The sequence below is a fragment of the Comamonas sp. 4034 genome, from assembly GCF_050434545.1.
Taxonomy (GTDB): Bacteria; Pseudomonadota; Gammaproteobacteria; order Burkholderiales; family Burkholderiaceae_C; genus Comamonas; species Comamonas odontotermitis.
The window spans coordinates 56,192-113,069 of record NZ_JBNDIT010000017.1; the positions used below are offsets into that span (position 1 = coordinate 56,192).

At 62.2% G+C, this 56,878-nt stretch carries 50 protein-coding genes and 1 tRNA gene (2 of these 51 cut by a window edge); 27 read left to right on the forward strand and 24 right to left on the reverse strand.

The window, feature by feature from the left end:
* Positions 1-2,022, reverse strand: partial view of an FAD-dependent 5-carboxymethylaminomethyl-2-thiouridine(34) oxidoreductase MnmC gene (gene mnmC / locus ABIE32_RS17040; protein WP_429017872.1) — the 5' portion only. It extends 63 nt beyond the left edge of the window; 2,022 of the gene's 2,085 nt are visible here — the first part of the coding sequence; the start codon lies at positions 2,020-2,022; its stop codon lies off the left edge, out of view.
* 116 nt (positions 2,023-2,138) lie between these two features.
* Between mnmC and ABIE32_RS17045 the strand changes: the two genes are divergently transcribed.
* Positions 2,139-3,497 carry a glutamate carboxypeptidase gene (locus ABIE32_RS17045; protein WP_429017874.1) on the forward strand — a complete coding sequence of 453 codons (1,359 nt, stop codon included), beginning with the start codon at positions 2,139-2,141 and terminating at the stop codon, positions 3,495-3,497.
* Between the two features lie 34 nt (positions 3,498-3,531).
* Here ABIE32_RS17045 and ABIE32_RS17050 read toward each other — a convergent pair whose 3' ends face one another.
* Together ABIE32_RS17050 and ABIE32_RS17055 are read right to left on the reverse strand one after the other, a co-directional pair.
* A complete protein-coding gene (locus tag ABIE32_RS17050; RefSeq protein ID WP_429017876.1) occupies positions 3,532-4,356 on the reverse strand; it encodes an aminoglycoside phosphotransferase family protein in 825 nt (274 codons plus the stop codon).
* Between the two features lie 310 nt (positions 4,357-4,666).
* Positions 4,667-4,939 (reverse strand): oxidative damage protection protein, encoded by a 273-nt coding sequence (locus ABIE32_RS17055; protein WP_224149012.1) that lies wholly within the window; start codon positions 4,937-4,939, stop codon positions 4,667-4,669.
* A gap of 259 nt (positions 4,940-5,198) precedes the next feature.
* Here ABIE32_RS17055 and ABIE32_RS17060 point away from each other — a divergent pair, with 259 nt between their 5' ends.
* The 5 genes from ABIE32_RS17060 to pepE all read left to right on the forward strand — a co-directional run bounded on the left by ABIE32_RS17060 (position 5,199) and on the right by pepE (position 9,518).
* Complete coding sequence (locus tag ABIE32_RS17060; RefSeq protein ID WP_429017878.1) at positions 5,199-6,245, forward strand: sulfate ABC transporter substrate-binding protein; 1,047 nt, start codon at positions 5,199-5,201, stop codon at positions 6,243-6,245.
* 33 nt (positions 6,246-6,278) lie between these two features.
* The gene (locus tag ABIE32_RS17065; RefSeq protein ID WP_429017880.1) at positions 6,279-7,259 is read left to right on the forward strand and encodes a CysB family HTH-type transcriptional regulator; all 981 of its coding nucleotides are present in this window, start codon (positions 6,279-6,281) and stop codon (positions 7,257-7,259) included.
* A 93-nt stretch (positions 7,260-7,352) separates the two neighbouring features.
* Entirely contained in the window at positions 7,353-8,117 is a 765-nt protein-coding gene (locus ABIE32_RS17070) for a M48 family metallopeptidase (protein ID WP_429017882.1), read from the forward strand.
* A 183-nt stretch (positions 8,118-8,300) separates the two neighbouring features.
* Positions 8,301-8,708: a hypothetical protein gene (locus ABIE32_RS17075; protein ID WP_429017884.1), complete on the forward strand. Its 408-nt coding sequence runs from the start codon at positions 8,301-8,303 to the stop codon at positions 8,706-8,708.
* Positions 8,709-8,822: 114 nt separating this feature from the next.
* Entirely contained in the window at positions 8,823-9,518 is a 696-nt protein-coding gene (pepE, locus tag ABIE32_RS17080) for a dipeptidase PepE (RefSeq protein WP_429017885.1), read from the forward strand.
* A gap of 30 nt (positions 9,519-9,548) precedes the next feature.
* Here pepE and ABIE32_RS17085 read toward each other — a convergent pair whose 3' ends face one another.
* From ABIE32_RS17085 to ABIE32_RS17100, 4 genes are all read right to left on the reverse strand, one after another.
* Complete coding sequence (locus ABIE32_RS17085; RefSeq protein ID WP_224149004.1) at positions 9,549-9,758, reverse strand: DUF7661 family protein; 210 nt, start codon at positions 9,756-9,758, stop codon at positions 9,549-9,551.
* 137 nt (positions 9,759-9,895) lie between these two features.
* A complete protein-coding gene (bktB, locus tag ABIE32_RS17090) occupies positions 9,896-11,080 on the reverse strand; it encodes a beta-ketothiolase BktB (RefSeq protein ID WP_429017887.1) in 1,185 nt (394 codons plus the stop codon).
* A gap of 272 nt (positions 11,081-11,352) precedes the next feature.
* Entirely contained in the window at positions 11,353-11,739 is a 387-nt protein-coding gene (locus ABIE32_RS17095; protein WP_224149002.1) for a VOC family protein, read from the reverse strand.
* 23 nt (positions 11,740-11,762) lie between these two features.
* Positions 11,763-12,518, reverse strand: coding sequence for an SDR family NAD(P)-dependent oxidoreductase (locus tag ABIE32_RS17100; RefSeq protein WP_429017889.1), 756 nt, complete (start codon positions 12,516-12,518; stop codon positions 11,763-11,765).
* Positions 12,519-12,651: 133 nt separating this feature from the next.
* Here ABIE32_RS17100 and ABIE32_RS17105 point away from each other — a divergent pair, with 133 nt between their 5' ends.
* Positions 12,652-13,356, forward strand: a complete 705-nt coding sequence (locus ABIE32_RS17105; protein ID WP_224149000.1) for an SDR family oxidoreductase — start codon at positions 12,652-12,654, stop codon at positions 13,354-13,356.
* Between the two features lie 117 nt (positions 13,357-13,473).
* Here ABIE32_RS17105 and ABIE32_RS17110 read toward each other — a convergent pair whose 3' ends face one another.
* Positions 13,474-14,442 (reverse strand): DMT family transporter, encoded by a 969-nt coding sequence (locus tag ABIE32_RS17110; protein ID WP_429017890.1) that lies wholly within the window; start codon positions 14,440-14,442, stop codon positions 13,474-13,476.
* Between the two features lie 120 nt (positions 14,443-14,562).
* On the opposite strand from ABIE32_RS17110, the gene ABIE32_RS17115 reads away from it, so the two are divergent.
* On the forward strand, positions 14,563-15,468 hold the full coding sequence (locus ABIE32_RS17115) for a LysR substrate-binding domain-containing protein (RefSeq protein ID WP_224148998.1): 906 nt from the start codon (positions 14,563-14,565) through the stop codon (positions 15,466-15,468).
* Positions 15,469-15,484: 16 nt separating this feature from the next.
* Here ABIE32_RS17115 and ABIE32_RS17120 read toward each other — a convergent pair whose 3' ends face one another.
* Complete coding sequence (locus ABIE32_RS17120) at positions 15,485-16,186, reverse strand: pseudouridine synthase (RefSeq protein WP_429017892.1); 702 nt, start codon at positions 16,184-16,186, stop codon at positions 15,485-15,487.
* Between the two features lie 259 nt (positions 16,187-16,445).
* On the opposite strand from ABIE32_RS17120, the gene ABIE32_RS17125 reads away from it, so the two are divergent.
* Together ABIE32_RS17125 and ABIE32_RS17130 are read left to right on the forward strand one after the other, a co-directional pair.
* Positions 16,446-18,092, forward strand: a complete 1,647-nt coding sequence (locus tag ABIE32_RS17125; protein ID WP_224148997.1) for a 3-(methylthio)propionyl-CoA ligase — start codon at positions 16,446-16,448, stop codon at positions 18,090-18,092.
* Positions 18,093-18,188: 96 nt separating this feature from the next.
* Entirely contained in the window at positions 18,189-18,980 is a 792-nt protein-coding gene (locus ABIE32_RS17130; RefSeq protein ID WP_429017893.1) for an SDR family oxidoreductase, read from the forward strand.
* 66 nt (positions 18,981-19,046) lie between these two features.
* On the opposite strand, the gene ABIE32_RS17135 is transcribed toward ABIE32_RS17130, so the two are convergent.
* The gene (locus ABIE32_RS17135; RefSeq protein WP_429017895.1) at positions 19,047-19,502 is read right to left on the reverse strand and encodes an N-acetyltransferase family protein; all 456 of its coding nucleotides are present in this window, start codon (positions 19,500-19,502) and stop codon (positions 19,047-19,049) included.
* Positions 19,503-19,713: 211 nt separating this feature from the next.
* Between ABIE32_RS17135 and ABIE32_RS17140 the strand changes: the two genes are divergently transcribed.
* The 3 genes from ABIE32_RS17140 to ABIE32_RS17150 all read left to right on the forward strand — a co-directional run bounded on the left by ABIE32_RS17140 (position 19,714) and on the right by ABIE32_RS17150 (position 22,269).
* Positions 19,714-20,142, forward strand: coding sequence for a PaaI family thioesterase (locus ABIE32_RS17140; protein WP_184711051.1), 429 nt, complete (start codon positions 19,714-19,716; stop codon positions 20,140-20,142).
* 63 nt (positions 20,143-20,205) lie between these two features.
* Positions 20,206-20,688 carry a GNAT family N-acetyltransferase gene (locus tag ABIE32_RS17145; protein ID WP_224148994.1) on the forward strand — a complete coding sequence of 161 codons (483 nt, stop codon included), beginning with the start codon at positions 20,206-20,208 and terminating at the stop codon, positions 20,686-20,688.
* A 129-nt stretch (positions 20,689-20,817) separates the two neighbouring features.
* A complete protein-coding gene (locus ABIE32_RS17150; protein WP_429017897.1) occupies positions 20,818-22,269 on the forward strand; it encodes an MFS transporter in 1,452 nt (483 codons plus the stop codon).
* Between the two features lie 8 nt (positions 22,270-22,277).
* On the opposite strand, the gene ABIE32_RS17155 is transcribed toward ABIE32_RS17150, so the two are convergent.
* The gene (locus ABIE32_RS17155) at positions 22,278-22,541 is read right to left on the reverse strand and encodes a hypothetical protein (RefSeq protein WP_224148992.1); all 264 of its coding nucleotides are present in this window, start codon (positions 22,539-22,541) and stop codon (positions 22,278-22,280) included.
* A 111-nt stretch (positions 22,542-22,652) separates the two neighbouring features.
* On the opposite strand from ABIE32_RS17155, the gene ABIE32_RS17160 reads away from it, so the two are divergent.
* The 3 genes from ABIE32_RS17160 to phbB all read left to right on the forward strand — a co-directional run bounded on the left by ABIE32_RS17160 (position 22,653) and on the right by phbB (position 26,836).
* Positions 22,653-24,422: a PHA/PHB synthase family protein gene (locus ABIE32_RS17160; protein ID WP_429017899.1), complete on the forward strand. Its 1,770-nt coding sequence runs from the start codon at positions 22,653-22,655 to the stop codon at positions 24,420-24,422.
* Positions 24,423-24,637: 215 nt separating this feature from the next.
* The gene (locus tag ABIE32_RS17165; protein WP_429017901.1) at positions 24,638-25,819 is read left to right on the forward strand and encodes an acetyl-CoA C-acetyltransferase; all 1,182 of its coding nucleotides are present in this window, start codon (positions 24,638-24,640) and stop codon (positions 25,817-25,819) included.
* Positions 25,820-26,098: 279 nt separating this feature from the next.
* Positions 26,099-26,836 (forward strand): acetoacetyl-CoA reductase, encoded by a 738-nt coding sequence (phbB, locus tag ABIE32_RS17170; RefSeq protein WP_224148990.1) that lies wholly within the window; start codon positions 26,099-26,101, stop codon positions 26,834-26,836.
* A 56-nt stretch (positions 26,837-26,892) separates the two neighbouring features.
* Here phbB and ABIE32_RS17175 read toward each other — a convergent pair.
* A tRNA-Gly gene (locus ABIE32_RS17175) sits at positions 26,893-26,966 on the reverse strand.
* A gap of 102 nt (positions 26,967-27,068) precedes the next feature.
* On the opposite strand from ABIE32_RS17175, the gene ABIE32_RS17180 reads away from it, so the two are divergent.
* Positions 27,069-27,524: a hypothetical protein gene (locus ABIE32_RS17180; RefSeq protein ID WP_429017904.1), complete on the forward strand. Its 456-nt coding sequence runs from the start codon at positions 27,069-27,071 to the stop codon at positions 27,522-27,524.
* A 100-nt stretch (positions 27,525-27,624) separates the two neighbouring features.
* Here ABIE32_RS17180 and ABIE32_RS17185 read toward each other — a convergent pair whose 3' ends face one another.
* From ABIE32_RS17185 to ABIE32_RS17200, 4 genes are all read right to left on the reverse strand, one after another.
* On the reverse strand, positions 27,625-28,002 hold the full coding sequence (locus tag ABIE32_RS17185) for a c-type cytochrome (RefSeq protein WP_395024695.1): 378 nt from the start codon (positions 28,000-28,002) through the stop codon (positions 27,625-27,627).
* A gap of 219 nt (positions 28,003-28,221) precedes the next feature.
* Complete coding sequence (locus ABIE32_RS17190) at positions 28,222-29,418, reverse strand: serine hydrolase domain-containing protein (RefSeq protein WP_429017933.1); 1,197 nt, start codon at positions 29,416-29,418, stop codon at positions 28,222-28,224.
* A gap of 424 nt (positions 29,419-29,842) precedes the next feature.
* Positions 29,843-30,454: a GAF domain-containing protein gene (locus tag ABIE32_RS17195; RefSeq protein WP_429017906.1), complete on the reverse strand. Its 612-nt coding sequence runs from the start codon at positions 30,452-30,454 to the stop codon at positions 29,843-29,845.
* A gap of 158 nt (positions 30,455-30,612) precedes the next feature.
* Positions 30,613-31,212: an IMPACT family protein gene (locus ABIE32_RS17200; protein ID WP_377780331.1), complete on the reverse strand. Its 600-nt coding sequence runs from the start codon at positions 31,210-31,212 to the stop codon at positions 30,613-30,615.
* Positions 31,213-31,430: 218 nt separating this feature from the next.
* On the opposite strand from ABIE32_RS17200, the gene ABIE32_RS17205 reads away from it, so the two are divergent.
* Both ABIE32_RS17205 and ABIE32_RS17210 read left to right on the forward strand, forming a co-directional pair.
* Positions 31,431-31,613 carry a hypothetical protein gene (locus ABIE32_RS17205; protein ID WP_395024698.1) on the forward strand — a complete coding sequence of 61 codons (183 nt, stop codon included), beginning with the start codon at positions 31,431-31,433 and terminating at the stop codon, positions 31,611-31,613.
* 325 nt (positions 31,614-31,938) lie between these two features.
* Positions 31,939-34,425, forward strand: coding sequence for a YgiQ family radical SAM protein (locus ABIE32_RS17210; RefSeq protein WP_429017908.1), 2,487 nt, complete (start codon positions 31,939-31,941; stop codon positions 34,423-34,425).
* Positions 34,426-34,510: 85 nt separating this feature from the next.
* On the opposite strand, the gene ABIE32_RS17215 is transcribed toward ABIE32_RS17210, so the two are convergent.
* Positions 34,511-37,096, reverse strand: a complete 2,586-nt coding sequence (locus tag ABIE32_RS17215) for an EAL domain-containing protein (RefSeq protein ID WP_429017909.1) — start codon at positions 37,094-37,096, stop codon at positions 34,511-34,513.
* Between the two features lie 399 nt (positions 37,097-37,495).
* On the opposite strand from ABIE32_RS17215, the gene ABIE32_RS17220 reads away from it, so the two are divergent.
* The 3 genes from ABIE32_RS17220 (at position 37,496) to bioB (ending at position 40,031) form a co-directional block, all read left to right on the forward strand.
* Positions 37,496-37,963, forward strand: coding sequence for a VOC family protein (locus ABIE32_RS17220; protein WP_429017911.1), 468 nt, complete (start codon positions 37,496-37,498; stop codon positions 37,961-37,963).
* 87 nt (positions 37,964-38,050) lie between these two features.
* Positions 38,051-38,455, forward strand: a complete 405-nt coding sequence (locus tag ABIE32_RS17225) for a glyoxalase superfamily protein (protein WP_429017912.1) — start codon at positions 38,051-38,053, stop codon at positions 38,453-38,455.
* 535 nt (positions 38,456-38,990) lie between these two features.
* A complete protein-coding gene (gene bioB, locus ABIE32_RS17230; RefSeq protein WP_429017914.1) occupies positions 38,991-40,031 on the forward strand; it encodes a biotin synthase BioB in 1,041 nt (346 codons plus the stop codon).
* A gap of 70 nt (positions 40,032-40,101) precedes the next feature.
* On the opposite strand, the gene ABIE32_RS17235 is transcribed toward bioB, so the two are convergent.
* Entirely contained in the window at positions 40,102-40,722 is a 621-nt protein-coding gene (locus tag ABIE32_RS17235; protein ID WP_429017916.1) for an FMN-binding negative transcriptional regulator, read from the reverse strand.
* A 104-nt stretch (positions 40,723-40,826) separates the two neighbouring features.
* Here ABIE32_RS17235 and ABIE32_RS17240 point away from each other — a divergent pair, with 104 nt between their 5' ends.
* A complete protein-coding gene (locus ABIE32_RS17240) occupies positions 40,827-42,311 on the forward strand; it encodes a PLP-dependent aminotransferase family protein (protein ID WP_429017917.1) in 1,485 nt (494 codons plus the stop codon).
* Positions 42,312-42,486: 175 nt separating this feature from the next.
* On the opposite strand, the gene ABIE32_RS17245 is transcribed toward ABIE32_RS17240, so the two are convergent.
* Entirely contained in the window at positions 42,487-43,542 is a 1,056-nt protein-coding gene (locus ABIE32_RS17245) for a quinone-dependent dihydroorotate dehydrogenase (RefSeq protein WP_429017919.1), read from the reverse strand.
* Positions 43,543-43,596: 54 nt separating this feature from the next.
* Between ABIE32_RS17245 and rpiA the strand changes: the two genes are divergently transcribed.
* Positions 43,597-44,271 carry a ribose-5-phosphate isomerase RpiA gene (gene rpiA / locus ABIE32_RS17250; protein ID WP_429017921.1) on the forward strand — a complete coding sequence of 225 codons (675 nt, stop codon included), beginning with the start codon at positions 43,597-43,599 and terminating at the stop codon, positions 44,269-44,271.
* A gap of 82 nt (positions 44,272-44,353) precedes the next feature.
* Here the strand turns inward: rpiA and ABIE32_RS17255 are convergent, their stop codons facing one another.
* The 5 genes from ABIE32_RS17255 to ABIE32_RS17275 form a co-directional block, all read right to left on the reverse strand.
* The gene (locus tag ABIE32_RS17255; RefSeq protein WP_429017923.1) at positions 44,354-45,022 is read right to left on the reverse strand and encodes a DUF4124 domain-containing protein; all 669 of its coding nucleotides are present in this window, start codon (positions 45,020-45,022) and stop codon (positions 44,354-44,356) included.
* Between the two features lie 197 nt (positions 45,023-45,219).
* A complete protein-coding gene (locus tag ABIE32_RS17260; RefSeq protein WP_429017924.1) occupies positions 45,220-47,280 on the reverse strand; it encodes a M3 family metallopeptidase in 2,061 nt (686 codons plus the stop codon).
* Between the two features lie 202 nt (positions 47,281-47,482).
* A complete protein-coding gene (folD, locus tag ABIE32_RS17265) occupies positions 47,483-48,331 on the reverse strand; it encodes a bifunctional methylenetetrahydrofolate dehydrogenase/methenyltetrahydrofolate cyclohydrolase FolD (RefSeq protein ID WP_224152536.1) in 849 nt (282 codons plus the stop codon).
* Positions 48,332-48,439: 108 nt separating this feature from the next.
* Positions 48,440-49,072: a response regulator transcription factor gene (locus ABIE32_RS17270; RefSeq protein ID WP_184709621.1), complete on the reverse strand. Its 633-nt coding sequence runs from the start codon at positions 49,070-49,072 to the stop codon at positions 48,440-48,442.
* A gap of 15 nt (positions 49,073-49,087) precedes the next feature.
* A complete protein-coding gene (locus tag ABIE32_RS17275) occupies positions 49,088-51,628 on the reverse strand; it encodes a PAS domain S-box protein (RefSeq protein ID WP_429017927.1) in 2,541 nt (846 codons plus the stop codon).
* Positions 51,629-51,836: 208 nt separating this feature from the next.
* On the opposite strand from ABIE32_RS17275, the gene aceE reads away from it, so the two are divergent.
* The 3 genes in view from aceE to lpdA are tightly spaced (at most 20 nt apart) and all read left to right on the forward strand, a layout consistent with a single transcriptional unit that may run on beyond the window.
* A complete protein-coding gene (aceE, locus tag ABIE32_RS17280; RefSeq protein ID WP_224152534.1) occupies positions 51,837-54,542 on the forward strand; it encodes a pyruvate dehydrogenase (acetyl-transferring), homodimeric type in 2,706 nt (901 codons plus the stop codon).
* Between the two features lie 20 nt (positions 54,543-54,562).
* Complete coding sequence (gene aceF, locus ABIE32_RS17285; RefSeq protein WP_429017929.1) at positions 54,563-56,227, forward strand: dihydrolipoyllysine-residue acetyltransferase; 1,665 nt, start codon at positions 54,563-54,565, stop codon at positions 56,225-56,227.
* 15 nt (positions 56,228-56,242) lie between these two features.
* Positions 56,243-56,878 carry the beginning of a dihydrolipoyl dehydrogenase gene (gene lpdA / locus ABIE32_RS17290; RefSeq protein WP_429017930.1) on the forward strand. The gene runs 1,221 nt beyond the window's last position, so 636 of the gene's 1,857 nt are visible here — the first part of the coding sequence; the start codon lies at positions 56,243-56,245; its stop codon lies beyond the right edge, outside the window.

Consider the following 56,878-nt stretch of genomic DNA (forward strand, 5'->3'; position numbering starts at 1 on the left):
CAGGTTGTTGGCGACCGGCAGGGGCTCGTCGTGCAGGCGGGCGGCCAGCAACTCGGCGCACAGCAGCGACCAACTGAGGCCGCGCGAGCCCATGGCGGTGCAGACCCAGGGCGGCATGCGGCCATTGAGGGAGTCGTTTGAATCGCTGGCGTCACCGTCTACAGGCCTGGGGCCGACGACGGGCAGCCGATCTACCGAGGCGCAGCGCACCTGGGCCCAGGTGCGGGCAGTAGCAAAAGAGGCGGTGTAGACCTGGCTGGCCGCGGGCAGCAGGGTCTGCAATTTGGCCCAGTTGTCGCCATGCGCGCGGGCGGCATCGGCAGGGGATGGTGGCAGTTCTGTCACATCGCGCTCAAAACTCGATCCCATGACCCATGCGGGCTCTGCAGCGCCAGCGGCCCCGGCTGGCGCTTTGAAGAAGGGCACCCAACTGCCGTGGCCGTTGACCGGGTGATGCCGGGCAGGCTCCTCGCCATTGCCGTAGGTGGCCCAACTGACCTGGCCGCGAATGGATTGCAGCGGCAATGGCTGGGGCGCGCTTGCTTCGGGCATGGCGGCCAATACCGCATTGGAATGCGGCCCCGCACAGACGACCACCAGGTGCGCGCGGGCCAGCTCTGCGCCTGCCGCGTCTCGCACCGACCAGGTCGCCGCATCCGATGAAGCCTTGATCTGCGCCACCTGCGCCCGTCCCACAAAGCGGATGCCCGGCGCCTGCAGCAATGCCTGCACCAGGGCTGCCGGGCGCAGCCAGCCTGCATGCGTGTGCCAGAGCGCCGCGTCGTCAGCGGGCAAACCTTGTGCGGCCAGCACGTCTGCGCTGGCATGGGTGCTCCAGGCCGCTGCGGCCTGCGCCAGGGCAGGGTCTGTGCTCCAGGCTGCCGGGCGCTCGTGGGCGCCGGTTCGGCGGCTGGCAGCGTGGTCCGGCGCGATTTCGGCATGCGCGGCGGTCTCGTCGCGCGGGGTGGCCAGATGGCGGCGCTCCAGCACCCCGGTCGGGGCCCAGTCTTCACCTGCTTGCAGCAACTCGCGCGCCCATTGCCAGGTGGTGCGCACGCCTGCGCGGGTGATGCGTGAGAGCACGCTGTCGTCGCTGCTGGTGTGCGGCGCAAAAATGCCGGCGGGCAGGGCGGAGGCGCCTGCGGCGGGGTGGGGGGCGGCATCCAGCACCGTTACCTGCCAGCCGCGCAGGGCCAGTTGGTGCGCGCAGGCAGCGCCAGCGATTCCTGCGCCAATCACGACGGCGGTGGGCAGGAGCGGTGCTGCCAGATCTGTTGCTTTGACAGCGTGCGTCCCCAATGCCCACAGCGGCGCCTTGCGCGGCTCCCATGCGGGGTCGAACGTGGCGTGGAGGTTGTCGCGCTTGGGCGGAACACCGGGTACCTTGTTGACCTGAAACCCGCACTGCGCCAGATCCTTGCGCACCTGGGCGGCAATCGTCCAGGTGGCAAGGCGGGTGCCGCGCCGTGCGCAGCGGGCCACGGCCTTGAGGGTGTGGAGGCTCCACATCTGCGGGTTGCGCGCAGGGCTGAAGCCGTCAAGGTAGATGCTGTCGACCACCATGTCCTGCTGGCGCAGCATGGCCTGGGTATCGCCCACCAGCAGGGTCAGCAGCACGCGGCCGCCGTCAAAGCGCAGGCGGTGCACGCCGGGCAGCAGGCCCCACCACTGCGCGGCAAGCTCCCGTGCCATGGCCTGCAGATGCGGAAACTGCTCGGCATGGCGCAGCAGGTCGTCGGCACTCACGGGGAAGGCCTCGGTCGATACGAAATGCAGCAACTGGCTGCGTGCAGCGTCACCCCGCCAGGCATGCCAGGTGGCGAGAAAATTCAGGCCAAAGCCGAAACCGGTTTCCAGAATACGCCACTGCGGCTGGCCCGCCCAGGCAGCGGGCAACCCCACGCCAGCGAGAAAGACCTGTTCGGCCTGCTGCACCGCATGCGCGGCTTCGCTGCGGTAGCGGTCGCCAAAGCGCGGGCTGTAGGGCGTGCCGTCTTCCATCCATTGCACGATCTCGCTCATGGCTTGCTCGGATTCCTTGTCAAAAACATGAGCATTGTAGGCAGTTGGGGTATACGCCATGTTCACATTTCATTGGCATGACAGAAAGACCCAAGTGTGCAGACTATCATGGCCCCATGTGTTCCCGCCGCTCTGTGATCCGAACGCTGGCCCATCCTGTGGTGTGCGCTGGCGCCTTGCTTTTTGCCACCGTGGCCAGCGGCGAGGCCGCGATACCCGTTGGTGCCGAGCCCTCCGTCTACAGCGCAGCGCAGGCCGAGCGGCAGCCGCTGCTCGATACGTTGCAGACGCTGGTGAGCATCGAATCGGGCAGCAAGGATTTTGCCGGCGTCAGCTATATCGCCCAGGTGGCGGCCGACAAGCTCAAGGCCCTGGGGGGCGAGGTGCGAATCATCCGCAGCACCGATCCCGAACGCCTGCAGGACACGCCCGAGCAACCCGGCCCCGCCGTGCAGGCGGTGTTCAAAGGCTCGGGGCATTCCAAGATCATGCTGATCGCCCACATGGACACGGTCTACCACCAGGGCGATCTGGCGCAGCAACCCTTTCGGATCGATGGCGAGCGTGCCTATGGTCTGGGCATTGAAGACGAAAAGCAGGGCGTGGCGCTGGTGTTGCACAGCATGGCCCTGCTGCAGAAGATCGGTTACGACCAGTTTGGCCAGATCACCGTGCTGTTCAACAGCGATGAGGAAATCAGCTCGCCCGGATCGCGCAAGCTGATCACCGCGCTCGCCAGAGACCAGGACGCGGTCTTCTCGTTTGAAAGCGGCGGGCAGGACGGCACGCTGCACCTGGCCACCAGCGGCATTGGCGCGCTGTTTCTGTCGGTGGAGGGCAAGGCATCGCATGCCGGCGCGCGGCCCGAATACGGCGTGAATGCGCTCTACGAGCTGTCGCACCAGTTGCTGCAGATGCGCAACCTCTCGCAGCCCGAGCGCGGCCTCAAGCTCAACTGGACGCTGTCGCAGGCGGGCAGCAACCGCAACGTGATACCCGCCCATGCCGAGGCACAGGCCGACGCGCGCGCCTTGCGCGTGCAGGATTTTGATGCGCTGCAAAGCGCCGTGCAGGAGCGCATTCGCAACAAGCTTTTCGACGGCAGCCGGATCAGCGCCCGGTTCGAGCTGCGCCGCCCACCCATGGAGGCGAGCGACGCTGCCCGCAAGATTGCCGCCCAGGCCCAGCAGATTTACCGCAAGGAGCTGGATCTGCCGCTGCGCGTGAACGACGTCGCCCTGGGCGGCGGCACCGACGCGGCCTTCGCCGCACTGAGCGCGCGCGGCGGCGTGGTCGAAGGCATGGGCCTGGGCGGCTTTGGCGCCCACAGCAACCATGACGAATACATTATGCTGGGCAGCATCGTGCCAAGGCTGTATCTGGTGGCGCGGCTGGTGATGGAGCTGTCGGCGCCAAGGGGGGAGGCGGAACACAGTGACGCTCACAGCGCGACCACGGGTGTGCAGCAAAAATAGTGTGCAGTGCTATTGTGGACTGCGCAGAGTGCTACTAAAAGTAGAGTGAAAAGCCGCTACCCATTGAGCGCCGCAGCTGCCATGCCCGCAACCTGCAGGGCAATGTCGGCCGGGGTTTCGTCCTCCATGTGCCACACCGCAGAGAGCCCGCTCCACGCCAGATCCACTGCAGCAGGCGCTGTCGATCGAGCTGCGCGGCCTGCGTCACCAGTTGCAGCCTTGCCTCAAAGCGCTGCGGATGGCAGGCGGTTGCGGCATCGGGGTTGCAGAAGAGGTTGGCATAGTCAAAGCCGCGCTCGCCCAGCAGGCCCTTGGGGTCGATGGCCAGCCAGCCGCGATTGCCGCCATCCAGAATGTTGTGGTGGTGGATATCGCCGTGCAGGCAGACGACATCGCGGGGCGTAGCCAGCAGCTGCTCCATGGCCCGCTGTGATGCGCGCAAGGTGCTGGCGGGCTCGGCACGGAAGGCTGCCAATGAGGCAAAGCGCTGGGGCAGCGGCGTCAATGCAGGCAGCGGTGTGGCACGTGCGGCGTGCAATTGCGCGACAACGGTGCAGATGGTGCGGGTGGCCTCGCCATCCTGGCCGCGCTGGCTCATCGCCGCAAGTGAGCGTGTTCCGGCGGCCCGCTCCATCAACAGGGCATGGCCGCTGCGTGCATAGACCTGCACCGCGCCGCTCCCGTCCCACCACTGCAGCGCGTCGTAGCCAGCGGTTTCCTCCTCCGATTCACTCACTTTCAGCATGGCCGGGCGGCCCTGGTGAACGACGGGGAGCAGGGTGGCCGCATGGGTCTTCACCAACGGGCCATCCGGCACCAGCGCCCAGGCTTTCAGTGAGGAGGTGAGGTCAGGTGACATGCCGAAACGGAGGTGCGGAATGAACAGAGTCAAAAAAGGCCGGTACAGACCGGCCTTGGTGCGAAACAGCTATTTGACGCCCGGTGGATGAGCGCCATAAGCTATTAAATAAGTAGCAATTACGACTCGCTGGGCGGGACGTAACCCGCTGCGGCGTCTGCGCCGCCGCCAAAGAAGTGGTTTTAGCGAAACTCTTTCTTGCAGTGCTCCACTGCGTTACTCGCTGGGCGGGACATAGCCCGCTGCGGCGTCTGCGCCACCGCCAAAGAAGTGGTTTTAGCGAAACTCCTTCTTGCAGCGCTCCACTGCGTTACTCGCTGGGCGGGACATAGCCCGCCGCGGCGTCTGCGCCACCGCCAAAGAAGTGGTTTTCCATCTGGCGGGCGAGGTATTGGCGGGCGCGGGCGTCGGCGAGGTTCAGGCGGTTTTCGTTCACCAGCATGGTCTGGTGCTTGAGCCAGCCAGCCCAGGCTTCCTTGCTGACGTTTTCCCAGATGCGCTTGCCCAGTTCACCGGGGTAGGGCGGGAAATCGAGGCCTTCGGCTTCTTTTTGCAGCTTGATGCATTGAACCATGCGTGCCATGGGGTGGTGTCCTTCTCGTAGTTGACGGGGTGTGCAGCGGTTGCCGCACTTCAGCCTTGATTGATCAAGTGATTGAATCGATTGAAAAATCAGGGGGATTGAGGCTGAGGATCGTCTTGTTAATAAATTTCAGTCATTAAAAACTGAATTAATAGTAGTTTGAGTTTTGAGGAGCGGATTTCAGAATGCGCTCAAGCCATGGGGCATGTGCGATATGCACCCGATGACCATCCTATTTCTGAAATTCTGAAAGCTCTTCATGCAACAACGCCGCCACTTTATCAAGTTTCCGATAGCCGCAGCCGCAATCGCGTCTCTGATTGCTGTCGCTCCTGCAGCTTTCATCGGCAGCGCGCACGCCCAGGGCGCGGCGCCGGTGACTCTGCTCAATGTGTCCTATGACCCGACGCGCGAGCTGTACAACCAGTTCAACCAGGCCTTCGCCAAGCACTGGAAGGCGACGACTGGTCAGGATGTGACGATCAAGCAGTCGCACGGCGGCTCCGGCAAGCAGGGGCGGGCGATCATCGACGGCATCGAGGCCGATGTGGCCACCCTGGCACTGGCGGGCGATATTGATGCACTGCACAAGTTCGGCAACCTGGTGCCGGCCGACTGGCAAAAGCGCCTGCCGCTCAACAGCGCGCCGTACACCTCGACCATCGTGTTCCTGGTCAAAAAGGGCAACCCCAAGGGCATCAAGGACTGGGGGGATCTGATCAAACCTGATGTAAAGGTGATCACGCCCAACCCCAAGACGAGCGGCGGCGCGCGCTGGAATTATCTGGCAGCCTGGGAGTTCGGCAAGCGCACCTACGGCGGTGAGGCGGGCGCCAAGGATTACATCGGCAAACTGTTCAAGAACGTGCCGATTCTGGATACCGGCGCGCGCGGCTCGACCGTGACCTTTGTGCAGCGCGGCCAGGGCGATGTGCTGCTGGCCTGGGAGAATGAGGCCTATCTGGCGCTCAAGGAGTTCGGTGCCGAGAAGTTCGAGATCGTGACCCCCTCGCTCTCCATCCTGGCCGAGCCCACGGTGAGCGTGGTTGACAAGGTGGTGGACAAGCGCGGCACGCGCAAGATCGCCGAGGCCTACCTGCAGTACCTGTACAGCGACGAAGGCCAGGACATTGCGGGCCGCAACTTCTACCGACCCACCAGTGAAAAGGCCAAGGCGCAGTACGGCAAGCAGTTTGCGCAGCTCAAGCTCTTCACCATCGACGATGCCTTTGGCGGCTGGGCCAAGGCCGATGCCGCACACTTTGCCGATGGCGGCACCTTCGACCAGATCTACACCAAGAAATAAGCGCTGGAGCCCATCAGCAAAGCGGAGAATGCCATGAATTTTCAGCAACTGCGGGCCGTGCGTGAGGCTGCGCGCAACGGCTACAACCTGACCGAAGTGGCCCAGGTGCTCTACACCTCGCAGCCGGGCGTGAGCCGCCAGATCCGCGAACTGGAAGACGAGTTGGGCGTGGATATCTTCATTCGTGCAGGCAAGCGGCTCACGGGCCTGACCCCGCCGGGCGAGGCGATCCTGCCCATCGTGGACCGGCTGCTGCTCGAGTCGGAGAATCTGCGCCGCGCGGGAGCGGATTTTCATGCCAGCCGCAGCGGGCAGTTGAGCATTGCCGCCACGCACTCGCAGGCGCGCTATGCGCTGCCGGTGGTGGTGCGTGACTTCCGCGCCCAGTTTCCCGATGTGGCGCTGCACCTGCACCAGGGCTCGCCCCGCCAGGTGGCCGAGATGCTCTTGAGTGGGGCGGCCGACATTGGCGTGGCCACCGAAGCGCTCACCGGTTATGCGAGTCTTGCCACCCTGCCGGGCTACCGCTGGACGCACAGCGTCGTCGTACCGCTGGGCCATCCATTGCTCGCGCAGGTGGAATCAGGCCGGCCGCTCAGCCTGCAGTCGCTGGTGCGCTTTCCCATCATCACCTACGAGCAGGGCTACACCGGCCGTGCGCATATCGACGAATCCTTTGCCACCGCGGGCCTGGAGCCCAATGTGGTGCTGACGGCCATGGATGCCGATGTGATCAAGACCTATGTGGAGCTGGGCATGGGGATCGGCATCGTCGCGTCCATTGCCTTTGACGAGGAGCGTGATCGCCACCTGCGCGCGCTGGACGCAGGGCATCTGTTCAAGGTCAACACCACCCGTATTGCCTTGCGCAAGGGTGTGTGGCTGCGCGCCTATGCGCTGCAGTTCATCGAGAGCTTTGTGCCGACCTTGACCCGTGATGTCGTGCTGCAGGCGGTGTCTGCGGCCGCTCCTGAAGAGGATTCCTCTGTCAACGCTGTGCAAAAGGCGGCTTAATCTAAGTTAATTGTTTGAATAATTTGTTTTTCTTGTTCTGATATGTATACGCTATGATGCGATTTTCAACTTGCATCAAGAAGGGGATAGCGTATGCGTAAAGCTCTGGTTCTGACTGCCGTTGCAGGTAGCCTGGCGCTGGTCGGCTGTAAAACCATGGACACGGGCAATATCGGCAGCATGATCGACAGCGGCTCGACGGCGATGAAGGCCATGACCTTGTCTGACGGCGATGTGGTGACGCTGTCCAACGAATCCTGCCAGGCCATGGATGCCGAGAACAAGATTGCGCCCGCCAACAGCAAGTACACCCAGCGCCTGAACAAGGTGATCGCCAACATGCCCAAGGACATAGACGGCAAGAAGGCGGTCTACAAGGTGTACCTGACGAGCGACGTGAACGCCTGGGCCATGGCCAATGGTTGCATCCGCGTCTACAGCGGCCTCATGGACCTGATGAACGACGACGAACTGCGCGGCGTGATCGGCCACGAAATCGGCCACGTCGCCCTGGGCCACAGCAAGAAGCGCATGCAGACCGCCTACGCCACCTCGGCAGCGCGCCAGATCGCGGCCAACAGCGGCAACTCGGCGCTGTCGTCGCTGTCGCGCTCGCAAGCGGGCGAGTTGGGCGAGAAATTCGTTCACGCACAGTTCTCGCAGTCGAACGAATCCGAAGCCGACAACTATTCGTTTGACCTGCTCACCAAGCAGAAGATGGAGCGCAAGGGCCTGGTCACCGCATTCCAGAAGCTGGCCAAGCTCGGCGGTGGCGGCGGCAACTCGCTGATGAGCTCGCACCCTCCATCGGAAGAGCGCGCCAAGGCGATGCAGGCCCGCCTGGATGGAAACAAGTAAAAAGCCCTCCGTTCGCTAGAATCGATATACACAGGCCCTTGGCAGACGCCAAGGGCCTTTTTTTGCATGTGGCGCGCATTGTGGGCCGATGGGCTTCGCAGCAATGCGTTGTTGGCTGACGGACAGAGCTGGGTGAGCGGGCACAATGCTCCTATCTACGCAAAAGCAAAAGGAGGAGCCATCATGGTTGACAAGCATGTGCCCGCAGACAGCACCCCAGGGGCAGCAAGAGGTCAGAAGGTGCTGCGCCGCCTGTGCGCGCCCTTGCTGGTTCTTGGTGCAATGGCGGGGCTGGCTGGCGGCGCCTGGGCTGAGGGCTTGCGGCCCGCAGGGATTGGATGGGGCCTGTCCTCCGGCTCGTGGGCAACTCCGATCCATGCGCGCGACCGCGATTACCGCAGCCGCGAAGAAAAGATCCGTGAGCATGAACGCTCACAAGGCTATTACGGCAATGATGATCGCAGGGCAGAGCGTCGTGATCGCCAGGATCGGCTCAGAGAGCAGCGCCTGCGGGAAAAGCGCTACAAGAACCGCTCATCCCACCACCACCGTCACCAACCGGCGCAGCCTGCGCAGGACTGGCAGCGCTGAGCTGCTTCACCTACCGCAGGCCATGAAACTCTGAGTCACCATGGGCTCAGAGCGCAGCATCTGCGGAGCCTCGGGCTGCTATGCTCTGGCGCATTCAGCCCTGAAAGCTCCTCGATGAAACTGCTTTTGCTCAGCAACTCCCGGGCCCCTGATGGCGGCTACCTCACCCAGCAGCGCGATGCGATTGCCGCCACCTTGAAGGGCGTGCGCAAGGCATTGTTTGTTCCATTTGCCGGTGTCACCATCAGTTGGGACGATTACACCGCTCAGGTGCAGGCCGCCATTGCACATACCGGTGTGCAACTGGTGGGCGCGCATGCGGAGGATGCGGTGGAGCAGTTTCTGGCAGGCGAGGTGCAGGCCATCATCGTGGGGGGCGGCAACACCTTTCAACTGCTGGCCGAATGCCGCAGGCGTGGCTGGCTGGTGCGCCTGGGCGATGCCGCGCGTTTGGGCCGCATGCCCTACATCGGCTGGAGCGCTGGTGCCAATCTGGCAGGGCTGACGATCAACACGACGAACGACATGCCCATCGTCAACCCGCACGGCTTTGGCGCACTGGGGCTGGTGCCTTTTTGCATCAACCCGCACTACAACAACAGCCTGCCACCCGGCCACCAGGGCGAAACCCGCGACCAGCGCCTGGCCGAGTTTCTGGTGGCCAACCCGCAGATGCGCGTGGTGGCGCTGCCCGAGGGGACCTGGCTGGAGGTGAATGGCAGTGCCGTGGTGGTGGCTGGCACTTATGCGGCCAAGCTGTTCACCGCGAATGCGGACGCGCAGGATCTGGCGCTCGGAGCCCGTATCTAGAGCACGTTTCTGGATGGGAAACGCACCGGATTAGTACAGCCGCCGCACATCGCCATTGGTGGGCGAGGCGCTTTCGTGGAACAGGTCTTCCAGGTACTGCACCAGCTCGTGCTCCTCGATGAAGTCGGGGATCACAAAGCCTGCGGGGCGGCGTTTGCCGTCGGAGCCGACCGCCATGACCTGCCAGGCGTCGGCGCGGCGCTCCACGTCAACAATACGGGTGTAGATACAAAATCGCATGGGATGGCCTGTTGCGAATGAGGCGTGCACGCGTCCGTGGTACGGGCTTGCACGGCCATTGATGGCATGTGTCCTGCAGTGCGCGCCGTGCCCCGGCGATGCCAGGGCACAGGGGGCAGCCGGTGGCCCGGCCTGGATTACAGGCGTTCGAAGATCGCTGCAATGCCCTGGCCGCCGCCAATGCACATGGTCACCAGTGCATAGCGACCGCCCGTGCGGTGCAGTTCGTGGATGGCCTTGACTGTGATGATGGCGCCGGTCGCACCGATCGGGTGGCCCAGCGAGATGCCGGAGCCATTGGGGTTGACCTTGGCCGGATCGGCGCCCAGGCCCTTGGTGACGGCGCAGGCCTGCGCTGCAAAGGCTTCATTGGCTTCGATCACATCCATCTGGTCGAGCTTGAGGCCTGTCTTGGCCAGCACGGCCTTGGATGCAGGGATGGGGCCGATACCCATGATCTTGGGCTCGACACCCGCGTGTGCGTAGCCCACCAGGCGGGCGAGCGGCTTGGCGCCTCGTGCGCCTGCGGCAGACGCTTCCATCAGCACCACGGCGGCGGCGGCATCGTTGATGCCCGATGCGTTGGCGGCGGTGACGGTGCCGTCTTCCTTGGCGAACACGGGCTTCATCTTCTGGAAGTCTTCAATCTTGGCACCGGCGCGGAAGTGCTCGTCCTTGTCGAAGGCGACCTCGCCCTTTTTGCTCTTGAGCATGACGGGCACGATCTGGCCTGCAAAGCGGTTTTCCGCCCAGGCGGCTTCGGCGCGCTGGTGGCTGGTGAGGGCTAACTGGTCCTGGTCGTCACGGCTGATACCGAATTCCTTGGCCACGTTCTCGGCTGTCACGCCCATGTGGATCTTGTGGAACGGATCGTGCAGGGCGCCGGTCATCATGTCGACCATCTGCGTGTCACCCATGCGGGCGCCCCAGCGGGTGTTGAGGCTGGCGTAGGGCGCGCGGCTCATGTTTTCGGCGCCAGCACCAATGGCGATGTCGTAGTCGCCCAGCAGGATGCCCTGGCTCGCGCTGATGATGGCCTGCAGGCCCGAGCCGCACAGGCGGTTCACGTTCATCGCGGGCGTCTCCTTGGGGCAGCCGCTGTTGATGGCCGCCACGCGGCTGAGGTACATGTCCTTGGGCTCGGTGTTGACTACATGGCCGAACACCACATGGCCCACATCTTTGCCCTCGACACCCGCGCGGGCGAGCGACTCCTTGACGACCAGCGCGCCCAACTCGGTCGGTGGAACATCCTTGAGGCTGCCGCCAAAGGTGCCGATGGCGGTGCGCACGGCGCTGCAGACAAGTACTTCACGGGTCATGGTGTATCTCCTTGGATGGGTATGCGAAAAGGCGAATGAAAACAGTATGCCGCGCGCAGGAAACTACTTCTTAGCGGGTCTTATTGGTGCGTTGCAGCATGATCGCATTATTGCCAGCCTCGTGTCTGCCGGACAAGTCGGGACGGCTACGTACAGGCGTGCAGCGCGCCTTGGCGACACCGCTGTGGCTCAGCTGCGTGCGCAAAACAAGGTCTTGCGCACAACTGGTGTGTGCAAGACGCTATGTTTTTATGAGCGATCAGGAAGCGCCTTCAGTCAGGGGCATGCGTCACGGCCTCGATGTTGTAGCCGTCCGGATCACGGACAAAGGCCGCATAGTAGTGCGCGTGGTAATGCCTGCGCGGGCCGGGTGCGCCATTGTCGATGCCCCCGGCTGCGAGGGCTGCCGTATAGAAGGCATGCACCTGTGCCTGGCTGGCGGCCCGGAAGGCCACATGGACGCACTGCGAGTGCGGGATGCCTTCACGAATCCAGAAATCGCCGCCAGGGTCCGAGCCCTGCACCGGCGTTGCGCTGCCAAAGCCGATGGCGCCCGGATGCAGCTTGCGCATCTCGTAGCCCAGAGGAGCCAGCACCCGGGTGTAGAAGGAGCGGCTGCGCTCCAGGTTGCTGACGTTGATGCCAATGTGGTCAAGCATGGTGGCAACGTGGATCCGTGTTGTTACGGCTCACGTACGTCGGCCACCACGTTCTGGCCGAAATCGGGGCGATCGAGCCAGGCCAGCACTTTGGCGCCGGCTTCTGCCGGAGAGCTGAGTTTGCCGCCTTCGTGCAGGCCCTTGAAGTTGGCTACATCGGGAAAGGCGCCCGCGTCGGCGCTGCGCAATTGCACCTGCATGTCGGTGTCGATCACGCCTGGGGCGAGCGAGACGATCCGGGCGCCATGGGGCTTGTGCGCTTCTTCCAGCGCCACGCAGCGGGCATAGGCATCCATGCCCGCCTTGGCGGTGCAGTAGGCAGCCTGCGATGCCATTGGGCGGCGGCCCAGGCCTGAGGACACATTCAGCACCTTTTTCGGAACGGTCCAGCCTTCGGTTGCGCCCAGAAAGACCCCGGTCAGCGCCATGGGCGCTTCCAGGCCCACGCGCAGCGCATTGCGCAGGTCTGCGGTCGGCACGGCAGACAGGGGCGCGATCTGCGGGATGACCCCCGCATTGTTGATGAGCGTGATGCTGGCCCAGTCTGCAGGCTGGAGGCTGCGCAGCCAGTCGCCCAGGCGCTGGGCGGCAGCATCGGTCTCTCCCAGGTCCTGTTCCCACTGGATGAGATTGGCAGGCTGAGAGGCCGCAGCAGCCAGTTCGCTGGACGCGCGTCGCGCAATGCTGAGCACGGTGTGGCCCTGGGCCAGTAGTTGAAGGCCCATGGCCAGGCCCATGCCGCGCGAGCCGCCGGTGAGAATGTAGAGATGCTTGGTCATAGGCAGCAATCCTAACGGTAGTTGGGGCACGTTTCGCCCCTCGCAGCTTCATCCTTTTCTATCGGTTCGGCTGCGCACTTCGAAGAGCTTGGTTAGGATGGCTGGGTTTGATCGATTCAGGAGAAATTGCACCATGGGCCAGCAAAAAGTTGCCATCGTGATCGCCGGCGGTTCCGGCATGGGCGCTGCAGCCGCACGCCAACTGCACCAGGCCGGTTTTGCCGTCGGCATTCTGTCGTCTTCGGGAAAGGGTGAGGCCCTCGCCAAGGAGCTGGGAGGTGTCGGCGTGACCGGCTCGAACCAGAACGTGGCCGACATGCAGAAACTGGTGGACGCGGTGATGCAACGCTTTGGCCGCATCGATGTGCTGGTGAATGGCGCAGGCCACGGCCCCAAGGGTGATTTGCTTGCCATCAGCGATGAAGACTGGATCAAGGGCCTGGAAGTGTATTTTCTGAACGTGGTGCGGGCCACGCGATTGGTTGCGCCCATCATGCAGACCCAGGGCGGTGGCGCCATCATCAATATCTCGTCGGCCTGGGCGTTTGAGCCAGCGGCGCTGTTTCCCACCTCGGCCATGGCGCGCTCGGGCCTCGCGGCGTTCACCAAGATCTTCTGCGACGAGTACGGCAAGCACAACATCCGCATGAACAATGTGTTGCCCGGCTGGATCGACAGTCTGCCCAAGAAGGACGAGCGGCAGGCCGCCGTGCCGCTGCAGCGTTACGGCACGGCCGACGAGATCGGAGCGACGGTGGCGTTTCTGGCGTCCGAGGGCGCCGCCTACATCACCGGGCAGAACCTCAAGGTTGACGGCGGCCTGATGCGCCATATTTGAGGCCTGATCTCTGATCCGGTGCCAGCCGGTTTTCAGTTCTTTATGCTGCTGGCGCTTTGCTGATAAGCGCCAGTTGCTATATTTCTGATAGTGAATTCACCCGTGTGAGCCTTGCGCTCACCGGTTGCCTGCGCTGCACGCCTGCGGCTGGGGCAAAGGGGCAGCAGCAGGCGCCGCGCGGGGGACGCGGGTGACCAGCACAATGCCGATGACCACAGGGACGATGCCCAGAAAATCGGCCAGCGCCAGGGGCTCGCCCAGCACGGCCCAGCCAACGATCAGGCCCAGTGGCGGGGTCAGAAAGAACCAGGCGCTGGCACTGCTCGCATCGGTGCGGCGCAGCAGTGCGAACCAGAGCGTGTAGCCCGCGATGGAAACCACGGCCACCGACCAGAGCATGGACGCTGCAAAGCGCAGGTTCAGGTGCACATCGGACCACTGTTCCACTGACAGCGCCCACGGCAGCATGATCGCCGAAGCCAGCAGCAGCTGCAGCGCAATATTGGCGGTGCTGCCGACTCCAATGCGCAGACGCTTGTACAGCACGGTGCCGAGCGAAATCAGCAAGAGCGCGAGCAGCAGCATGAGCGTGCCGTGCCAGGAGTCGAGCGGGCCGCCCAGCCGGTGGCGCACGATGAAGGCCATGCCCGCAAAGCCCAGCAGCAGGCCGGCAAGCTTGCGTCCCGTGAGCCGCTCGCGCAGCAGCGGCACGGCAAGCAGGGCCACCACAATGGGTGCGGCCCCGATCACGATGGTGGCCAGACCCGCAGACACCTCGCGCATGGCGCTCCAGCTCACGCCCAGGTACAGCGCATGGTTGCAGGCGGCTATCAGCAGCAGGCTGGCGAATTCGCGGCCACTGGGGCGAATTCGCTCGCCCCGGTAGTGGCTCCAGGCAAGCAGCAGCGCCCCTGCACAGAAAAAGCGCATGGCCAGGAACAGCAGCGGCGAGCTGTCGAGCAGTGCAAACTTGGTGGCGGCAAACGCGCTGGCCCAGACCAGGGTGAAGGGAATGGCAAAGGCCAGCACCGTCAGGCGCGAGGGCGAAGGCAGTGGCAAGGCCGAAGAAGGGGGCAGGGCAGACATGGCAGTGGGCGGCAAAAGAGGATGACAAATCCACTGTAGGGGTTTAAGCTGATATTTGGAAATTCAAAGTTTCCATGTGAGATATTTGATTTATCGATGGATTGCCTGCAGGAGACTCGAATGGCCGACTTTGATATCAGCTTGTTGCGCACCTTCACCTCGGTGGTGGACAGCGGCGGTTTTTCGCGCGCCAGCGAGCGGGTGCACCGCACCCAGTCCACCGTCAGTCAGCAGATCAAGAAACTGGAGGAGCAGGCCGGGCGCCAGTTGCTGTCGCGCGGTGCGCGTTCCAGCCTGCTCACACCTGATGGCGAGCGCATGCTGAGCTATGCGCGGCGCATCCTGGCGCTGCACGACGAGGCACGCAATCTGTTTGCCGAAGACCTGCCCGAGCTGGTGCGCGTGGGCGTCACCGAAGACCTGGCCGTCGATTCGCTGCCCGCCGTGCTCAGCCCGCTGGCGCTGGGAGACGACCATGTGCGGCTGGAGGTGCGGTGCGGCCTTTCGCGGCTTTTGGAGGCGGACCTGGGCAATGGCCTTCTGGATGTAGCCCTGTTTCGCCGCGTGGAAAGCCAGCCCAGCTCCGGCCCGGATTGCTGGGCCGAAAGCCTGCAATGGGTATGCGCGCAAGGCAGCCACCCTGAGCAATCGCAGGTGCTGCCGCTGGTGCTTTTTCCGCATGAATGCATCCTGCGCGGCTACGCGCTGGGTCAGCTCGACGCCATGGGCCGGCGCTGGCGCATTGCCTATACCAGCCCCAACGTATCGGGCATCCAGGCTGCCGTACGTGCGGGGTTGGGCGTGGCGCTGCTGTCACAGCGCATGCTGCCCTTGCAAGGCCTGCGGGTGATTGCCCCGGGCGAGGGCCTGCCCTCGCTGCCGCAGGTGTCCGTGCTGCTGCGCAGCGGCACGGGGGCACTGGGGCCCAGGGCGCAGCAGGTGATGGAGTTGCTGCGCGCGCACATGGATGAGACGGTGGGCGCATCCCTTAAGCAGCCATCCGTATCGGCAGCCATACCGGCCTAGCCTGATCCTGAACGGTTCAAAAATCCGCAGGCAGGGTGCACGCCACCGGCACCTGTGTCACCGGGTGTGTGAAGGCAATGTGCTGCGCCTGCAGCAGCAGGCGGGGCGCCATTGCCTGTACGCCGGGCGTGGCATACAGGTTGTCGCCCAGTATCGGGTGCCCGATGGCCTGCAGATGCAGGCGCAACTGGTGGGTGCGGCCGGTGACGGGTGCCAGCCACAAGCGCGTGCTGTCCGAAGGGATGGAGGGCAGAGCCGCTGCTTCTTGGCCCGTCACCGCGCGCCACCAGGTCTGGCTGGGTTTGCCAACGGCATGGTCTACACGCTGCAGCGGGCGGCGTTCCCAGTCGGCGATCAGCGGCAGGTCGATCAGACTCCAGTGCTCTGCGTCTTGCGGCATGCCGGCCAGCAAGGCGGCATCGGCAGGCGCGGGTTGCGCCACAGGGAAGCCGCTGGCGACAGCCATGTAGCGCTTGTCCACCTTGCGCGCGGCAAAGGCGTCACCCAGTGCGCGCTGCACGGCCAGGCTGCGCGCCATCACCACCAGGCCCGAGGTCGCCTGGTCGAGCCGGTGCACCACAAGGGCGTCGGGCCACTGCTGCTGGGCACGGCTGCTGAGGCAATCGAGCTTGTCCGGCCCACGGCCGGGCACGCACAGCAGGCCGGAAGGCTTGTTCAGCACCAAGAGGTGCGCGTCTTCATACACGGGAATCAACACAGGGCACCGTCTCGCCAAAGAAAGACCGACATTGTAGAAACTGTACGGAAGGCGACAGCAGCATGCTGCCGACCGGCGCGCCTTGCCTTACCTTACCCTTGCGCGGCGCCCACATGCACCAGCGGCATTTGCTCATGCCGATTTGCCGCAACTAGGGTTGCTACGATGGCTGGGTGCCACCGGTTGGTGCTACAAAAATGGTTGCTGCTGGCGCTTGCCGGATAAGCGCTGCACATCGAATAAGACTGAAGGAGAACGTATGCTTGGCCTGATGCAAAACCAGCAATTGCTGACCTCGAACCTGCTGGAGTTTGCGGAGCGTTACCACCGCGATACCGAGATCGTCTCGCGCCGGGTGGAGGGGGATATCCACCGCTACACCTACGCCGATTTTGCCCGGCGCGCGCGCCAGGTGGCAGGTACGCTCGACGCCATGGGGCTTGCGCCGAGCACGCGCGTGGCTACCCTGGCCTGGAACGGATACCGCCACCTGGAGCTGTACTACGGCGTAGGCGGCTCGGGCCGCGTCATCCATACCGTCAACCCCCGCCTGCACCCCGATCAGATCGCCTGGATCGTGAACCACGCCGAAGATGCGGTGCTGTGCTTTGACATGAGCTTTCTGCCCATCGTCCAGGCGGTGCATGCCAGATGCCCCACGGTCCGCCAATGGGTGGCGCTGTGCGATGCAGACAAGCTGCCGGCTGGCAGCGGCATCCCCGGCCTGGTGTCCTACGAGGACTGGATTGCCGCGGCGCCCACCAGCTACAACTGGCCGCAGTTCGACGAAAACACCGCCTGCGGCATGTGCTACACCAGCGGCACCACGGGCAACCCCAAGGCGGTGCTGTATTCGCACCGCAGCACCACCTTGCACGCCTATGGCGCCTCGCTGCCCGATGTGATGGACATTTCGTCGCGCGATGTGGTGCTGCCGGTGGTGCCCATGTTCCACGTCAACGCCTGGGGCCTGCCGTTTTCCGGGCCCTTGAATGGCGCCAAGCTGGTGTTCCCCGGCCCGGGGCTGGATGGCAAGTCGGTGTACGAGCTGATCGAGGCCGAAAAGGTGACTTTTGCCGCCGGTGTGCCCACGGTCTGGCAGATGCTGCTCAACCATGTGCAGAGCCAGGGCCTGAAGTTCAGCACATTCAAGCGCACGGTGATTGGCGGCTCGGCCTGCCCACCAGCGATGATCAAGACCTTCCAGGACGATTACGGCGTGACCGTGCTGCACGCCTGGGGCATGACCGAGCTGAGCCCGCTGGGCACGGTCTGCACCCTGAAGAACAAGCACCTGGCCCTTCCTGCGGAGGAGCAGGCCAGGCTGCTGGCCAAGCAGGGGCGGGTGATCTACGGTGTGGACATGAAGATCGTGGGCGACAACGGCGAGGACCAGCCCTGGGACGGCAAGACCTACGGCGATCTGCTGGTGCGCGGCCCCTGGACGGTGGGCAACTATTACCGCAACGAGGGCGCGTCCCCCCTGGTCAAGGATGCGCAGGGGCGCGAATGGTTTCCTACGGGCGATGTGGCCACCATCGATGCCGATGGCTTCATGCACATCACCGATCGCAGCAAGGACGTGATCAAGTCTGGCGGCGAGTGGATCAGCTCCATCGACATTGAAAATATCGCCATGGCCCACCCCGCCGTGGCCATGGCCGCCTGTGTGGGCATGCCGCACCCCAAGTGGGACGAGCGCCCGGTGGTGTTTGTGGCCTTGAAGCCGGGCCAGTCGGTCAGCAGGGAAGCCTTGCTGGCTTTCTATCAAGGCAAGACTGCCAAGTGGCAGATTCCTGATGATGTGGTGTTTGTCGAGAGCATTCCGCTCGGGGCCACAGGCAAGATGCTGAAAACCCGGCTGCGCGAGCAGCATGCCGACTACGTGCTGCCGACCACGGCATAGGCTGCCAGTCAGGAGCGGGTTTTCAGCAAAATCAACCGATGGCGTAGATGTGGAAAGCGCCTGAAGCTATCAAAATCGTAGTAACGGAGATGCACCATGGCGCGTAGGATTCAACAGCTTTTCGACCTGAGCGGCAAGACTGCGCTGGTGACCGGCGGCTCGCGCGGCCTGGGCCTGCAACTGGCGCATGCATTGGGCGAGGCGGGCGCCAAGATCGTCGTCACCAGCCGCAAGGCCACCGAGCTGGAAGCCGCTGTGGCCGAGCTGCGTGGCGCGGGCATCGACGCGCGCTGGATCGCCGCCGATTGCGCGGTGGAGACAGATATCGAACGTCTGGCCGCAGAAACGCTGGAGCGCGTGGGAGACCTGGACATCCTGGTCAACAACGCGGGTGCCAGTTGGGGCGCTCCCGCCGAAGACCACCCGATCGCCGCCTGGGACAAGGTGATGAACCTGAATGTGCGCGGCTATTTTCTGCTGTCGCAGCACATTGCCAAGAACAGCATGATCGGCCGGCGCAGCGGCGCCATCATCAACGTGGCCTCCATCGCGGGGCTGGGCGGCAACCCGGTGGCGATGAAAACCATTGCCTACAACACCAGCAAGGGCGCGGTGATCAACTTCACGCGTGCGCTGGCGGCCGAGTGGGGGCACTATGGCATCCGCGTCAACGCGCTGGCTCCGGGTTTCTTCCGCACCAAGCTCGCCAATGGCCTGATCGACCAGCTGGGCGAAGACCAGATGACCGCCAATGTGCCGCTGGGGCGCCTGGGTGATAACGAAGACCTCAAGGGTGCCGCCGTGCTGCTGGCCAGCGACGCGGGCAAGCACATCACCGGCCAGTTTCTGGCGGTGGATGGCGGCGTGAGCGTGGTGACGGCAGGGTAAGAACGTATTTGCGATCTCCTCGCGCCGCGACAGGGGCTTTGCCGTGCCGCCAGTGGTTCAAGGCCTTCACAGCTCATGGCTGTACACGATGAACCCCTTGTGCTGTGCCACCTTGTCGTACAGGGCGCGCCCGGCCGTGTTGTGGTCCTGGGTCTGCCAGTACACGCGGCAGGCACCTGCGCGGTGGGCCTCGCCGTACACGGCCTCGATCAAAGCCTTGCCAATGCCTTGCCCGCGGCAGGCGGGCAGGGTGAACAGATCCTGCAGATAGCACACCGGCTGCAGGCGTGAAGTGCTCACGTGGAACAGGTAGTGCGTGAGGCCCAGCAGCCGCCCCTCGGATTCCGCCACCAGTGCAAACATCGGTACTAAGGGATTGTGAAAGCCCTGCCAGGTGTTCTGGGTGATGGCATCGGGCAGGGCGGTTTCGCCTTCACGGCCATAAAAGGCGTTGTAGCCATCCCAAAGCGGCTTCCAGCCCAGGTAGTCGGTAGGTGCGAGAGGGCGGATCTGAATGGACATGGTGTGCGGCTCGCTGAATCTGCGTGTCTGACCTTGGACTGTAGCGGGTTCGCGGCTGCTATAGAGGCCTGACAGGGTGCTGTCACCTAAACGTCAGGGTTTCCCCTTAATCAAGCCTACAAGCGGTTATGCTTGCTGCATGGGCCGCCCGCCGCCGCGCGGCCTTTGTTGTCTTGTCCTTGCGTTCTACGTTCTCATGCTGGAGCCCGCCGTGCTGCCCTTTGAAGTTGAAATCCCCTTTGTCAGCCACCTGGGCTTTAGCTTGCACAAATGGGCCGATGGCGAGAGCGAGCTGCACTATCACGCGCGCCCCGAGCACCTCAACAGCTTTGATGTGACGCACGGCGGCGCATCGATGACGTTGCTGGATGTGACCATGGCCCACGCGGCGCGCAGCGCGATTGCAGGCAGCGGCGCCGTCACCATCGAGATGAAAACCAGCTTCATGGCCACTGCCAAGGGCCCGTTGGTGGCCAAGGGCAAGCTGCTCTCGCGCACCAAGACCATGGCTTTCTGTGAAGGCTGGCTGTATGACGAGGCGGGCAAGCTCTGCTGCCATGCCACTGGCACTTTCAAATACGTGATGCCGGAAGTCGTGCAATCCCTGCAGGCTGCCAAGAAGCAGATCAAGACCGATTGAATTCATCCACGGTGTTCTGGCCGCCAGTTATACCGCTCTGCCTTTGTTTGAGTCACAGCCCCCATGCCCAAGCCTTCTTCTCCTGCCGACCGATTGAACTGGACCTGTCTTTCCTTTGACCAGCTGAGCCTGGGCGATCTGTATGACGTGCTGCACGTGCGCTGCCAGGTGTTCATTGCCGAGCAGGTGGCCTTTCAGGACCTGGATTACAAAGACCAGAGCGCCTGGCACCTGCTCGGGCGCGACCAGGCGGGCGTTCTGCAATCGTACGCACGCATACTGCCGCCTGGGCAGGCTTACGAGGAACCCTCCATTGGCCGCGTGCTGGCCATGGCAGCCGTGCGCGGCACAGGCGCTGGCTGGGAGCTGATGCGCCATGCGATGGCCGAGGTGGAGCAGCGCTGGCCCGGATCACCGATCCGCATCGGGGCGCAGGCCTATCTGCAGACCTTCTACGAAGGCTGCGGCTTCGAGGTGGTGTCGGAGCCATACCTGGAAGACGGCATTCCGCACCTGACCATGCTGTACCGGGGCCAGGGTGCATGATGGCGGCAGCGCATGCATATCCATCCGCCACGCGCGAGTGGGAGACTGCATGCCTGAGGTGCGAATCGGCTGCTGGCGCTCGCCAGTTATGCGCAGTAGCTCATATTTTCATAGCAAATCGAGCCAGCCATGGATAAGTCTCTGACACCCGATACGGTCTTGGTACAGGCACCGGCTCCAGCCATGAGAGACGGCCTTCCCATGCCCGAGCGGCGCCTCGCGATGCTGGTGATCGTGCTGGGCCTGATTGTGGCCGTGCTCGATGGCTCAATCATGAATCTGGCCCTGCCCACGGTGGCCAAGCAGCTCAATGCCCAGCCTTCGGAGGCGATCTGGATCGTCAATGCCTACCAACTGGGCACGTTGGGATTGCTGCTGCCGTTGGCGGCGCTGGGTGAGCGCATCGGCTACCGCAAGGTGTATCTCATTGGTTTGCTGTGTTTCACCATCGCGTCGGCCGTTGCCATGCTGGCGCAGTCGCTGTGGCTGCTGATTGCAGCACGCGGACTGCAAGGCATGGGGGCGGCAGGGGTGATGGCGGTGAACGCGGCGCTGGTGAGGCTGACGTACCCGGCTTCCAGGTTGGGCAAGGGCATGGCGCTCAATTCGCTGGTAGTGGCGGTGTCGTCCGTTGCCGGGCCGGGCGTGGCCGCATTGATTCTGTCGATTGCCAGCTGGCCGTGGCTGTTTGCCATCAACGTTCCGTTGGGGCTGCTGACCTTGTGGCTGGGGCGCAAGGCCTTGCCGCACAACCCACCGCAATTGCTGGCCGCGCCTCACGCACGGCTCACGCCGGTGGATGTGGTGCTGAACTTTGCCATGTTCTCGCTGGTGTTTCTGGGGGCGGAGCGCATCGGCGCTCGGCACGATGCAGCGGCCGCAGCGGGACAGGCCAGTACCGGCTGGGCCATGCTGGGGCTGGGTCTGGTGCTGGGCACCTGGTATGTGCTGAGGCAGAAAAAACTCAGCTTGCCGCTCTTGCCACTCGATCTGCTGCGCATTCCGGTGTTTGCACTGTCCATGGGGGCGTCGATTGGCGCGTTCAGCGCGCAGATGCTCTCGTTCATTGCGCTGCCATTCATGCTGCTCGATGCGCTGGGCCGCAGCCATTTTGCCGCCGGCATGCTGATGACGGCATGGTCGGCTGCCATCGTGCTGGTGGCGCCAGTGGCGGGCAAGCTCATCGGCAAGGTGGAAGACGGCCTGCTGGGCGGCATCGGCATGGCCATTCTGGCTTTCGGCCTGCTCAGCCTGGCCTTGCTGCCTGCCGACCCGGGCGACCTGAACATCGGCTGGCGCATGGCGCTGTGCGGCCTGGGTTTCGGCCTGTTTCAGTCGCCCAACAACCACACCATTGTCACCTCGGCGCCGCTGGCGCGTGCCGGAGCGGCCAGCGGCATGCTCGGCACCGCGCGGCTCACGGGGCAATCGCTGGGAGCGGTGCTGGTGGCCATCATCTTCACCCTCTGGCCTGTGACCAGCGGCAGGGGCACCACGGTGGCCCTGTACATGGCCGCTGCGTTTGCGGCCATGTCGGCGGTGTTCAGCAGCCTGCGCCTCAAGCATAAGGCAGTGCATTAGGTCTAGGGTTACTCCCTGGGCGTCTGAGCCGGCAAGGGGGTTGTGCCCTGTGCAGCTTGACGCGCCTCTTCATCTTGCTGCGCCTGTTCGGCCAGACGGCGGGCCCTGCGTCGGGCGGGTGTGCCACCGATGTACATCAGGATGCTGATGGGCAATGCGCCATAGAGCAGCAGCGTGATCACGGCGCCCAGCACGGTGCCTTGCGGGCTGACGGCTTCAACCACGGCCATCATCAGCACTACATAGAGCCAGCCAATCAAAAGCAGATACATGCTCGGAATTTACCCGAAGTAGGCGCGTGTCGGGGCTTTGGAGGCGGATTTTGGGCCTAAGATGGTATCGAAATTCATTTCATGGGCACACGGCCAACCAGGGAGACAGCGATGACGCAAGAGCAATTTTGGGGACCGGGAAGTGATCAGATGGCGCAGCTGTCACAGCTGGGCCAGCAATACGGGCAGATGTGGACGCAGGCGTTGCAAGGCCTGCAAAAGGGGATGCCCGCAATGAACGCCATGGGCGCGCCCACGGGCCTCTTCAACGGCCTGGCCCAGCCGCAGGCTGGCGGCGCGCCCGTCAGTCTGGACGCCGACAAGCTGCGGGCCATTCAGGAGCAATACGCCAAGGATGCCATGGCGCTGTGGACCGAAAGCGCCAAGGGCGTGGTGCCGGTACCCAAAGACCGGCGGTTTGCAGGCGATGCCTGGCAGCACAACCCGATGGCAGCATTGACGGCCGCAAGTTATGCCCTCAACGCCAAGGCTTTGATGGACATGGTCGATGCCGTTCAGGGCGACGAAAAGACCCGCGCCCGTATCCGTTTTGGTGTGGAACAGTGGGTAGCGGCAACGGCGCCCAGCAATTTTCTGGCGCTGAACGCTGAAGCCCAGCAAAAAGCCATCGACACCAAAGGCCAGAGCATTGCCCAGGGCATTCAGAACATGCTGGCCGACATGCGCCAGGGCCATGTGTCGATGACCGATGAATCGCAGTTCGAGGTGGGCCGGAATGTGGCCACCAGCGAGGGTGCGGTGGTGTTCGAGAATGAGCTGTTCCAGCTGATCGAGTACAAGGCGCTGACCGCCCAGGTGTACGAGCGCCCCATGCTGTTTGTGCCGCCGTGCATCAACAAGTACTACATCCTTGACCTGCAGCCTGAGAACTCGCTGATCCGCCATTCGGTGGAAAACGGCCACCGTACCTTTGTGGTGAGCTGGCGCAACCCCGACGAGAGCCTGGGCAGCAAGACCTGGGACGACTATATCGGCGATGCCGTCATCAAGGCCATCGAGGTGGTCAAAGACATTTCCGGCCAGGCGCAGATCAATGCGCTGGGTTTTTGCGTGGGCGGCACCATGCTCGTCAACGGTCTGGCGGTGCTAGCGGCACGGGGGGACAAATCGGTGGCCAGCGCCACCTTGCTCACTACCCTGGTGGATTTTTCCGACACCGGCGTGCTTGACGTGTTCATCGACGAGAACTTCGTCAAGTTTCGCGAACTGACCATGGGCAAGGGCGGTCTGATGGCCGGGCAGGATCTGGCATCGACCTTCAGCTTTCTGCGTCCGGTCGATCTGGTGTGGAACTACGTGGTGGGCAACTACCTCAAGGGCGAAACCCCGCCGCCGTTTGACCTGCTGTACTGGAACAGCGACTCCACCAACCTGCCAGGTCCTTACTACGCATGGTATCTGCGCAACTTCTATCTGGAGAACAAGCTGGTGCAGCCCGGCGCGCTCACGGTGTGCGGGGAGCCGCTCGATGTGAGCAAGATCAACATGCCGATCTATATCTATGGCTCGCGTGAAGACCATATCGTACCGATTGGCGCGGCCTATGCCAGCACCCAGGTACTGGGTGGGAAGAAGCGTTTCGTGATGGGCGCCTCCGGCCACATTGCCGGTGTCATCAACCCGCCTGCCAAGAAAAAGCGCAGCCACTGGCTGCGTGAGGACGGCAAGTTCCCCTCCGGCATCGATGCATGGCTGCAGGGGGCGGACGAGCTGCCTGGCAGCTGGTGGACGGACTGGATGGACTGGCTTGCCAAAAGCAGCGGTAAAAAGGTGGCGGCGCCCAAGGCCTACGGCAAAGCCCGCACTGCCTACAAGGCGCTGGAGCCTGCGCCGGGCAGCTACGTCAAGGCCCGGGCCTGACTGCAGCACGGCGGGCCCGCAAGCACCCCTTCGGGCCTGGCCTGCGCAGGGCTGCGTACCATCCGCATGCCGGTGCGAGGGCCGCTGGGTGGTGGGTATGTTGCAATGCAATAATGTGGGTGCTCCTGCAGGCAGGCAGCAACAGCGAGTATCGGATTTGATAGCTGAAAAGCTAAATATGACAGGCGCCAGCGCCAATTTTTAAAGGAAGAACCATGGAAGACATCGTCATCATTTCGGCCGTGCGTACGGCAGTCGGCAAGTTCGGTGGCTCGCTGGCCAAGGTGCCCGCAACGGACCTGGGGGCGACAGTAATCAAGGAAGCACTGGCGCGCGCCAAGGTGGGCGCAGACCAGGTCGATGAAGTCATCATGGGCCAGGTGCTGGCTGCTGGTGTGGGGCAGAACCCGGCGCGCCAGGCCATGATCAAGGCAGGCGTGGACAAGAAGACGCCTGCGCTGACCATCAACGCAGTGTGTGGCTCGGGTCTCAAGTCCGTCATGCTGGCTGCGCAGGCCATCAGCAATGGCGATGCCGATGTGGTGGTGGCTGGCGGCCAGGAAAACATGAGCCTGTCGCCCCATGTATTGAATGGATCGCGTGACGGCCAGCGCATGGGCGACTGGAAAATGACCGACACCATGATCGTCGATGGTCTGTGGGACGTGTACAACCAGTACCACATGGGCATCACCGCCGAGAACGTGGCCAAGGAATTCCACATCGACCGTGAAAAGCAGGATGCCTTTGCACTGGCAAGCCAGCAAAAGGCAGCCGCTGCGCAGGACGCGGGCAACTTTGCAGAAGAAATCGTCACGGTCGCCATCCCGCAGCGCAAGGGCGACCCCATCGAGTTCAAGGCTGACGAATACATCAACCGCAAGACCAATGGAGATGCACTTGCGAGCCTCAAGCCAGCCTTTGACAAGGCCGGTTCGGTCACCGCAGGCAATGCATCGGGCCTGAACGACGGTGCTGCCGCACTGGTGGTGGCCAGCGCCAAGAAGGCCAAGGAACTGGGCGCAGAGCCGCTGGCACGCATTGCAGGCTTTGCAACCGTGGGGCTCGACCCCAAGATCATGGGCATGGGCCCGATGCACGCCGTGCGCAAGGTGCTGGCCAAGACCGGCTGGAAAGAGGGCGAGGTCGACCTGTTCGAACTCAACGAAGCCTTTGCGGCCCAAGCCTGCGCAGTAAACCAGGAACTGGGCCTGGACACGAGCAAGGTCAACGTCAATGGCGGCGCCATTGCCATTGGTCACCCCATCGGTGCGTCGGGCGCTCGTATTCTCGTGACCTTGCTGCATGAAATGAAGCGCCGCGGCTCCAAGCGCGGCATTGCCGGTCTGTGCATTGGCGGCGGCATGGGCGTGGCCCTGGCTGTGGAGCGCGTATAAGCGGACACGGCGCATACAAAGCTGTCACGCATCCATGGCAGCTTTGTGACTTTCTGCAATCAAAGCCTGCATTTCGATAGCCTTTAAAATGGCTCGAATTCAAAGGAAAAAAAGCGCGCTCCACGGAGCGCGTTTTTGTTGTTTGCGCATGACATTTACCCCAAAAAATGGCGCCAAATCGAGATTCTGAGCGCTTGGCGTAAACGAGGGTTTCGGGGCCTTATTTCTTGGTTAAAGTGGTAGTGCGCTATCAAACCACGCAATACCAAGGAGATATAAATGAGTCAAAAAGTGGCCTATGTAACTGGCGGTATGGGAGGCATTGGAACGGCCATTTGCCAACGCTTGCACAAAGACGGATTCAAGGTGATTGCGGGCTGTGGCCCCACGCGTGATTTCCAGAAGTGGCTGGACGAGCAAAAGGCGCTGGGTTACACCTTCTATGCTTCGGTCGGCAATGTCGGCAGTTGGGAGTCCACGGTCGAGGCGTTTGCCAAGACCAAGGCGGAGCACGGCACGGTCGATGTGCTGGTGAACAACGCCGGTATCACCCGCGACCGCATGTTCATCAAGATGACACCCGATGACTGGCAGGCAGTGATCGAAACCAACCTGAACTCCATGTTCAACGTGACCAAGCAAGTCGTTGCCGACATGGTGGAAAAGGGCTGGGGCCGCATCGTCAATATCAGCTCGGTCAATGGCGCCAAGGGGCAAGCCGGGCAGACCAACTACTCGGCTGCCAAGGCCGGGATGCACGGCTTCTCGATGGCGCTGGCGCAGGAGCTGGCAGGCAAGGGCGTCACGGTCAACACCGTCAGCCCGGGCTATATCGGCACCGACATGGTCAAGGCGATCCGCCCCGATGTGCTGGAAAAGATCGTTGGCACCATTCCCATGAAGCGTCTGGGCGAGCCCCAGGAAATTGCCGCCATCATTGCCTGGCTGGCGTCAGAAGATGGAGGCTATGCCACGGGTGCCGAGTTCTCGGTGAACGGTGGCCTGCATACCCACTAAGCTTCTTCGCAGGCAAAGAAAAACGCGCCATTCGGCGCGTTTTCTGTTTTCGATTCTGGAGCGGGTGATGGGAATCGAACCCACGTTATTTGCTTGGGAAGCAAGAGTCCTACCATTGAACGACACCCGCGTCTGCATGCCTTGAAAAGCAACATCACGGCATGCGGGGGAGATTCTACATTGCAATTCGATCCGCGAGTGGCGAAGTTACTGAAAGTGGGGTGGCGGTCTATTGGCCATTCCAAAGGCGCAGGCTTCCGGGCTTATGCTCTGCTGCAAGAGCAGTCCTGAGGATAGAACATCCCATTTCTCGGAGAAACCGATGGCAAAAAAGACACCTGAGCAGAAAGCCGCAGAGCAAAAGCGTTACATCGCCGCATGTGGTGCAGCAAACACTGCAGAGCTGGAGCCGTTTCTGACTGATCCTAACCAGGCAATTCGGGCCACTGCAGCGATGAATCCGGATGCCGATGCAGACATTCTGGACCGTTTCGCCAATGACAAGTTCTGGGGTGTGCGTGTGGAAGTGATCCGCAATACCAATGTTGGCAAGCATACTCTTTTTCGGTTGCTGGAAAAGGACACCAGCAAACGCGGCGTGGTGCACCATGAGGCGCGTGCGAAGCTGGAACAGCTTGGCGTGGCCTTTGGTGTGGACGGAATGCCGTCCGATTCTGGCGAAGCGTAGGCGCCTAGGCGCGGTTCAGGCGCGCGCGGGCAAAATCTTCACAGCCGACCCGGCACAATGGAAAAGCGAGGCTCGGGGTGGATGTGATGCGGCATGCAAGTCAGCGGCTTCTTGAAATCTCTCCGCTCATGTATTGATGCAGATCGCGAAGGTCCTTGTTTCTCCAATTGAACGGCGCGAGCTTCACTCCGTTCTCCTGCAATGTTCTAGGGATCAAATCGCCATTGGGGCGAAGCACCACGGATGAAACAATGACGCCGGGGTAGTCATTGAGCCGTTTTTTGAACGCGGGGGTTGTCAGGTCAGGGGTTGGAGGCGTGCTTTTCCTGGCCAGCGCGCCTGTTCCTTTCAAATCAGTACCGTGGCACATGGCGCAGCGCTGAAGGTATATAGTTTTCCCATTGACGTTGTCGGCGAGCGATGGAGTTGGTCGAACCAGAGAGAACAAGGCAAGTGAGGCAATGAGAAATTTTTTCATTTTTATGCCAATTTGTTGATGAGCCGATGATGTGTCTGGAAAGAGCTTCCCCTGTGCCATGGCGGCACGGAGAGGTTCTATTTTTTTGGGGATGGTGGAATTTACAGCCTTGTCGGGGGGGGGAGCCCCAGCATCTGCTGCAATCTCTCACCGTTGATTTTGGCCTTCATCACCAGGTGGCCGTGTCGGCTGTCTTTGCCGGCAGAGGTGTGGAATTTGTCAGCGTGAATGTGCCATCAAATGCAGCGCGAGTGCATGGAATGCTGGCAGGGACGTGGGATCGTTGGCCGCATTTCCGGCGACGGGGTGTGATCCATACCGGGCGATGACCATTTCCGCCTTGGGGTCGACATAGATCGTTTGGCCGTGTACGCCACGCGCGGCAAAGGCGCCGTGTTCATTGTGCGTGATCCACCACATGTTGCGGTAAGTCCAGCCATGGAGGAGTTGGTAGCCAGCTTTCGCGAAGTCGGAGGGTTTCCCACCTTTGCGAATGTCTTCGATAGCTGCCGCCTGGACGATCTGTCTGCCGTTGTAGAAGCCATTGTTGCGAATCATTTCGCCAAAGCGGGCGAGGTCGCGCAGGCCTGTATTGAGGCCGCCGCCTGCAAATGGCGTTCCGATGGAGTCGACGGACATATAAGCATCTTGCTCCGCACCCAACTGGCTCCAGATGCGGTCTGACAATAGCTGTGCTACGGACTGTCCGGTAACCCGCGCAATGATCCAGCCAAGGGCATCGGTATTGGCCGTACGGTAGCCGAATGCTTCACCGTGCAAGCCTTGCGGTTTCACTGTTCTCAGAAATTCGTAGTAGGTGCGCGGACCGGTAAAGTCCTTGGGTTTGGGTAGCGGATTGCCGGCTGCCGCATGGGCCCAGACCTCAGCATTGGGGTCAGCGTAGTCTTCGCTGAACTGGATGCCAGTGGTCATGTCCATGATCTGGCGCACGGTTGCGCTGCCAAAAGCCGAGGAGGCGAGTTCTGGTACATATTCCGCCACCTTGCGCGCTGGATCTAACCGCCCCTCGGCAACGAGCATGGCCGCCAGTGTTCCCACGAAGGACTTTGTTACTGACATTGCCCCATGCTGACCATCTGGCTGGAGGGCGCCAAAATAGCGCTCATAGACGATGCGGCCTTGGTGCAGCACCACGATGCCATCGGTGTAGTTGGCTTGCAGCGATTCGCTCCAGGTCATCTTCTCGCCGGAGTCAAGGCGCTTGAACTCCAGTCGGTCAATGTCTTCGCGCAATGCCCTCGATAGCGACGTTGCGGGACCGAGACCACGCGAGACGTTCACTGTGGGCATCAGTTCGCGAAAGTGCGAGACACTCCAGCGCATGGCGGGAAAGCGGAAATACGAGCCATCATCAAACCGCAGAATGCGATCTGCAGGGGGAGGGGAGCCCACCATCCATCCCAGCCTGACAGGGTCGCTGGCTGCGGCATCAGGGTACTGCTGGTGCGGCGCCTTGTCCGCCGCGAGCGCATGACTGGCAAGCAAAAAGGATGCGGCAATCAGGCTTGCCATGCGATTCAGCCATTGGTGAGGTGTCATGTCCTGGGTCCATGGGGGTGTATCAAATAGCCGAAGCCTGAACGGCTCGGGAGAGCCAGGTTCGCCGCATCGTGCGGTGAGCGTGTCACCAGCCAGAACACCGGTGATCAGGCAGATGGCAAATACTCAAAGCATGGTCCATTCTCCTCCGCTGAGCCATTGCAGAGCGGAATCACGTCAACAACTGCAAGCTGCCCAGCCCGGTCTTTCGGGCTTTGTGGCGGCAATGCGACTCTTGCCAGGTGCCAGACGGATGTCCGGGGGGGGCACCCAGAGGCCTTCAGGGCCGCGTCGTGCGTGGCCTGGGGAGGGTGGGCCGGTTGTCTTCCAGCGGCTGGAGCTTCCACTGCCCGCTTTCGGCTTCGCGCTCCAGGTTGCGGCCGTCGATGCGCTTGGCCGTGTATTTGGCGATGCATTCGAGCTTTTGCAGGTCCTGCTCCCGCAGGCCAGGGTCTGGTTCGGTGCTGAAGCAGCACAGCGTGCCATACACCTGGCCATCAGACAGCACGATGGGCGTGCTCAGGTGCGCACCAACCCGGAATGGCGTCGGAGGCAGTCTGGCTTGCTCGGCATAGACCGCAGCGTCTTGTACCAGGCGGGGCAGGCGGCCGTCGAGCACACATTGGCAAAAGGATTCTTCCAGCGTGGACCCACCACCCGTTTCGATCAGCGCACGGTCGGGCTTGTGGTTGACGTACTTGAACATGCGTTTGCCGTCGCGGATTTCGGAGACGAAGATCACATCCATGTTCAGGTGCTCGCGCAGGCCATGCAGCACCTCTTTCACATTCTGGTCAATCAGCGTATCCGCTTCGTCGGCGGTTGCCACCAAAAGTTCGCTCATCGCCACTTCCAAGGCGTCCGGTGCATAGTCCCACAAATGAATTGCCATCGATCACTCCTGCCAAAAACGATGCGCGAAGGTGCAGCTTTTTCGAATTGAAGATACGAATCTTAAACACAAAAATAGGTATGTTTGGTCAGCTGTGTCGGTGGAAATGTTTTAGCAGTCGTTACAGCCCGATGAGCAACGCGCTTTGTAGAGGTTCCCTAGGGCAGATCGGGTATATCGATCCAGCCAATGCGTCCCTGGGCCAGATCGTTCATGCGATCAATGAACGCGGGGGCGGCACTGGCTGGCAATTCAATGGTGGCAACGACCTGGCTTGCGTGCTCGATGGCCAGTAGTTGGGCCTGGGCCTGCGCAATTTCGCGGCGTAACGTGCCTTCCAGTGCGTATGGAATGCTGCACTGCAGGCAGGCCATGGCCTGGCGCTCCACCTTTTCGGCCTGCAAGAGCGCTTGGGCAATGGCATCGGTATAGGCGCGCACCAGGCCGCCAGCTCCGAGCTTGACGCCGCCAAAGTACCGCACCACGGTGGCCAGCGCGCCTTCAAGCTGCTGGTGGCGCAGCACATCGAGCATGGGCCGGCCGGCGGTACCACTGGGTTCGCCGTCGTCCACCGCTGCCGACTGGCCGCCCGCCAGCAAGGCCCAGCACACATGGTTGGCGGCGGGGTGTTCGGCGCGCAGGCGCTGCACGATGGCCTGGGCCTGGGCACGGTCTGCAACGGGCTGCACACAGCCAATGAATCGGCTTTTCTTGATCAGCAGATCGCTATGGACGGCTTGCGCCAGGGTGTAGGGCATTGGACGAGGAAAGAGATGTTTGCTTACAACATGTTGGCGTCAACGAGACAGCAACGTCATGCGTTAGACACATACCATTGTTTCAATGACGGGGTGCATCGGAGACGGCGCACTGCATCAGGCAAACAGGGATAACGAGGCAAGGCGCGAGTCTACCTCGATTCTTTTTTATCAACTTCAGCCCTTTTTACTCACACAGATCTTTTTCGGGAGCACATATGCAACACCAACTGCAAACCAACTTGGACGCCTTGAACAACCATGGCTTTGGTAGAGCAGACATGGAGCTGCCTGCCTATGCAACCGAGCTCGTGGCCGCCTTGCCGGCACATCCCAGTGCCAACGATGACGACGGCTATGTGGACCTGGCGCAGCGTGTGCGTGAATGCGGAGAGTGGTGAACACTGGGCAGCTTCCCGGCCTGGAGCCGGGTGGATGCCGGGCAGGGCCAGGGTCCATTGACTGATGGAAAGAGGGCAGCGCAGGCTGCCCTTGGTTTTTGTAATCTGAGTCAAACATGCGACAATGCGAGACACATTGATGCAGCGCAATATCTGTATGGGGGCTTTCGCTGTTGGCCACCCGCGCTGCATGTTGCGAAAACTATAAAACTAATAGCAACAATACCCGTATGAAAGCGCGCTACGGGCTATTTCCCTAAAATATCGGGCCTGTTGCTGCTATGGCCTGCCCGAGCCAGAGCGCGCTTTACCCTGACTGTTGCCCATGACTGCCCCCATTGACGTCTCCTTTTTTGAACGTGCCGCCAAGCCGCTGACCAGCTACAAGCCATACTGGGCCAAGCGTTTTGGCACTGCACCGTTCCTGCCCATGAGCCGCGCGGAAATGGATCAACTGGGCTGGGACAGCTGCGACATCATTCTGGTCACGGGCGACGCCTATGTCGATCACCCGAGCTTTGGCATGTCGGTGATCGGCCGTGTGCTGGAGGCGCAGGGCTTTCGCGTGGGCATCATTGCCCAGCCGGACTGGCACAGTGCCGAGGCCTTCAAGGCCCTGGGCAAGCCCAACCTGTTCTGGGGTGTGACGGCGGGCAACATGGATTCGATGATCAACCGGTACACGGCAGACCGCAAGATCCGCTCGGACGATGCCTATACACCCGGCGACGTGGGTGGCAAGCGCCCCGACCGTGCCGCCATCGTCTACAGCCAGCGCTGCCGCGAAGCTTACAAGGATGTGCCCATTGTGTTGGGCGGGATTGAAGGCAGCTTGCGCCGCATTGCCCACTACGACTACTGGAGCGACAAGGTGCGCCGCTCCATCGTGGTGGACAGCAAGTGCGACATTCTGCTCTACGGCAATGCCGAGCGGGCCCTGGTCGAGGTGGCACATCGCATTGCGGCGCGCGAGCCTGTGGAGAGCATCACCGATGTGCGTGGCACTGCGTTCTTCCGCCGCGCGTCGGAAGAGGGCTGGTATGAGGTGGATTCGTCCATTGTGGACGAGCCCGGCGTGGTGGAGCCCCACATCAATCCGTATATGACCACCAGCGAGCAGGCCGAAGCCCAGGGGCAGACCTGTTCCAAGGAAAATGCTCCTGATTCAGGAGCAATGAACGCAGAGGTCATCAATGCTGGCGGCGTCAAAAAAGCCGAGGCAGGGCCTGCCGCCCAACCCATCCAGTTCATCCCCAACCTGTCGTTGCGCGCCAAGGGCAAGCAGCCACCGCGCGACAGGACGGTGCTGCGCCTGCCCAGCTATGAGCAGGTCAAGGCTGACCCGATCCTTTACGCCCATGCCAACCGCGTGCTGCACCTGGAGACCAACCCCGGCAATGCCCGTGCGCTGGTGCAGGCACACGGCGAGGGTGCGACGGCCCGCGATGTGTGGCTGAACCCACCACCCATTCCGCTCACCACCGCCGAGATGGACTGGGTTTTTGGCCTGCCGTATGCCCGTAGCCCACACCCCAGCTACGCTGACGCGCAGGGCAGCCATGAGGGCGAGACGAAGATTCCCGCCTGGGAAATGATCCGCACCTCGGTCAACATCATGCGCGGCTGCTTTGGCGGCTGTACCTTCTGCTCGATCACCGAGCACGAGGGCCGCATCATCCAGAGCCGCTCCGAGGATTCGATCATCCAGGAGGTCGAAGACATCCGCGACAAGGTCAAGGGCTTTACCGGAACCATCTCCGACCTGGGGGGGCCCACGGCCAACATGTACCGCCTGGGTTGCAAGAGCCCCGAAATTGAAGCGGCCTGCCGCAAGCCCAGCTGTGTCTTTCCCGGCATCTGCCAGAACCTGCACACCGACCACGCGCCGCTCATCAAGATCTACCGTCGCGCGCGCAAGCTGCCCGGCATCAAGAAGATTTTGATCGGCTCGGGCCTGCGCTACGACTTGGCCGTGAAGTCGCCCGAGTACGTGAAGGAACTGGTGCAGCACCATGTGGGCGGCTATCTGAAGATTGCGCCCGAGCACACCGAGACAGGGCCGTTGTCCAAGATGATGAAGCCCGGCATCGGCAGCTACGACCGCTTCAAGCAGCTGTTCGAGAAGTTCAGCGAAGAGGCGGGCAAGAAGCAGTATCTGATTCCGTACTTCATCGCCGCCCATCCGGGCACCAGCGACGAGGACATGATGAACCTCGCAGTCTGGCTCAAGAAGAACGGTTTCCGCGCCGACCAGGTGCAGACTTTCTACCCCAGCCCCATGGCTACCGCCACGGCCATGTATCACAGCGGTCGCAACACGCTCACCAAGGTGCGGCGCCAGATGCGCGACGCGGATGAGGAGTCGGTGGACATCGTGCGTGGCGAAAAGCGCCGCCGTCTGCACAAGGCGTTCTTGCGTTACCACGACCCGAACAACTGGCCGGTGCTGCGCGATGCGCTCAAGGCCATGGGCCGCGCCGACCTGATCGGCAATGGCAAGCAGCACCTGATTCCCACCTTCCAGCCGCTGGTGGATGGCAGCTACCAGAGTGCGCGCAAGAAGAACAGCACGTCGGCCAAGCCCGGCGGTGGCGGTCTGGGCTACACCGTGAACAAGGATGGCAAGGCGGTTGCCCTGGCGCCCCGCCGTCCGCAGGCCCAGCAGGAGCCCAAGGGCGATGTCCGGTTCCGCTCGGCGCAGCAGCCCAAGGCGGGCCAGATGCTGACGCAGCACACCGGCTTGCCGCCGCGTGCGGGCGTCAAGGTCAGCGGCAAAGCGGGCAAGCCCGGCAAAGCGCGCAGACCCGGCTGACCCACACGCTGCCCTACAAACGCAAAGAAAAAGCCCGATTGCATCGGGCTTTTTTCGTGGGCGAAATCGAAGCCAGCCTCCGCTGCTAGATAAGCCCACGGGCAATGGAGAGCGGCAGGTTGGGTGCAGGGCTGCCGAGTCTGGCGCTGGCGGCGGAGGATGATGCAACTGCAGCGACCTCATTGGCGGCGGGGGATGCATTTGCCCCCGGGAAAGGCTTGGGCGCACCCGTGGCATAGCCTTGGGCATAGTCCACGCCCATGTCGCGCAGCATCTCCACGATCTCGGGCGTGGCTGCAAATTCGGCAATGGTCTTCATGCCCAGCGCATGGCCCAGGTGGTTGATGGCTTCCACCATGGCGCGGTGCGCGGGCTCGCGCTGCATGTCGGCCACAATGGCGCCGTCGATCTTCAGAAAATCGACCGGCAGGTTCTTCAGGGATGCGAAGGACGAGACGCCTGCGCCGAAATCGTCCATCGAGAACTTGCAACCCATGTCCTTGAGCGATTTGACCAGGCGAATCGCATTGGGCAGGTGGGTGATGGCCGCGGTCTCGGTGATTTCAAAGCACAGAATGCGCGGGTTGATGCCATGCAGCTCGATCTGGTGGCGCAGAAAATCCAGCAGCTTTTCGTCGCCCAGGGTCGTACCCGAGAGATTGATGGCGCAGCATGAGATGGGCATCACATGCCACGCCTTCTGCATGGCAGCCAGGGTTTCCAGCGATTTGTTGACCACCCAGCGGTCTACCAGCGGCATCAGGCCATAGCGCTCGGCAGCGGGAATGAAGTGCACAGGACTGATGACGCTGCCGTCGGGCATGCGCATGCGTATCTGCACTTCCACATGCAAGCCGTGGCCGGCAGCCGCTTCCGCACTGTTGTTCAAGGCATGGATCGGCTGGGCATGCAGGATGAATTGGTCACTCTCCAGCGCTGTCTTGATGCGCTCCACCCATTCCATTTCGCCCACGTAGCGGGCAATTTCCTGGTCTACGGCCGGGTCGTAGGCATACACCACATTCCGGCCGCGCTGCTTGGCGCCGAAGCAGGCCATGTCGGCCACGCGGAAGACCTCCTCCACCGAATCCAGGGGAGCACAGAGCTTGACCAGACCTATGCTGATGCTGGAGCTGAGGCTGCGCTCTCCCCACTGGATGCGTAGATGCTGGGCGGCGTCCCGAATCTGTTCGGCCAGTTCCTTGGCCAGATCAAAAGGGCAGTTTTCCAGCAGGACGGCAAATTCATCGCCGCCGACTCGGGCCAAGGTGTCTTCAGCCCGCAGGCCATGCTGGAGCATGGTGCTGATGGCGCGCAGCATGGCGTCGCCCGCAGAATGGCCGCCAGTGTCGTTGATGACCTTGAACTGGTCGAGATCCAGATACATGATGGCACCAGCGGGGCCTTCAGGCCCGTGCGGCTGGGCCAGCACCAGCCCCAGGCGGCGCTCAAATTCATAGCGGTTGACGAGGCCGGTCAGCTGGTCGTGCGTAGCCTGCCAAGCCAACTCGCGGATGAAGGTCTGCTCCTGGCTCACATCATGGAATACGAAAACCGCCTCAACAGTGCCGGTGTGCGTACCAATGGGGGTATAGGCCATTTTCACCTGCCGCGCGCGACGGTGGCTGTCGTAGATGGTGAAGATGGCTTCATTCACCAGCGCTTTGCCACTCAAGGCGTCCAGGATGGCATCCTGAACCAGGTAGCTTTCGAGGTTTGCTGGCGGGGTGCGCATGCGCTCTGCCAAGTTGCGCAGGAAAAGCTGGTGAAGGCTGGCCCCCAGCAATTGCTCGGCGGCCTTGTTCATATAGAGCACATCACCTGCGGCATTGGTGGTGATGACGGCATCGCCAATGGCTGCCAAGGTCGTGGTTGCGCGCTGGCTCACCATGTCCAGGGTGTTTTCCACCTGTTCGGTATCGCGCTTGAGGCGGCTGGTGTGCCACATCAGCAGCACCAGCATGAGCAGGGCGCCTCCGATATTGAGCCACAGCAGGCTTGCCTTGAGCTTGCGGGCCGACATATTCAGGGCGTTGGAAAATTCCTGCTCCAGGGCAGAGAGCTGGGACTGCAGGGTATTGAGCTGGGCAAGCCAGCCCCGCTGCAAGGTGAGTGTGGGAGGGCCGATCTGCAAGCTGGCATGGATCAGATTGCCAAGAGACTGGAGTTCCATCAGGGCTCCGTCGCTGGCCTGCCATTTTTCGAGGAGTGGGGCCACAAGGTCGGTATTCTTGAAGTAGCCAGTCAGCCAGAACAGCTCCTTGATCTCTGCAAGCTCATTGCGGCCTTCCTTGAGCAGCAGCGCCGCCTGGATTTCGGCGTTGCTGCCCCGTGCCTCGATCAGCTTGCGGGCCTGCATGTCGCTCATGGGAATGCGCAGCCCTTTCTGGAACTGGCCATAGGCACTGGCGTTGCCTGTGGTGGCGTAATCGCTCAGTGCGTAGATGGCGTCCTTCTGGCCCTTGCTCCACTGGCTTTCTCCAGTGCTGAAGGAGCGCAGTGCGCTGAGCATCTGCAAACTGATGACGGCTAGCGTGGCCTGCACAATGGCCAGCGCAATGAAAGGCCAGATGCTGCGCAGGGTTCGCAGACTGCGTTGCCAACGCGGATCCGCAATCCCGCTCGCAACCGTACCTGAGGCAGAAGGGCGTTGCGAGGCGTAGTAGTCCATGGGTCCACCTACCGCCATGACCAGGCCAGCAGTCGCTTGGCCGGTTGAGAGCATTGACAGGTGGGTTTGCCTTGCATGGAGTGGAGGTTTTCAAGTACTACGGTTGCAAATCAAGTCGGGCTTCATATCAGAAACCCATGGCCAATATTCTATAGATAGCCTAATACTATTTTTTCAATAAATGTAATTGGTTTTCGATTCTTACAAAAAGCAGCACCGGACGAGGCCCCGATTTCCACTGATTCATTGCGGTGTCTCTCCTCTGAAGACCCTCTGGGCGTGGGCTTTGAATGGGCTCCTGGGTACGCAGTCCGCCAGGTGACAGCAAAGCCTTGGCACAATGGTGGCGTCGGCGCAACCAAGGGTTGAGCCGTGGATTGTTCAAGGAGATACATACACATGCCACAAACGCGTCCGTTCAAGGTTCTGGGGATTCAGCAGGTTGCCATCGGTGGTACCGACAAGGGCCGCATGAAAAAGCTCTGGGTCGATATGTTGGGGTTGGAGCAGACTGGCACCTTCCAGAGCGAGCGAGAGAATGTGGATGAGGACATTCTGGCCATGGGCAAAGGCGCGATGAAGGTGGAAGTGGACATCATGCAGCCCATGGACATCGAGAAAAAGCCTGCCGTGCACGCCACGCCGCTCAATCACATCGGCCTGTGGATCGATGACCTGCCTGTCGCCGTGGAATGGCTCAGTGCCAATGGCGTGCGCTTTGCACCGGGTGGCATCCGCAAGGGGGCTGCAGGCTACGACATCACTTTCCTGCATCCCAAGAGCAATGATGAGTTTCCCATTGCCGGTGAAGGGGTGCTGATCGAGTTGGTGCAAGCGCCTCCGGAGGTCATTGCTGCACTGGGCTGATCGAAAGGGGCTTTGCTCCATCATGCGCTGGCGCCTGTCCATGGGGCGCCAGCATGTCAAAAGTGATAGCGAACCAAGGTTTTTTCCATGCTGAGCAACCCCATCATTCCCGTGCTGCGCAGTTTTGACGAGGCCAGGGCCGTCGAGTTTTACCAGGTGTTCCTGGGCTTTTCGCAGGATTGGACACACCGTTTCGGTGACGATTTTCCGCTCTACCAGCAACTGAGCCTCAAGGGGCAGGACGGTCGCTTCTGCATTCTGCACCTGAGCGAGCACCATGGGGACGGGAGCCCTGGCGCCAATGTGCGCATTGAATGGCCGGGGCTGGCGGCTTTCCAGCAGGCTTTGCTGGCCAAAAACTACCGCAATGCCAAGCCGGGGTTGGAGCGCATGCCCTGGGGCATGCAGGAGTTGCGCATTGCTGACCCGTTTGGCAATCGCCTCGTTTTCTTTGAAGAGTTGCAGGACGAGGCGGCCCACGCCTCGCCCTAGTGGGATCACTCCCAGATCGCGCCACCTGCCACGGCCCACGGAATACATCGTGGGCCGACTTCCGTGAACACTTCAAGCGCCGTACTTCTGGCCGGTGCAGCGCTTTCCTGCGCTCGGTCCGGAATACCCACATATACCAATCGGGATTGAATACATCTCCGTGGTGCTAAAAGCTCCCAAATCCTGCCAGTCCTGTTGCGGCAGCTGCTGCACTTCTGCGGCATTTCATCCAGCGGTGCCCGGTTCTCTTTGGCAAACCACGTCAATTGCCACCAAATCGCCGGTAACGGACTGCAGTGCAGGCGCAGCGCTACCGTGATTTGCAGAAAATTGAAGGCCGATTGGCGCAGCTTGCAGTATCTAGTGGTCTTCGTGCAGGCTATGGGCGTCTATCTGCAGACAAATATGCTGCATCTGGATATCTGCCAAAACTGCTTCCCGCAGGGTGTGCCGTGCGCTTGGGATTGGCGCCGCTTGTGCAGACAATGGGCTCCATGCCAGGCCAGATCGGCTTTGGCCTTGATTGAGGAACCCCATGTCCAGCCCATCTCATTTTTCCGGATCGGTACCTGCCACCGCCGCCGTGCACTGGCACCCCGCTGCAAAGCCGGCGCAACCGGCCACAACAGAGCGCTGGCCTGTGCAGGCCGTGCAGGAACTGCTGGAATTGCCATTTACGGAGCTGATGTACCGTGCGCAGACGGTTCACCGTGCGCATTGGCCCGCAGGCGATATGGAGCTGGCGACCTTGTTGTCCGTCAAGACGGGAGGTTGTCCCGAGAACTGTGGCTACTGCCCGCAGTCGGCAGAGTTCGATACCGGGGTGAAGGCCGAGAAGCTGATGAGCGTTGCCGAGGTGACTGCTGCAGCCCAGGCCGCCAAGGATGCAGGTGCCACCCGTTTTTGCATGGGTGCTGCATGGCGCGCTCCCAAGGACCGCGATATCGAGAAGGTGGGCGAGTTGATTGCGGCTGTCAAGGGCCTGGGCCTGCAAAGTTGCGCCACCCTGGGCATGCTGGCCCCGCACCAGGCGCAGGCCTTGCGAGAGGCGGGGTTGGACTACTACAACCACAACCTCGATACCGCGCCCGAGTACTACAGTGATGTGGTCAGCAGCCGCCAGTACCAGGACCGGCTTGACACGCTGGCTGCAGTGCGCGAGGCCGGAATCAGCGTCTGCTGCGGCGGCATTGTGGGCATGGGGGAGGCGCCGGTGCATCGTGCAGGCCTGCTTGCCCAGTTGGCCAATATGGAGCCTTATCCGGAGTCCGTGCCCATCAACAGCCTGGTGCGCGTGCCGGGTACGCCGCTGGCCGACAGCGATCCAGTGGATCCGCTGGACTTTGTGCGGGTGATTGCTGCTGCCCGCATTCTGATGCCCAAAGCCCGCGTGCGCCTGTCGGCGGGCCGCCAGCAACTGGGGGAGGCCGTGCAGACGCTGTGCTTTCTGGCGGGTGCCAACTCCATCTTCTACGGCGATAAGCTGCTGGTCACCGGCAACCCGGAGGCGGATGCCGATGCGCGTCTGCTCGCCAAGCTGGGCATGCCCGCGCGGACCTGCGAAGTGCCCGCATAACGCCAAGGCCCTTGGCGGCTTTCCCAGAAGAAGCATCTTGCGGGATTTCGTGCACCCATCTTGAACGGGTTTATCCCGGTGGCAGGGCAGTACCTCGCATGGCTTGGGCCAGGGCGTGGTTGCCTTGTGATTCCAGCCCGGCAATGGCGCCTTCCCGGTCGGGTGCTGTGTGGTGCTGGTTGAGCTTGCGCTTGGCTTCGAGGCGCTGTATGCGGATCTCGATGCCCACGATGTGACCCAGCTGCTCCTGAAGGAAATCGGCAGGGGCATCGGCCATCTTCCAGGGTTTGGGCTGGCCCGCTTCGTGTTGGCGGGTCAACAGCCCCACCTCGCGGCGCACAAATTTTTCTTCGTCGCGTACATGGATGGTGCCATGGGCATGCACCACCTCGTAATTCCAGGTGGGGACGCGCCGGTGCGTCTCGTGTTTGCTGGGGTACCAGTTCGGTGAGATATAGCCTTGCGCGCCACGGAACACCACCAGCACCTCATCACCATCGCGCACCTCGCGCCAGAGCGGGTTTGCGCGCGCAACGTGGGCAATCAGCGTGCCGTCGTCAAGGAGCAGCGGCAGATGGTTGGCTTCCAGCCCGTTGGCGGTATGGGTGATGAGCATGCCCAGGGCATTCTCTCGGATGATGCGATGGAGTTCCTGAACATCGGTTTCGGCAAAAGCGGGTGGGAGGTACATGGTGTTCTTTGAAAAAATGCCGGGCTGAAGCGGCCATACGCCACTGTGCCGCATTTGTGGTATGCATAAAATAGCCAGTTTTTGAATATTTGCCATACCAGTTGATGAACCCTTCGCACCATCGGCGTCCTGGATTGAGCCGGGCGCTGTATGAAGAAATCCGGGCGCGGATGGCCGATGGCACCTATGCCGTGGGTGCCCCCATGCCATCCACCCGCGCGCTTGCGGCTGAGCGGGGACTATCGCGAGCCACGGTCACGCTGGTGTATGAGCAGCTCGCGGCCGATGGTTTTATCGAAACCCGGCCGGGGGCAGCCAGCCGTGTGGCGAGCGGCGCGGCTGCGACGGTAAATTCGCCACGGTCAGTTCCGGTGGCGGCCATGCCTGCGCACCTGGCAAGGCCGCTGTCGGCCGTTGGCCAACGCATTGCCGCGCTTGGGCTGGCAACGCCCAGCCCGAAAGAGGGTGAGCAGGACATCGACTTTGTCTACGGCCCCTTGTCGGGCGGCGATTTTCCAACTCTGGCCTGGATGAATGCTCTGCGTGCAGTTGAGCGCCAGCGCAGCAATCGGCTGGAGTATGACGATCCGCGCGGCAGCATTGCGTTGCGCACAGCCTTGCAGGCCCACTTGAGCCGTGCGCGGGGCCTCGCCTGCAGTGCCGAGCAGATCGTGATCGTGAGCGGCTCGCAGCAGGCCCTGGATCTGTGCGCGCGACTGTTTGTGGACCCGGGTGACCCTGTGGTGGTCGAAAACCCGGGCTATCGGATGGCGCACCATGCCTTTGAAGCCTATGGCGCGCGGCTGCGCTTTCTGGGCATTGACGAACACGGCGCGGTGACCGATGGACTGGAGAGCCTGGGCCTTGCCAAATTGGCCTATGTGACGCCTACGCACCAGTTTCCGCTGGGAGGCTTTTTGCCCATTGGCCGGCGGCGCCAGTTGCTGGATTGGGCGGTGCGCAGCAAGGCCTGGGTCGTCGAAGACGATTACGACAGCGAGTACCGCTATGCCGTGCGCCCGGAGGCCACGCTGCTGTCGCTGGATGCGCATGGCTGCGTGGTCCATGTGGGCACCTTCTCGAAGACGCTTTCACCCCAGCTTCGGTTGGGTTACATGGTGCTGCCGCCTGCACTGGTCGAGCCCTTCGCCGCGGCCAAGCGCGTGACCGACCGGCATGCTGCCACTGGCGTTCAGCGTGCCTTGGCGCTGCTGCTGGAAGACGGCAGCTACGACAGACATGTACGCCGCATGCGCCGCCTGCAGCAGGCACGCCAGGTGGCACTCCTGCAGGCACTGCAGCGCCATCTGGGCGCCAAGGCGCAGGTGCAGGGCGCCGCGAGCGGGCTGCATGTGGTGGTGTGGCTGCCTTCCTTGCCGGCAAGCGCAGAGCCGCTCCTGGTGGCTGCGGCGCAGCGGCGGGGCGTGCGGATCCATCCGCTCAGCCCCTTGTTCCACCCCCAGGCCCCGGACCGGGCGCTGCCCAGGCCCTGCGGGCTGGTCATGGGTTACGCCTTGCTGCAGCCCGAAGTGATTGCGAAGGGGGTGGAGCGCCTCGCACAAGCGGTGCGCGAGGTGGAGCAGGCTTAGAACGTGCTTACGATCTCCTCGCGCCGCGACAGTGGGCTTGCGGGGCGCCCGGCTAGGGATGGGCTGCTAAGCGCAATACCGCAGCAATAGCCCCGCTATTGCGAGGATTTGCAACAACGCAGACCGCCCGCAAGCCCACTGTCGCGGCTGCGTAGATATCGTAAACACGTTCTTACTAGCCCCGTCCGCCCTCTGCCTTGAGCGCCTGGGCAATCTCGGGAACCAGGGCCGGGCCCTTGTAGATCAGCCCGGTGTAGATCTGCACCACGTCGGCTCCTGCCTTGACCTTTTCGACCGCGTCGGCACCGCTCAGAATGCCGCCCACGCCGATGATCGGGAACTGTGGCCCGAGCGCTGCGCGCAACTGGCGAATGACGGCATTGCTCGCCTCGAACACCGGGCGGCCCGACAGGCCGCCGGCTTCTTCCGCATGCTGCAGGCCTTGCACTGCGTCGCGGCTGATGGTGGTGTTGGTGGCAATCACGCCGTCCATGCCGTGGGCCTTGAGGCTGGCTGCGATGACGGCGACCTGCTCGTCCGTCAGGTCGGGCGCGATCTTGAGGAACACCGGCTTGTGCTTGCCGTGCTCGCGTGCCAGTTGTTCGCGGCGTGCCACCAGAGCAGAGAGTAGGGCATCGAGCGCTTCATCGCTTTGCAGCGCGCGCAGATTCTTGGTATTGGGCGAGCTGATGTTGACCGTGATGTAGTCGGCGTGCGGGTAGACGGCGTCCAGGCATTGGAGGTAGTCGCGCGTGGCCTCCTCCATCGGGGTGGCGGCATTCTTGCCAATGTTCAGGCCCAGCAGCAGCGGGTTGGCCTGCTTGCGGAACTGCGCCTTTTTCACATTGGCGATAAAGGCCTCCAGTCCGCCGTTGTTGAAACCCAGGCGGTTGATGAGGGCGTCGCGCTCGGGAATGCGGAACATGCGTGGCTTGGGGTTGCCCGGCTGGGCCAGCGGGGTGACCGTGCCCACTTCGACAAAGCCGAATCCCATGGCGCCCAGCCCGTCAATGGCGCGTGCATTCTTGTCCAACCCCGCAGCCATGCCGACGCGGTTGGGGAAGTTCAGGCCCGCCAGGGTCACCGGATCGGACACCCGTGTCTGGCGCCAGGCGCAGGCCAAGGGGGAGTTCTGGCCCTTGGCCAGCATGTCCATGGTGAAGTCGTGCGCAGCCTCGGGCTGCATGCCAAACAGGATGGCTCGGGACAGGGAATAGGGGATCAGGGACATGGGATGGGATAATTGCGCAATTGTTTGTATTTTCGCTGATATGACAGCACCAACATGACTCAAGACGAATTGAAGGCCGAAGTCGGCCGCGCGGCCCTGCAATACGTGGTGGCGGGCGAGATTGTAGGCGTGGGCACCGGCTCCACGGTCAATAAATTCATTGATGCCCTGGCCACGATCAAAGACCAGATTCCTGGCGCAGTGTCCAGCTCGGTCGCCAGCACCGAGCGCCTGCAGGCGCTGGGCATCCAGGTGTTCGATGCGAACGAGGTGACCAGCCTGGCTGTCTATATCGACGGTGCGGATGAAATCGATCACCAGGGCTATATGGTCAAAGGTGGCGGCGCGGCGCTCACGCGCGAGAAGATCGTTGCGTCGCTGGCCGAGCGCTTTGTCTGCATTGCCGATGCATCCAAGCGCGTGCAGACACTGGGCGTATTCCCGCTGCCGGTGGAGGTGATTCCCATGGCTGCCGCGCAGATTGCCCGCCACTTTGCCGCCAAGGGGGGCACTGCCACCTTGCGCATGAAGGACGGCCAGCCGCTGGTGACCGACAACGGCCAGCATATCCTGGATGTGACGGGCCTTGTGATTGCGGACCCGTTGGCATTCGAGACAGAAGTGAACCAATGGGCCGGTGTCATCACCGTCGGGGTGTTTGCCCACCAGAAGGCTGCAGTGTGCCTGCTGGGCACCGAACAGGGCGTGGAGACGCTGGAATTTGCCTGAGGACTGTTGTGGCAGCTGTCTTGTCGCTGCCAACATGGAAAAAAGCCTGCGCAAGCAGGCTTTTTTCTGGGCCAGAAGAGGGCTAGAACACGATTCCGGTCGGGTTCTCCGGTGTCACCCGTTGCGGCACGACGGAGTTGCCGCCCGCAGGCCCTGCGGCATCGGGCGCAGCGGCGCCATTGCCAGCAGCAGCGGCGGGTTTGATCGTCTTGGGAATCAGGGGCGTGGCAACTGCCTGGCGGTAGCTGGCAGGCAACTGCGATTTGGCGGGGTAGCCTGCTGCATCCAGGTATGCGCTCCAGTCATTACTGTTGAAGCCCTTGAGGTGCTGGCCGCCGAGCGTGGCAAATGGAACGCTGTCTGCACTGCTGAGCTTTTTGAGCGCAACGATTTCGTCGTTCGAAGTGACCGTCTTCTCGGTGTATGGCACGCCACGGTCTTGCAGGTAGCTGCGTGCTGCATCGCAGGCACTGCAATCCTTGGATGTATACAGGGTCAGCGGGTATTTGCCGGCGGCCTGCTTGACCTCCAGTGGCAGGCCGGCCAGGTTGGGACCGGCAGATTCTGCGCTGGTAGCGCCCGATACCGATTGCGACGGCGTATCCGTGGAAGGCGCCCGGTCCGAGAACGTGACCTTGCCGTCCGGGCCCACAATGCGGTAGACCTTCTGGGCCGCAGCCGGGCTGGCTGCGAACACCATCAAGGCACCGGCAATCGCTGCGGCGGTGGTGGCAAAGGCTTTCATCTGCATAGTGATCCCTCGGTTCATTGTCGTGTTATCCAGCCCATTATGCCCAAAACAGGCATGGCTTCCATTGCAGAGTGCAACAGGGACAAGGGCATCGGCCTGTGCGGGCCGGATACCACGTCTGCGTTGTGAAAAAGCCTCGCAGCTTGCCACTGGTTGGCCGCTGCGAGGCTGGGTTTTCAGTGCAAGGGGCAACGCTCTCAGGCAGTGGCGGCCTCTGCCTGCATGCCCTGGTGGCGCAGCAAGGCGTCCAGTTGCGGCTCGCGTCCCCGGAAGGCCTTGAACGATTCCATCGCCGGGCGGCTGCCGCCTGCTTCCAGAATGGCGTGCAGATAACGCTGGCCCACCTCGGCATCGACAACGTCGCTGCTGCCCTTGGCCTTGGCGGCTTCTTCAAAGCCCGCAAAGGCGTCGGCGCTCAGCACTTCTGCCCATTTGTAGCTGTAGTAACCCGCAGCGTAACCTCCTGCAAAAATATGCGTGAAGGTGTTGGGCATGCGGTTGAATGCAGGCTGGGGCAGCACGGCCACCTGGTGGCGCACGTCGTGCATCACACCATAGAGCGCGTCGGCATGGATGCCGTCGCCCTGCAGTTCGGTATGGATGCGCATGTCAAACAGCGAGAACTCGATCTGGCGCAGGGTCTGCATGCCCGACTGGAAGTTCTTGGCTGCAATCATCTTGTCGTACAGCGCGCGTGGCAGTGGCTCGCCGGTGTCCACATGGGCGGTCATGTGGCGCAGCACTTCCCACTCCCAGCAGAAGTTTTCCATGAACTGGCTGGGGAGTTCGACGGCATCCCATTCCACGCCACTGATGCCCGAGACATCGCGCTCGTTCACCTGGGTGAGCATGTGGTGCAGGCCATGGCCGGTTTCGTGGAAGAGGGTGATGACATCGTCATGCGTGAGCAGCGGCGGCTTGCCATCCACTCCGGCAGCAAAATTGCATACCAGGTGGGCAATGGGCGTTTGCAACTGGCCGTTGTCCGGCCGTAGCCAGCGGGTGCGCACATCATCCATCCAGGCGCCACCGCGTTTGCCGTTGCGCGCAGGAGGATCCAGGTAGAACTGGCCTACCAGTTCGCCATTGCGCTCGATGCGGTAGAACTGCACCGCATCGTTCCACACGGGGGCCAGATCCTGCTTGATCTGCACGCCAAACAGGGTCTCGACGATGCGAAACAGCCCTGCCAGCACCTTGGGGGCAGGGAAGTATTGCTTGAGCTCCTGCTCACTGAAGGCATAGCGCGCTTCCTTCAGATGCTCGCCGATATAGCCCCAGTCCCAGGCCTGCGGGTCGGCCAGGCCCAATTCTGTGCGGGCGTACTCGCGCAGGTCCTGCACGTCCTTTTCGCCAAAGGGCTTGGCCTTGCTGGCCAGTTCCTGCAAAAAGTCCAGTACCTGTTGCGATGATTTGGCCATCTTGGGCGCTACGGATAGCTCGCCAAAATTGGCATACCCCAGCAGATGCGCTTCTTGCTCGCGCATTTTCAGGATGTCGACCATCAGCGGCGTGTTGTCGAGCTTGGCATCGCCAAATTCACTGGCACGGGTGGTGTAGGCGCGGTAGAGCGTCTCACGCAGTGCGCTGCTCTTGGCAAACTGCATCACGGGCAGGTAGCTGGGAATCTTCAGGGTCAGCTTGTAGCCGTCCTTGCCGTCGGCTTCGGCGGCCGCCCGGGCTGCGGCTATCACATCCTGTGGCACGCCATCCAGTTCTTCCAGCGCTGCATAGTAGGCGAACTGGTCGGTCGCATCCATGGCGTTTTCGCTGTACTTCTGGCAGGCGAGGGCGCTCTTTTCTTGCAGTGCAGCATATTCGTCGCGTGCCTTGCCCTGCAGCTCTGCACCACCGAGCACGAAGTTGCGCATGGCGTTGTCCCAGGCCTGCTTCTGCTCTGCATTCAAGGTGGCGGGATCGATGGCCTTGTACTTGGCGTACAGTGCCTCGTCCGAGCCCAGTTGCGTCCAGAACGCTGTGACCTTGGGCATTTCAGCGTTATAGGCGGCGCGCAGCTCGGGCGTGTCGGCCACCGAATTGAGGTGGCCCACCATGCCCCAGGCGCGGCCGAGCTTCTCGGTCGTCACATCCAGCACCTTGGCGATTTCACTCCATTGCGCGGGAAAATCCGGCGCCGTCACCGTCTTGAGGGCAGTTTCGCTTTCGGCCAGCAACTGGTCGATGGCGGGTGCAATGTGTTCGGGTTGTACCTGGTCAAAGCGGGGCAGACCGCTGAAGTCGAGCAATGGATTGGTCATGGTGCTGGTTAGATGGGGCGTATTGCCCTGCAATCAATGCATTATTGGCGCAATATCTGAACTACTGCTGGCGAACGGGGCATTGTCAGCCATTTGAACATGAAAAAAGCTGCTGGCGCGCAATGGGAGCACGCCAGCAGCTATCGTTTTAATAGTTTTTGACAGGCCTGTGGCGGGTACCCGCCCGGTCCTTGCGCAGGCCTCAGGCGCGCTCGGCCGACTCCAGCGTGTTGACCATGAGCATGGTGATGGTCATCGGGCCCACACCGCCGGGCACGGGGGTGATGTAGCCCGCCACTTCCTTGACACCGTCAAAATCCACGTCGCCACACAGCTTGCCATCGGCATCGCGGTTCATGCCCACGTCGATGACCACGGCGCCGGGCTTGACCATGTCGGCGGTCAGCACGCCCACCTTGCCTACGGCGGCAACCACGATGTCGGCCTGGCGTGTCATGGCCGCGAGGTCGGCGGTGCCGCTGTGGGTGATGGTGACTGTGGCATTGGCAGCCAGCAGCATCATGGCCATGGGCTTGCCCACGATGTTGGAGCGGCCGATGACCACGGCGTGCTTGCCGCGCAGGTCTTTCATGCCGATGGATTCGAGCATCTTCATGCAGCCATAGGGCGTGCAGGCCTTGAAGCCGACTTCGCCCACCATCAGTGCACCGGCGCTGGCTACGTGAAAGCCGTCCACATCCTTTTTGGGCGAGATGGCTTCGATCACCTTGTGGTCGTCGATGTGCTTGGGCAGCGGCAACTGCACCAGGATGCCGTGGATGCTCGGGTCATTGTTGAGCGCTTCGACGCGGGCGAGCAACTCGGCCTCGGTCATGCTGGCATCGTACTTTTCCAGTACAGAGTGAAAGCCGCACTCCTCGCAGGACTTGACCTTGTTGCGTACATAGACTTGGCTGGCCTGGTTGTCGCCCACCAGGATGACGGCGAGGCCGGGCACGACCCCCCGGGCTTTGAGCTTGTCGGCGCGCGCCTTCACATCGGCACGCAGTTGTTGGGAGAGGGCCTTGCCATCGATCAGTTGAGCGGTCATGTCTGAATCCAAAATGCCAAAAGAAAATGCGCCGTACCGCAGGCGGTACAAGCGCATATAGCTATAAAAACCGTAGTTCTTTGTCCGGGCGGGAAGGCCGCTAATTTATCACGATGCCTTGGCTGGCGCTTGCGATCCCAGTGCAATCTTGAGCAGGTCGGCCACGGTATTGGCGCCCAGCTTTTCCATGATGTTGGCGCGGTGCGCCTCAACGGTCTTGATGCTGATGCCCAGGTCGTCGGCGATCTGCTTGTTCAGGCGTCCGGCCACGATGCGTTCGAGCACCTGCGATTCGCGGCTCGTCAGCTTGGCCAGCAGGGCATCGCGGCTGGCGGCCTGCTGGTGGCCTGCAAACGAATCGCGGGCCTTGTCCAGCATGCGCTCGACCAAAGAGTCCAGATGGGCTTCGTCAAAGGGCTTCTGGATGAAGTCCATCGCGCCCTTTTTCATCGTGTCCACGGCCATCGGCACATCTCCGTGGCCGGTGATGAAGACGACTGGCAGCGGGGATTTGTTTTCGATCAGGCGATCCTGCAGTTCCAGGCCGCTCATGCCACCCATGCGGATATCCACGATCAGACAGGCCACTTCGCGTGGGTCGTAGCGCGCCAGAAACGACTCGGCAGAGTCAAAGCAACGTACGCGGTAGTCCTTGCCCTCCAGCAGCCATTGCAGCGAATCACGAACTGCTTCGTCGTCATCCACCACGTATACCGTGCCCTTCTTCGGGATCAAGCTCATGCACAATTCCTTCTATCAGTATTGCTGTCGCGCCGGCGATTCAGCAGATTCAGTAGCACGGGCCACCGGAATCCAGAAGCTGAACTTACAACCCGTCACCTCGTTGCCATTGTAGATGTTATCGGCCTGCATCCGGCCATGGTGCGATTCCACAATCGAACGGCAAAGATTCAGGCCGATGCCCATGCCTTCGCTCTTGGTAGAGAAGAAGGCCTGAAACAATCTGTCGAGAACCTCGGGTGACAGGCCGCGCCCCGTATCTTGAACAGAAAACTCTATCACATCCGCATCGCCAATCTTGCGGGGCACCACCCGCAATTCCACCATGCGCTGGTGTGGCGGGCGGCCTGCATTGGCAATCGATTCGGCGCCGTTCTTCATCAGGTTGATCAGCACCTGTTCGATCAGGATGCTGTCCACCCGGATCTGGGGCAGGCGCGCCGCCACATGGTGCGACAGGCGCACGTTGTGGCGCTTGAGTTCGATGGAGCCAAGCTCTACCGCCTCGCTGACGATTTCCGCCACATCGGCGAGTTCGTGGTTGGGCTCGCTGCGCTTGACGAACGCCCGGATGCGGTGGATCACCTGCCCGGCGCGCTGCGCCTGGTGGGCCGTCTTCTCCAACGCGCCCAGCAGGGCCTCTTCGCTGAGCGTGCCGTTCTTGATACGCGAGACCATGCCGCTGCAGTAGTTGCTGATGGCCGACAGCGGCTGGTTCAGCTCGTGCGCCACGCTGGAAGCCATCTCGCCCATGGTCACCAGGCGGCTGACGGTAGCAGCTTTCTCGGCCTGGCGAGAGGCCTGTTCCTCGGCCAGGCGGCGCTGGGTGATGTCGGTGGCAATCACCATCTGGGCCAGGCGTCCGTCCACCCAGTTGAGGTAGCGCGAGCGCACCTCCAGCCACTTGCCGAGCTCTGGAATGTAGATTTCCGCGTTGCCCGCCACGGCGGTGGTGATCTCGTCGCTGGGCAGGCCCATCAGGCCGTCCTCATCGTCCAGGCTGGTAGATGCCTGGTTGTTGCTGGGCAGCACACCGGCCTGCGCCACCAACTGCAGGTGGCCCACGGTCTGCGAGCCGAACCATTGCCGGTAGAGCTTGTTGGCAAACAGCAGCTCTGCACTGCCTAATGGTGCAACGGAGACGGAGGCGTCCAGCGCTTCGAGCACGATGGTGAAGCGCTCGTAGGATGCGGACAGCTGCTCACGGATGCGGTTGGGCTCGGTGATGTCGGTCATCGAGGTCATCCAGCCCGTCTGGCGGCCGTGGCCGTCGATCAGCGGAGATACATAGAGGCGCGCCTCGAACATGGAGCCGTTCTTGCGCCGCACACGCATCTGAAAGCCTCCGGGAAAGACCTTGCCGCTCATCTCGTCGATCAGCATGTCGTGGTAGGTGCTCTGGTCGCCTTCGGGCCAGTAGGGGTAGGGCGGCATCTTGCCCACCAGCTCGCCTTCGCTCCAGCCGGTCATCTGGCAGAACGCGGCGTTCACGTAGGTGATGCGGCCCTGCAGATCGAGCGCGCGCATGCCGGTCAGCACGCTGTTTTCCATCGCGCGGCGGAAATTGGTCTCGCCCTGCAGCGCTTCCTGCGTGCGGATGCGCTTGCGTGTGTGTCGCCAGGTGGCCAGCAGCAGCCAGGCCGTCATGAAGCTGAGGACGCCCACGAGCCAGAACAGGCCGTTGCTGACCAGGCCCAAAGAGGTATGGTAGGCCTGGGCACGGAGCTTGAGGCTGTTGCCCACCGGGGCGATGGGTATCTCATATTCGTTGGGCACGGCGCGCCAGGGCAACAGGCGCTGGGCTGCCGCGCGTGGGGCGAGGGGGGTGCCGGCAATGGTGGTGCCGTTGCCGTCCTTGAGCGTGACGGCGTAGCGCGCCAGTACTTCCGTGGGCGTGGCGTAGCGCAGCAGGTTGTCGATGGAAAACTCCGCCAGCAGCACGCCGCCAAAGCGCCCCTTCTGGCTGATGGGTACTTCCAGCAGCAGCATGGGCGAGGTGCCTTTGGTAGACAGCGGCTGCGAGTACACCGGCTGCTGCAGGTCGCGCGCCATGTCGAACAGGTCGACCAGCTCCTTCTTGCTGATGACTTCATCCACGGTCAGCAGGTCTTCGGAGGCCACGCTCGGCCCAAACTGCGTCGCGCGCACCTGGCGCTTGGCATCCAGCCAGCTCAGCGCCTGCAACTCGGCGTACTGGCTGATCATGGTGTCGGCGCGATCATTGAAGCCGTTCTTGTCGATGTCCTGGTTGCCCACGTCGCGCGCCAGGCGCATCAATTGCTCCTGCCGCTCGGACAGGCGCAGGCGAATGCGCTGCTGGGCGTATTCCACATCGCGGCGCATGGATTCGCGCTCACGCTCGAACTCCTCGATACGCAGGTACCAGAAGGCTGCAACGATGGCGATGAAAAACATCACGACCGCCACGAGCGGGGCAATCGATGCATAGCGATCCTGTCGCGCAGGCGACAAACCCTTCCACCAGGTGCGCCACATCTGGACCAGGCTGGGGCGGCTGTTTTCCGTTTCGGCGACGGAACTCTCATTCGGATTCATGGCCCAGAGTGTAGACGAGGGGGAGCCAAACCACCGTCTGAAACTGGCGTATCGTGGTACCTGTGCCAGCGCAAACGCCCGTCAATTGTGCGTTTGCAGCATTTTTTCATAATATAAAAACGAAGACCGCTATTTGAAATACTCAAAAAATGTGAGAAACTCTGGCACAGTCATTCGTAGCAGTTCAGTCAATAAGGAGACGCCTAGCATGTCCGAGCCATCCGAACAAAAGCCAGTCAACGGCACCACCCGAACCGACAACCTAGAAACCCGCGAGTGGATGGATGCGCTGTCCGCAGTGATCGATCGCGAAGGCGCGGAATACGCCCACTCCCTGATTGAACAACTGCTGGAACATGCACGCCAGAACAGTGTGGATCTGCCGTTTTCTGCCAATACCGGCTACGTCAATACCATCGAGCCCGAGCAGGAGGCCCGCAGCCCCGGCAATCTCGAGATCGAACAGCGCCTGCGCGCCTACATGCGCTGGAACGCCATGGCCATGGTCGTCAAGGCCAACCGCATCCACCCTCCCGAAGGTGGTGACCTGGGCGGCCACATCGGTTCCTTCGCATCGCTGGCCAGCATGTTTGGTGCCGGCTTCAACCATTTCTGGCATGCCGAGAGCGAAAACCATGGCGGCGACTGCCTCTATATCCAGGGCCACGTCTCGCCCGGCATCTATGCACGCGCCTATCTGGAAGGCCGCATTTCCGAAGAGCAGCTGCTGAACTTCCGCCAGGAAGTGGACGGCAAGGGCCTCTCCAGCTATCCGCACCCCAAGCTGATGCCTGATTTCTGGCAGTTCCCCACCGTCTCGATGGGCCTGGGCCCGCTGATGGCGATCTACCAGGCGCGTTTCCTGAAATACCTGCACGCCCGTGGCATTGCCAATACCGAAAACCGCAAGGTCTGGGTGTTCTGCGGCGACGGCGAAATGGACGAAGTCGAATCCCTGGGCGCAATCGGCCTGGCTGCACGTGAAAACCTGGACAACCTCGTTTTCGTCATCAACTGCAACCTGCAGCGCCTTGACGGCCCTGTGCGTGGCAACGGCAAGATCATCCAGGAGCTGGAAGGCGAATTCCGTGGCGCCGGGTGGAACGTCGTGAAGCTGATCTGGGGCAAGGGCTGGGATAGTTTGCTTGCCAAGGATCACGATGGCGCGCTGCGCAAGATCATGATGGAGTGCAACGATGGCGACTACCAGGCCTTCAAGGCCAACGACGGCGCCTACGTCCGAAAGAACTTCTTTGGCCGCGACCCACGCACGCTCAAGATGGTCGAGCATATGAGCGACGACGAGATCTGGAACCTGCAGCGCGGCGGCCATGATTCCCAAAAGGTCTACGCGGCCTTCCACGCAGCACAGAACCACCAGGGTCAGCCTACCGTGCTGCTAGTCAAGACCGTCAAGGGCTTTGGCATGGGCAAGGTTGGCGAAGGCAAGAACAATGTCCACCAGACCAAGAAGCTGGCTGACGAGGATATCAAGGCCTTCCGCGACCGTTTCAACATCCCGATTCCAGACAGCCAGATCGCCGATCTGCCGTTCTACAAGCCGGCCGACGACACGCCGGAAATGAAGTACCTGCACGAGCGCCGCAAGGCACTGGGCGGTTACCTGCCCCAGCGCCGCGCCAAGGCCGACGAGCAGTTCACCGTGCCTTCGCTCGACACCTTCAAGGCCGTGCTGGAGCCTACGCCGGAAGGCCGCGAAATCTCGACCACCCAGGCCTATGTGCGTTTCCTCACGCAACTGCTGCGTGACAAGGAAGTCGGCCCCCGCGTGGTGCCCATCCTGGTGGACGAGGCCCGTACCTTCGGTATGGAAGGCCTGTTCCGCCAGATCGGTATCTACAACCCACATGGCCAGCAGTACACCCCGGTCGACAAGGACCAGGTGATGTACTACAAGGAAGACACCAAGGGCCAGATCCTGCAGGAAGGCATCAACGAAGCGGGTGGCATGTCCAGCTGGATTGCAGCGGCAACCAGCTACAGCCACAGCAACCGCATCATGATTCCGTTCTACATCTACTACTCGATGTTCGGATTCCAGCGCATTGGCGATCTGGCCTGGGCTGCGGGCGATCTGCAGGCGCGCGGCTTCCTGCTGGGCGGCACCTCGGGACGCACCACGCTGAACGGCGAAGGCCTGCAGCACGAAGACGGCCACAGCCACATCCTGGCAGGCACCATTCCCAACTGCATCAGCTACGACCCGACTTTCGCCCACGAAGTGGCCGTGATCATGCAGGATGGCCTGCGCCGCATGGTGCAGAACCAGGAAAACGTCTTCTACTACCTGACGCTGCTAAACGAAAACTACGCCATGCCAGGCCTGACGCCCGGCACCGAGGAAAAGATCCTCAAGGGCATGTACCTGTGCAAGTCGGGTGGCAAGGGCGAGCAGCGCGTGCAGCTGCTGGGCTCGGGCACCATCCTGCGTGAATCCTTCTTCGCCCAGGAACTGCTGGCGCAGGACTGGGGCATTGCCGCCGACGTGTGGAGCTGCCCATCGTTCAACGAGCTCACCCGCGACGGCCAGGATGCCGAGCGCTGGAACATGCTGCACCCGACCGAAGCGCCCAAGGTGGCTTTCGTGACGGCAGAGCTGGCAGGCAGCACGGGCCCCGTGATTGCTTCGACCGACTACATGAAGTCGTATGCCGAGCAGATCCGTCCGTTCGTTCCCGCTGGCCGCACCTACAAGGTGCTGGGCACCGATGGCTTTGGCCGCTCGGACTTCCGTCGCAAGCTGCGCGAGCACTTCGAAATCGACCGCCACTACATCGTCGTGGCAGCCCTGAAGGCGCTGGCCGATGAAGGCAAGCTGCCTGCACAGAAGGTGGCCGATGCGATTGCCAAGTACGGCATCAACGCCGACAAGATCAACCCGCTCTACGCTTAAAGCCAGCAGGAGACAGCACAATGGCATTGATTGACATTCAAGTTCCCGATATTGGTGACTTTGCAGAAGTGGGCGTGATCGAGCTGCTCGTCAAACCTGGCGACACCGTCACCAAGGACCAGTCGCTGATCACCGTCGAGTCCGACAAGGCCTCGATGGAGATTCCGTCCAGCCACGCAGGCGTGGTCAAGGAAATTCTCGTCAAGATCGGCGACAAGGTTGCCGAAGGCTCGGTCATCATCAAGATGGAAGCAGCCGATGGCGCTGCGGCACCCGCTCCCGCCGCGGCCGCCCCTGCAGCAGCTGCCCAGGCTCCGGTCGCGGCACCTGCGCAGGCCGCACCGGCCGCCGCACCCGCAGCAGCACCTGCTGCGTCCGGCCCCATCAACGTCAATGTTCCCGACATTGGCGACTTCAAGGATGTGGCCGTGATCGAACTGCTGGTGAAGGTGGGCGACACCGTCACCAAGGAGCAATCGCTCTTCACCGTGGAGTCCGACAAGGCTTCGATGGAAATTCCGTCGCCCGCCGCTGGCGTGGTCAAGGAACTCAAGATCAAGATCGGCGACAAGGTCAATGTGGGCGATCTGGTGGCGGTTCTGGAAGGCAATACGGCAGCTGCTGCAGCACCGGCGCAGGCCGCTCCTAAAGCAGAAGCGCCCGCAGCGGCTCCGGCATCCTCGCAGGCAGCGCCCGCAAGCGCCGCACCTGCCGCTGCTGTGCCCGCACACAATCCGACCGTGGCGCCTACGGGCAGCCTGCCGTACGCATCGCCTTCGGTGCGCAAGTTTGCGCGCGAACTGGGCGTACCGCTGGAAGAGGTCAAGGGTTCGGGCAACAAGGGTCGCATCACTGCGGACGACGTGCAGAACTTCACCAAGCAGGTGATGACCGGCGCCGTGCAGACCAAGGCCCAGGCCGCCAAGGCACCGGCCGGTGGCTCTGGCGTGGGTATGGATCTGCTGCCATGGCCGAAGGTGGATTTCAGCAAGTTCGGCGCCGTGGAGCGCAAGGACTTGTCGCGCATCAAGAAAATCTCGGGCGCCAACCTGCACCGCAACTGGGTCATGATCCCGCACGTCACCAACAACGACGAAGCGGACATCTCCGAGCTCGAAGCCTTCCGCGTCTCCACCAACAAGGAGAACGAGAAGAGCGGCGTCAAGGTCACCATGCTGGCCTTCGTCATCAAGGCGCTGGTTGCCGCACTCAAGAAATTCCCTGAGTTCAACACCAGCCTGGATGGCGACACGCTCGTCTACAAGCAGTACTTCAACATCGGCTTTGCCGCTGACACGCCCAATGGCCTGGTCGTGCCGGTGCTCAAGGATGCCGACAAGAAGGGCATCATCCAGATCAGCGCAGAAATGGGCGAGCTGGCCAAGAAGGCGCGCGACGGCAAGCTGGGCGCTGCCGACATGCAAGGCGGCTGCATCTCCATCTCGTCGCTGGGCGGCATTGGCGGCACGCACTTCACACCTATCGTGAATGCACCGGAAGTGGCCATCCTGGGCCTGTCCAAATCGGCCATCAAGCCGGTGTGGGACGGCAAGCAGTTCGTGCCGCGCCTGATGCTGCCGCTGTCGCTGTCGTACGACCACCGTGTCATCGACGGTGCTTCTGCTGCACGCTTCAATGCCTATCTGGGCCAGGTGCTGGCGGATTACCGCCGCATCATCCTGTAATCGGAGACGCACACTATGGCAATCGTAGATATCAAAGTCCCCGACATTGGTGATTTCGCTGAAGTGGGCGTGATCGAGCTGCTGGTCAAGCCTGGCGATACCGTCGCCAAGGACCAGTCGCTGATCACCGTGGAGTCCGACAAGGCCTCGATGGAAATCCCGTCGAGCCATGCTGGCGTGGTCAAGGAACTCAAAGTCAAGATCGGCGACAAGGTGGCCGAAGGCTCGGTGATCCTGTCGCTGGAAGCAGCGGAGGGCGCCGCATCGGCCCCTGCGCCCAGTGCCGCCCCTGCTGCGCCCGCAGCATCTGTACCACAACAGGCTCCGGCGCCCGCAGCGCAAGTGCCTGCTGCTCCTGCTCCAATAGCAAGCAACTACAGCGGCCAGGTCGACGAAGACTGCGACGTGGTGGTGCTGGGCGGTGGCCCTGGCGGCTACTCTGCCGCTTTCCGCGCGGCCGACCTGGGCCTCAAGGTCGTGCTGGTTGAGCGCTACAAGACGCTGGGCGGCGTGTGCTTGAACGTGGGCTGTATCCCTTCCAAGGCGCTGCTGCACGTGGCCGCAGTCATGGACGAAGTCAGCCACCTCGCGGCGCTGGGCATCGACTACGGCGGCGCCCCCAAGGTCAACATCGACACCTTGCGTGGCCAC

Coding starts and splice junctions, on each gene's coding strand:
- ABIE32_RS17045 (WP_429017874.1), top strand. CDS start 2,139: ATGTGTTCCCGCCGCTCTGTGATCCGAACGCTGGCCCATCCTGTGGTG.
- ABIE32_RS17205 (WP_395024698.1), top strand. CDS start 31,431: ATGCAACACCAACTGCAAACCAACTTGGACGCCTTGAACAACCATGGC.
- ABIE32_RS17165 (WP_429017901.1), top strand. CDS start 24,638: ATGGAAGACATCGTCATCATTTCGGCCGTGCGTACGGCAGTCGGCAAG.
- ABIE32_RS17240 (WP_429017917.1), top strand. CDS start 40,827: ATGAACCCTTCGCACCATCGGCGTCCTGGATTGAGCCGGGCGCTGTAT.
- ABIE32_RS17105 (WP_224149000.1), top strand. CDS start 12,652: ATGGGCCAGCAAAAAGTTGCCATCGTGATCGCCGGCGGTTCCGGCATG.
- folD (WP_224152536.1), bottom strand. CDS start 48,331: ATGACCGCTCAACTGATCGATGGCAAGGCCCTCTCCCAACAACTGCGT.
- ABIE32_RS17160 (WP_429017899.1), top strand. CDS start 22,653: ATGACGCAAGAGCAATTTTGGGGACCGGGAAGTGATCAGATGGCGCAG.
- ABIE32_RS17235 (WP_429017916.1), bottom strand. CDS start 40,722: ATGTACCTCCCACCCGCTTTTGCCGAAACCGATGTTCAGGAACTCCAT.
- bktB (WP_429017887.1), bottom strand. CDS start 11,080: ATGACCCGTGAAGTACTTGTCTGCAGCGCCGTGCGCACCGCCATCGGC.
- ABIE32_RS17155 (WP_224148992.1), bottom strand. CDS start 22,541: ATGTATCTGCTTTTGATTGGCTGGCTCTATGTAGTGCTGATGATGGCC.
- pepE (WP_429017885.1), top strand. CDS start 8,823: ATGAAACTGCTTTTGCTCAGCAACTCCCGGGCCCCTGATGGCGGCTAC.
- aceE (WP_224152534.1), top strand. CDS start 51,837: ATGTCCGAGCCATCCGAACAAAAGCCAGTCAACGGCACCACCCGAACC.
- ABIE32_RS17070 (WP_429017882.1), top strand. CDS start 7,353: ATGCGTAAAGCTCTGGTTCTGACTGCCGTTGCAGGTAGCCTGGCGCTG.
- bioB (WP_429017914.1), top strand. CDS start 38,991: ATGTCCAGCCCATCTCATTTTTCCGGATCGGTACCTGCCACCGCCGCC.
- ABIE32_RS17130 (WP_429017893.1), top strand. CDS start 18,189: ATGGCGCGTAGGATTCAACAGCTTTTCGACCTGAGCGGCAAGACTGCG.
- aceF (WP_429017929.1), top strand. CDS start 54,563: ATGGCATTGATTGACATTCAAGTTCCCGATATTGGTGACTTTGCAGAA.
- ABIE32_RS17125 (WP_224148997.1), top strand. CDS start 16,446: ATGCTTGGCCTGATGCAAAACCAGCAATTGCTGACCTCGAACCTGCTG.
- ABIE32_RS17115 (WP_224148998.1), top strand. CDS start 14,563: ATGGCCGACTTTGATATCAGCTTGTTGCGCACCTTCACCTCGGTGGTG.
- ABIE32_RS17060 (WP_429017878.1), top strand. CDS start 5,199: ATGCAACAACGCCGCCACTTTATCAAGTTTCCGATAGCCGCAGCCGCA.
- ABIE32_RS17200 (WP_377780331.1), bottom strand. CDS start 31,212: ATGCCCTACACCCTGGCGCAAGCCGTCCATAGCGATCTGCTGATCAAG.
- ABIE32_RS17245 (WP_429017919.1), bottom strand. CDS start 43,542: ATGTCCCTGATCCCCTATTCCCTGTCCCGAGCCATCCTGTTTGGCATG.
- ABIE32_RS17260 (WP_429017924.1), bottom strand. CDS start 47,280: ATGACCAATCCATTGCTCGACTTCAGCGGTCTGCCCCGCTTTGACCAG.
- ABIE32_RS17220 (WP_429017911.1), top strand. CDS start 37,496: ATGCCACAAACGCGTCCGTTCAAGGTTCTGGGGATTCAGCAGGTTGCC.
- ABIE32_RS17095 (WP_224149002.1), bottom strand. CDS start 11,739: ATGCTTGACCACATTGGCATCAACGTCAGCAACCTGGAGCGCAGCCGC.
- ABIE32_RS17195 (WP_429017906.1), bottom strand. CDS start 30,454: ATGGCAATTCATTTGTGGGACTATGCACCGGACGCCTTGGAAGTGGCG.
- ABIE32_RS17110 (WP_429017890.1), bottom strand. CDS start 14,442: ATGTCTGCCCTGCCCCCTTCTTCGGCCTTGCCACTGCCTTCGCCCTCG.
- ABIE32_RS17275 (WP_429017927.1), bottom strand. CDS start 51,628: ATGAATCCGAATGAGAGTTCCGTCGCCGAAACGGAAAACAGCCGCCCC.
- ABIE32_RS17185 (WP_395024695.1), bottom strand. CDS start 28,002: ATGAAAAAATTTCTCATTGCCTCACTTGCCTTGTTCTCTCTGGTTCGA.
- phbB (WP_224148990.1), top strand. CDS start 26,099: ATGAGTCAAAAAGTGGCCTATGTAACTGGCGGTATGGGAGGCATTGGA.
- ABIE32_RS17085 (WP_224149004.1), bottom strand. CDS start 9,758: ATGCGATTTTGTATCTACACCCGTATTGTTGACGTGGAGCGCCGCGCC.
- ABIE32_RS17215 (WP_429017909.1), bottom strand. CDS start 37,096: ATGGACTACTACGCCTCGCAACGCCCTTCTGCCTCAGGTACGGTTGCG.
- ABIE32_RS17055 (WP_224149012.1), bottom strand. CDS start 4,939: ATGGCACGCATGGTTCAATGCATCAAGCTGCAAAAAGAAGCCGAAGGC.
- ABIE32_RS17190 (WP_429017933.1), bottom strand. CDS start 29,418: ATGGTGGGCTCCCCTCCCCCTGCAGATCGCATTCTGCGGTTTGATGAT.
- ABIE32_RS17075 (WP_429017884.1), top strand. CDS start 8,301: ATGGTTGACAAGCATGTGCCCGCAGACAGCACCCCAGGGGCAGCAAGA.
- ABIE32_RS17255 (WP_429017923.1), bottom strand. CDS start 45,022: ATGCAGATGAAAGCCTTTGCCACCACCGCCGCAGCGATTGCCGGTGCC.
- ABIE32_RS17150 (WP_429017897.1), top strand. CDS start 20,818: ATGGATAAGTCTCTGACACCCGATACGGTCTTGGTACAGGCACCGGCT.
- ABIE32_RS17145 (WP_224148994.1), top strand. CDS start 20,206: ATGCCCAAGCCTTCTTCTCCTGCCGACCGATTGAACTGGACCTGTCTT.
- ABIE32_RS17135 (WP_429017895.1), bottom strand. CDS start 19,502: ATGTCCATTCAGATCCGCCCTCTCGCACCTACCGACTACCTGGGCTGG.
- ABIE32_RS17050 (WP_429017876.1), bottom strand. CDS start 4,356: ATGTCACCTGACCTCACCTCCTCACTGAAAGCCTGGGCGCTGGTGCCG.
- ABIE32_RS17210 (WP_429017908.1), top strand. CDS start 31,939: ATGACTGCCCCCATTGACGTCTCCTTTTTTGAACGTGCCGCCAAGCCG.
- rpiA (WP_429017921.1), top strand. CDS start 43,597: ATGACTCAAGACGAATTGAAGGCCGAAGTCGGCCGCGCGGCCCTGCAA.
- ABIE32_RS17065 (WP_429017880.1), top strand. CDS start 6,279: ATGAATTTTCAGCAACTGCGGGCCGTGCGTGAGGCTGCGCGCAACGGC.
- ABIE32_RS17100 (WP_429017889.1), bottom strand. CDS start 12,518: ATGACCAAGCATCTCTACATTCTCACCGGCGGCTCGCGCGGCATGGGC.
- ABIE32_RS17225 (WP_429017912.1), top strand. CDS start 38,051: ATGCTGAGCAACCCCATCATTCCCGTGCTGCGCAGTTTTGACGAGGCC.
- ABIE32_RS17270 (WP_184709621.1), bottom strand. CDS start 49,072: ATGAGCTTGATCCCGAAGAAGGGCACGGTATACGTGGTGGATGACGAC.